General features: G+C 71.9%; 60 protein-coding genes, 2 tRNA genes and 2 pseudogenes (1 of these 64 cut by a window edge). 45 read left to right on the forward strand and 19 right to left on the reverse strand.

What is annotated here, in order from left to right; genetic code table 11:
• Positions 1 to 273, forward strand: a pseudogene (locus tag ACI3ET_RS06245) (transposase); the annotation flags it as partial.
• Between the two features lie 23 nt (positions 274 to 296).
• Here the strand turns inward: ACI3ET_RS06245 and ACI3ET_RS06250 are convergent.
• Both ACI3ET_RS06250 and ACI3ET_RS06255 read right to left on the reverse strand, forming a co-directional pair.
• A complete protein-coding gene (locus tag ACI3ET_RS06250; RefSeq protein WP_405032126.1) occupies positions 297 to 1340 on the reverse strand; it encodes an IS110 family RNA-guided transposase in 1044 nt (347 codons plus the stop codon).
• 206 nt (positions 1341 to 1546) lie between these two features.
• Positions 1547 to 1855 (reverse strand): transposase, encoded by a 309-nt coding sequence (locus ACI3ET_RS06255; protein ID WP_405032127.1) that lies wholly within the window; start codon positions 1853 to 1855, stop codon positions 1547 to 1549.
• A 140-nt stretch (positions 1856 to 1995) separates the two neighbouring features.
• Here ACI3ET_RS06255 and ACI3ET_RS06260 point away from each other — a divergent pair, with 140 nt between their 5' ends.
• Complete coding sequence (locus tag ACI3ET_RS06260) at positions 1996 to 2211, forward strand: nucleotidyltransferase domain-containing protein (protein ID WP_405032226.1); 216 nt, start codon at positions 1996 to 1998, stop codon at positions 2209 to 2211.
• Positions 2212 to 2305: 94 nt separating this feature from the next.
• On the forward strand, positions 2306 to 2536 hold the full coding sequence (locus ACI3ET_RS06265; protein ID WP_405032128.1) for a HepT-like ribonuclease domain-containing protein: 231 nt from the start codon (positions 2306 to 2308) through the stop codon (positions 2534 to 2536).
• 401 nt (positions 2537 to 2937) lie between these two features.
• On the opposite strand, the gene ACI3ET_RS06270 is transcribed toward ACI3ET_RS06265, so the two are convergent.
• The gene (locus ACI3ET_RS06270) at positions 2938 to 3192 is read right to left on the reverse strand and encodes an FMN-binding protein (protein ID WP_405032129.1); all 255 of its coding nucleotides are present in this window, start codon (positions 3190 to 3192) and stop codon (positions 2938 to 2940) included.
• Positions 3193 to 3826: 634 nt separating this feature from the next.
• Here ACI3ET_RS06270 and ACI3ET_RS06275 point away from each other — a divergent pair.
• The 3 genes from ACI3ET_RS06275 to ACI3ET_RS06285 all read left to right on the forward strand — a co-directional run bounded on the left by ACI3ET_RS06275 (position 3827) and on the right by ACI3ET_RS06285 (position 4944).
• A complete protein-coding gene (locus tag ACI3ET_RS06275; RefSeq protein WP_405032130.1) occupies positions 3827 to 4381 on the forward strand; it encodes a DUF2231 domain-containing protein in 555 nt (184 codons plus the stop codon).
• Complete coding sequence (locus tag ACI3ET_RS06280) at positions 4371 to 4658, forward strand: hypothetical protein (protein ID WP_405032131.1); 288 nt, start codon at positions 4371 to 4373, stop codon at positions 4656 to 4658. The genes ACI3ET_RS06275 and ACI3ET_RS06280 overlap by 11 nt, the downstream gene beginning before the upstream one ends.
• A 91-nt stretch (positions 4659 to 4749) precedes the next feature.
• A complete protein-coding gene (locus ACI3ET_RS06285) occupies positions 4750 to 4944 on the forward strand; it encodes a hypothetical protein (RefSeq protein ID WP_405032132.1) in 195 nt (64 codons plus the stop codon).
• Between the two features lie 474 nt (positions 4945 to 5418).
• Here the strand turns inward: ACI3ET_RS06285 and ACI3ET_RS06290 are convergent.
• Positions 5419 to 5550: pseudogene (locus tag ACI3ET_RS06290) on the reverse strand (IS5/IS1182 family transposase); the annotation flags it as partial.
• A gap of 657 nt (positions 5551 to 6207) precedes the next feature.
• Positions 6208 to 8823 carry a cell wall-binding repeat-containing protein gene (locus tag ACI3ET_RS06295; RefSeq protein WP_405032133.1) on the reverse strand — a complete coding sequence of 872 codons (2616 nt, stop codon included), beginning with the start codon at positions 8821 to 8823 and terminating at the stop codon, positions 6208 to 6210.
• Between the two features lie 866 nt (positions 8824 to 9689).
• On the opposite strand from ACI3ET_RS06295, the gene ACI3ET_RS06300 reads away from it, so the two are divergent.
• From ACI3ET_RS06300 to ACI3ET_RS06310, 3 genes are all read left to right on the forward strand, one after another.
• Positions 9690 to 10109 (forward strand): hypothetical protein, encoded by a 420-nt coding sequence (locus tag ACI3ET_RS06300; protein WP_405032134.1) that lies wholly within the window; start codon positions 9690 to 9692, stop codon positions 10107 to 10109.
• A 1037-nt stretch (positions 10110 to 11146) separates the two neighbouring features.
• Positions 11147 to 13516 (forward strand): cell wall-binding repeat-containing protein, encoded by a 2370-nt coding sequence (locus tag ACI3ET_RS06305; protein ID WP_405032135.1) that lies wholly within the window; start codon positions 11147 to 11149, stop codon positions 13514 to 13516.
• A 413-nt stretch (positions 13517 to 13929) separates the two neighbouring features.
• The gene (locus tag ACI3ET_RS06310; protein ID WP_405032136.1) at positions 13930 to 15162 is read left to right on the forward strand and encodes an alkaline phosphatase PhoX; all 1233 of its coding nucleotides are present in this window, start codon (positions 13930 to 13932) and stop codon (positions 15160 to 15162) included.
• A gap of 105 nt (positions 15163 to 15267) precedes the next feature.
• Here ACI3ET_RS06310 and trxA read toward each other — a convergent pair whose 3' ends face one another.
• Positions 15268 to 15639: a thioredoxin gene (gene trxA, locus ACI3ET_RS06315; RefSeq protein ID WP_405032137.1), complete on the reverse strand. Its 372-nt coding sequence runs from the start codon at positions 15637 to 15639 to the stop codon at positions 15268 to 15270.
• 61 nt (positions 15640 to 15700) lie between these two features.
• On the opposite strand from trxA, the gene ACI3ET_RS06320 reads away from it, so the two are divergent.
• The 5 genes from ACI3ET_RS06320 (at position 15701) to ACI3ET_RS06340 (ending at position 20353) form a co-directional block, all read left to right on the forward strand.
• Complete coding sequence (locus ACI3ET_RS06320) at positions 15701 to 17119, forward strand: NAD-dependent malic enzyme (protein WP_405032138.1); 1419 nt, start codon at positions 15701 to 15703, stop codon at positions 17117 to 17119.
• 38 nt (positions 17120 to 17157) lie between these two features.
• Positions 17158 to 17532 carry a VanZ family protein gene (locus tag ACI3ET_RS06325; protein WP_405032139.1) on the forward strand — a complete coding sequence of 125 codons (375 nt, stop codon included), beginning with the start codon at positions 17158 to 17160 and terminating at the stop codon, positions 17530 to 17532.
• On the forward strand, positions 17525 to 18094 hold the full coding sequence (locus tag ACI3ET_RS06330; RefSeq protein WP_405032140.1) for a YqgE/AlgH family protein: 570 nt from the start codon (positions 17525 to 17527) through the stop codon (positions 18092 to 18094). Before ACI3ET_RS06325 ends, ACI3ET_RS06330 begins: the two co-directional genes overlap by 8 nt.
• Positions 18095 to 18155: 61 nt before the next feature.
• Positions 18156 to 18491 carry a DUF3039 domain-containing protein gene (locus tag ACI3ET_RS06335; protein WP_405032141.1) on the forward strand — a complete coding sequence of 112 codons (336 nt, stop codon included), beginning with the start codon at positions 18156 to 18158 and terminating at the stop codon, positions 18489 to 18491.
• A 110-nt stretch (positions 18492 to 18601) separates the two neighbouring features.
• Entirely contained in the window at positions 18602 to 20353 is a 1752-nt protein-coding gene (locus tag ACI3ET_RS06340) for a DEAD/DEAH box helicase (protein WP_405032142.1), read from the forward strand.
• An 84-nt stretch (positions 20354 to 20437) separates the two neighbouring features.
• On the opposite strand, the gene ACI3ET_RS06345 is transcribed toward ACI3ET_RS06340, so the two are convergent.
• Complete coding sequence (locus ACI3ET_RS06345; protein ID WP_405032143.1) at positions 20438 to 20905, reverse strand: Lrp/AsnC family transcriptional regulator; 468 nt, start codon at positions 20903 to 20905, stop codon at positions 20438 to 20440.
• Between the two features lie 108 nt (positions 20906 to 21013).
• On the opposite strand from ACI3ET_RS06345, the gene hppD reads away from it, so the two are divergent.
• Together hppD and ACI3ET_RS06355 are read left to right on the forward strand one after the other, a co-directional pair.
• Positions 21014 to 22222, forward strand: a complete 1209-nt coding sequence (hppD, locus tag ACI3ET_RS06350) for a 4-hydroxyphenylpyruvate dioxygenase (RefSeq protein WP_405032144.1) — start codon at positions 21014 to 21016, stop codon at positions 22220 to 22222.
• A 93-nt stretch (positions 22223 to 22315) separates the two neighbouring features.
• On the forward strand, positions 22316 to 23185 hold the full coding sequence (locus ACI3ET_RS06355; protein ID WP_405032146.1) for an RDD family protein: 870 nt from the start codon (positions 22316 to 22318) through the stop codon (positions 23183 to 23185).
• Between the two features lie 6 nt (positions 23186 to 23191).
• On the opposite strand, the gene fahA is transcribed toward ACI3ET_RS06355, so the two are convergent.
• Positions 23192 to 24427 (reverse strand): fumarylacetoacetase, encoded by a 1236-nt coding sequence (fahA, locus tag ACI3ET_RS06360; protein WP_405032147.1) that lies wholly within the window; start codon positions 24425 to 24427, stop codon positions 23192 to 23194.
• Positions 24428 to 24450: 23 nt separating this feature from the next.
• On the reverse strand, positions 24451 to 25335 hold the full coding sequence (locus ACI3ET_RS06365) for a hypothetical protein (protein ID WP_405032148.1): 885 nt from the start codon (positions 25333 to 25335) through the stop codon (positions 24451 to 24453).
• A 28-nt stretch (positions 25336 to 25363) separates the two neighbouring features.
• Here ACI3ET_RS06365 and ACI3ET_RS06370 point away from each other — a divergent pair, with 28 nt between their 5' ends.
• Positions 25364 to 26659 (forward strand): homogentisate 1,2-dioxygenase, encoded by a 1296-nt coding sequence (locus ACI3ET_RS06370; protein ID WP_405032149.1) that lies wholly within the window; start codon positions 25364 to 25366, stop codon positions 26657 to 26659.
• Positions 26660 to 26692: 33 nt separating this feature from the next.
• Here the strand turns inward: ACI3ET_RS06370 and ACI3ET_RS06375 are convergent, their stop codons facing one another.
• Positions 26693 to 26959 carry a metal-sensitive transcriptional regulator gene (locus ACI3ET_RS06375; RefSeq protein WP_405032150.1) on the reverse strand — a complete coding sequence of 89 codons (267 nt, stop codon included), beginning with the start codon at positions 26957 to 26959 and terminating at the stop codon, positions 26693 to 26695.
• 101 nt (positions 26960 to 27060) lie between these two features.
• Between ACI3ET_RS06375 and ACI3ET_RS06380 the strand changes: the two genes are divergently transcribed.
• Together ACI3ET_RS06380 and ACI3ET_RS06385 are read left to right on the forward strand one after the other, a co-directional pair.
• Positions 27061 to 28473, forward strand: a complete 1413-nt coding sequence (locus ACI3ET_RS06380; protein WP_405032227.1) for a rhodanese-like domain-containing protein — start codon at positions 27061 to 27063, stop codon at positions 28471 to 28473.
• Positions 28474 to 28523: 50 nt separating this feature from the next.
• Positions 28524 to 28700: a hypothetical protein gene (locus tag ACI3ET_RS06385; protein ID WP_405032151.1), complete on the forward strand. Its 177-nt coding sequence runs from the start codon at positions 28524 to 28526 to the stop codon at positions 28698 to 28700.
• 46 nt (positions 28701 to 28746) lie between these two features.
• Here the strand turns inward: ACI3ET_RS06385 and ACI3ET_RS06390 are convergent, their stop codons facing one another.
• Positions 28747 to 29319, reverse strand: coding sequence for an isochorismatase family protein (locus ACI3ET_RS06390; protein ID WP_405032152.1), 573 nt, complete (start codon positions 29317 to 29319; stop codon positions 28747 to 28749).
• A gap of 4 nt (positions 29320 to 29323) precedes the next feature.
• Positions 29324 to 30625, reverse strand: a complete 1302-nt coding sequence (locus ACI3ET_RS06395) for a nicotinate phosphoribosyltransferase (protein WP_405032154.1) — start codon at positions 30623 to 30625, stop codon at positions 29324 to 29326.
• Positions 30626 to 30763: 138 nt separating this feature from the next.
• Here ACI3ET_RS06395 and clpS point away from each other — a divergent pair, with 138 nt between their 5' ends.
• The 7 genes from clpS to ACI3ET_RS06430 all read left to right on the forward strand — a co-directional run bounded on the left by clpS (position 30764) and on the right by ACI3ET_RS06430 (position 35352).
• Positions 30764 to 31018, forward strand: coding sequence for an ATP-dependent Clp protease adapter ClpS (clpS, locus tag ACI3ET_RS06400; RefSeq protein WP_405032228.1), 255 nt, complete (start codon positions 30764 to 30766; stop codon positions 31016 to 31018).
• Positions 31019 to 31021: 3 nt separating this feature from the next.
• Complete coding sequence (locus ACI3ET_RS06405) at positions 31022 to 31606, forward strand: DUF2017 family protein (protein ID WP_405032155.1); 585 nt, start codon at positions 31022 to 31024, stop codon at positions 31604 to 31606.
• A 68-nt stretch (positions 31607 to 31674) separates the two neighbouring features.
• Positions 31675 to 33228: a glutamate--tRNA ligase gene (gltX, locus tag ACI3ET_RS06410; protein ID WP_405032156.1), complete on the forward strand. Its 1554-nt coding sequence runs from the start codon at positions 31675 to 31677 to the stop codon at positions 33226 to 33228.
• 4 nt (positions 33229 to 33232) lie between these two features.
• Complete coding sequence (locus ACI3ET_RS06415) at positions 33233 to 34039, forward strand: HAD family hydrolase (RefSeq protein WP_405032157.1); 807 nt, start codon at positions 33233 to 33235, stop codon at positions 34037 to 34039.
• Positions 34040 to 34086: 47 nt separating this feature from the next.
• Positions 34087 to 34158: transfer RNA gene (locus ACI3ET_RS06420), tRNA-Gln, on the forward strand.
• A gap of 82 nt (positions 34159 to 34240) precedes the next feature.
• A tRNA-Glu gene (locus ACI3ET_RS06425) sits at positions 34241 to 34313 on the forward strand.
• A 241-nt stretch (positions 34314 to 34554) separates the two neighbouring features.
• A complete protein-coding gene (locus tag ACI3ET_RS06430) occupies positions 34555 to 35352 on the forward strand; it encodes an HU family DNA-binding protein (RefSeq protein ID WP_405032158.1) in 798 nt (265 codons plus the stop codon).
• Positions 35353 to 35362: 10 nt separating this feature from the next.
• Here the strand turns inward: ACI3ET_RS06430 and ACI3ET_RS06435 are convergent, their stop codons facing one another.
• Positions 35363 to 35596 carry a hypothetical protein gene (locus ACI3ET_RS06435; protein ID WP_405032159.1) on the reverse strand — a complete coding sequence of 78 codons (234 nt, stop codon included), beginning with the start codon at positions 35594 to 35596 and terminating at the stop codon, positions 35363 to 35365.
• A gap of 10 nt (positions 35597 to 35606) precedes the next feature.
• On the reverse strand, positions 35607 to 36299 hold the full coding sequence (gene cofC / locus ACI3ET_RS06440; protein ID WP_405032160.1) for a 2-phospho-L-lactate guanylyltransferase: 693 nt from the start codon (positions 36297 to 36299) through the stop codon (positions 35607 to 35609).
• Between the two features lie 45 nt (positions 36300 to 36344).
• Between cofC and ACI3ET_RS06445 the strand changes: the two genes are divergently transcribed.
• From ACI3ET_RS06445 to ACI3ET_RS06455, 3 genes are read left to right on the forward strand one after another with little or no spacing between them, the layout of a single operon-like run.
• Entirely contained in the window at positions 36345 to 37082 is a 738-nt protein-coding gene (locus ACI3ET_RS06445) for a lysophospholipid acyltransferase family protein (protein WP_405032161.1), read from the forward strand.
• Positions 37079 to 38080, forward strand: coding sequence for an NAD(P)H-dependent glycerol-3-phosphate dehydrogenase (locus ACI3ET_RS06450; RefSeq protein ID WP_405032162.1), 1002 nt, complete (start codon positions 37079 to 37081; stop codon positions 38078 to 38080). Before ACI3ET_RS06445 ends, ACI3ET_RS06450 begins: the two co-directional genes overlap by 4 nt.
• Positions 38081 to 38116: 36 nt before the next feature.
• On the forward strand, positions 38117 to 39265 hold the full coding sequence (locus ACI3ET_RS06455) for a D-alanine--D-alanine ligase family protein (protein ID WP_405032163.1): 1149 nt from the start codon (positions 38117 to 38119) through the stop codon (positions 39263 to 39265).
• A gap of 46 nt (positions 39266 to 39311) precedes the next feature.
• Here ACI3ET_RS06455 and ACI3ET_RS06460 read toward each other — a convergent pair whose 3' ends face one another.
• A complete protein-coding gene (locus tag ACI3ET_RS06460; RefSeq protein ID WP_405032164.1) occupies positions 39312 to 39743 on the reverse strand; it encodes a DUF3515 family protein in 432 nt (143 codons plus the stop codon).
• 65 nt (positions 39744 to 39808) lie between these two features.
• On the reverse strand, positions 39809 to 40042 hold the full coding sequence (locus ACI3ET_RS06465; RefSeq protein ID WP_405032165.1) for an Lrp/AsnC ligand binding domain-containing protein: 234 nt from the start codon (positions 40040 to 40042) through the stop codon (positions 39809 to 39811).
• 43 nt (positions 40043 to 40085) lie between these two features.
• On the opposite strand from ACI3ET_RS06465, the gene thiL reads away from it, so the two are divergent.
• The 4 genes from thiL to ACI3ET_RS06485 all read left to right on the forward strand — a co-directional run bounded on the left by thiL (position 40086) and on the right by ACI3ET_RS06485 (position 43102).
• Complete coding sequence (thiL, locus tag ACI3ET_RS06470; RefSeq protein ID WP_405032166.1) at positions 40086 to 41162, forward strand: thiamine-phosphate kinase; 1077 nt, start codon at positions 40086 to 40088, stop codon at positions 41160 to 41162.
• A gap of 117 nt (positions 41163 to 41279) precedes the next feature.
• Positions 41280 to 41504: a hypothetical protein gene (locus ACI3ET_RS06475; RefSeq protein WP_405032229.1), complete on the forward strand. Its 225-nt coding sequence runs from the start codon at positions 41280 to 41282 to the stop codon at positions 41502 to 41504.
• 6 nt (positions 41505 to 41510) lie between these two features.
• Positions 41511 to 42386, forward strand: coding sequence for an FHA domain-containing protein (locus ACI3ET_RS06480; protein ID WP_405032167.1), 876 nt, complete (start codon positions 41511 to 41513; stop codon positions 42384 to 42386).
• Between the two features lie 14 nt (positions 42387 to 42400).
• Entirely contained in the window at positions 42401 to 43102 is a 702-nt protein-coding gene (locus ACI3ET_RS06485) for an SDR family NAD(P)-dependent oxidoreductase (RefSeq protein WP_405032168.1), read from the forward strand.
• Positions 43103 to 43135: 33 nt separating this feature from the next.
• On the opposite strand, the gene ACI3ET_RS06490 is transcribed toward ACI3ET_RS06485, so the two are convergent.
• Both ACI3ET_RS06490 and rpmB read right to left on the reverse strand, forming a co-directional pair.
• Positions 43136 to 43660, reverse strand: a complete 525-nt coding sequence (locus ACI3ET_RS06490; protein WP_405032169.1) for a 2'-5' RNA ligase family protein — start codon at positions 43658 to 43660, stop codon at positions 43136 to 43138.
• A 152-nt stretch (positions 43661 to 43812) separates the two neighbouring features.
• Positions 43813 to 43998: a 50S ribosomal protein L28 gene (gene rpmB, locus ACI3ET_RS06495; RefSeq protein WP_405032170.1), complete on the reverse strand. Its 186-nt coding sequence runs from the start codon at positions 43996 to 43998 to the stop codon at positions 43813 to 43815.
• A 207-nt stretch (positions 43999 to 44205) separates the two neighbouring features.
• Between rpmB and ACI3ET_RS06500 the strand changes: the two genes are divergently transcribed.
• The 10 genes from ACI3ET_RS06500 (at position 44206) to ACI3ET_RS06545 (ending at position 52850) form a co-directional block, all read left to right on the forward strand.
• Complete coding sequence (locus ACI3ET_RS06500; protein ID WP_405032171.1) at positions 44206 to 45984, forward strand: DAK2 domain-containing protein; 1779 nt, start codon at positions 44206 to 44208, stop codon at positions 45982 to 45984.
• Positions 45984 to 48146, forward strand: coding sequence for an ATP-dependent DNA helicase RecG (locus tag ACI3ET_RS06505; protein WP_405032172.1), 2163 nt, complete (start codon positions 45984 to 45986; stop codon positions 48144 to 48146). The genes ACI3ET_RS06500 and ACI3ET_RS06505 overlap by 1 nt, the downstream gene beginning before the upstream one ends.
• 6 nt (positions 48147 to 48152) lie before the next feature.
• Positions 48153 to 48752 carry a 16S rRNA (guanine(966)-N(2))-methyltransferase RsmD gene (rsmD, locus tag ACI3ET_RS06510; protein WP_405032173.1) on the forward strand — a complete coding sequence of 200 codons (600 nt, stop codon included), beginning with the start codon at positions 48153 to 48155 and terminating at the stop codon, positions 48750 to 48752.
• Complete coding sequence (locus tag ACI3ET_RS06515; protein WP_405032174.1) at positions 48749 to 49303, forward strand: hemerythrin domain-containing protein; 555 nt, start codon at positions 48749 to 48751, stop codon at positions 49301 to 49303. Before rsmD ends, ACI3ET_RS06515 begins: the two co-directional genes overlap by 4 nt.
• A 19-nt stretch (positions 49304 to 49322) precedes the next feature.
• The gene (gene coaD / locus ACI3ET_RS06520) at positions 49323 to 49820 is read left to right on the forward strand and encodes a pantetheine-phosphate adenylyltransferase (RefSeq protein ID WP_405032175.1); all 498 of its coding nucleotides are present in this window, start codon (positions 49323 to 49325) and stop codon (positions 49818 to 49820) included.
• A 116-nt stretch (positions 49821 to 49936) separates the two neighbouring features.
• Positions 49937 to 50542: a YceD family protein gene (locus ACI3ET_RS06525; RefSeq protein WP_405032176.1), complete on the forward strand. Its 606-nt coding sequence runs from the start codon at positions 49937 to 49939 to the stop codon at positions 50540 to 50542.
• A 1-nt stretch (position 50543) separates the two neighbouring features.
• Entirely contained in the window at positions 50544 to 50738 is a 195-nt protein-coding gene (gene rpmF, locus ACI3ET_RS06530; protein ID WP_405032177.1) for a 50S ribosomal protein L32, read from the forward strand.
• Between the two features lie 16 nt (positions 50739 to 50754).
• Complete coding sequence (gene rnc, locus ACI3ET_RS06535) at positions 50755 to 51528, forward strand: ribonuclease III (RefSeq protein WP_405032178.1); 774 nt, start codon at positions 50755 to 50757, stop codon at positions 51526 to 51528.
• 7 nt (positions 51529 to 51535) lie between these two features.
• Positions 51536 to 52459 (forward strand): bifunctional DNA-formamidopyrimidine glycosylase/DNA-(apurinic or apyrimidinic site) lyase, encoded by a 924-nt coding sequence (mutM, locus tag ACI3ET_RS06540; protein WP_405032179.1) that lies wholly within the window; start codon positions 51536 to 51538, stop codon positions 52457 to 52459.
• Positions 52460 to 52469: 10 nt separating this feature from the next.
• Positions 52470 to 52850, forward strand: a complete 381-nt coding sequence (locus tag ACI3ET_RS06545) for a VOC family protein (RefSeq protein WP_405032180.1) — start codon at positions 52470 to 52472, stop codon at positions 52848 to 52850.
• A gap of 15 nt (positions 52851 to 52865) precedes the next feature.
• Here the strand turns inward: ACI3ET_RS06545 and ACI3ET_RS06550 are convergent, their stop codons facing one another.
• Positions 52866 to 53927 (reverse strand): Gfo/Idh/MocA family protein, encoded by a 1062-nt coding sequence (locus tag ACI3ET_RS06550; RefSeq protein WP_405032181.1) that lies wholly within the window; start codon positions 53925 to 53927, stop codon positions 52866 to 52868.
• A gap of 23 nt (positions 53928 to 53950) precedes the next feature.
• Here ACI3ET_RS06550 and ACI3ET_RS06555 point away from each other — a divergent pair, with 23 nt between their 5' ends.
• Together ACI3ET_RS06555 and smc are read left to right on the forward strand one after the other, a co-directional pair.
• Complete coding sequence (locus tag ACI3ET_RS06555) at positions 53951 to 54232, forward strand: acylphosphatase (protein ID WP_405032182.1); 282 nt, start codon at positions 53951 to 53953, stop codon at positions 54230 to 54232.
• 98 nt (positions 54233 to 54330) lie between these two features.
• On the forward strand, positions 54331 to 54439 hold the 5' portion of the coding sequence (gene smc / locus ACI3ET_RS06560; protein ID WP_405032183.1) for a chromosome segregation protein SMC. The gene runs 3491 nt beyond the window's last position; the window shows 109 of its 3600 coding nt (coding positions 1–109); its start codon is at positions 54331 to 54333; its stop codon lies beyond the right edge, outside the window.

Consider the following 54439-nt stretch of genomic DNA (forward strand, 5'->3'; position numbering starts at 1 on the left):
TCACGATCGCTGTGCCCCGGGACCGGGCCGGCACGTTCGAGCCGGTCATCGTGAAGAAGCGACAACGACGCCTCTCGGACGTGGACGCGGTCGCGATCAGCCTGTTCGCCAAGGGTCTGACGACCGGGGAGATCTCTGCGCACTTCCAGGAGGTGTACGGGGCCAGCATCTGCAAGGACACGGTCTCGCGGATCACCGACAAGGTACTGGAGGAGATGGCGACCTGGTCCTCGAGGCCGCTGCAACCGGTGTACGCCGCGATCTTCATCGAGATGCTCCTATGTCAAGGCACGGACTCAAGCAACCTGCTGGACGTGCGTGGAGGCCGGGACCTGGTCGGCTCTGAGCGCGGAGTAGATGGCGTCGGAGAGTCGTCTCCGCAGCAGTCGGAGGGCGGCGACACGGTCCTTCCCGCGAGCTTCGGCCTTGGCCAGGTAGGCCTTGCCGGGTCCGACGCCGCGCGCCTGGGTTATGGCGATCATGTGGAGGGCGTAGTTCATCTGTCGGTTGCCGCCCCGGTTGAGGCGGACCTTTCCGGCCGAGGCGCCGGACCACACCGGCACGGGGGCGGTGCCGGTGAAGCGGGCGAAGGCGTCCTTGTCCCGGAACCGGTGGACGCCGGCGGTCTCGCCGATGATCACGGCCGCCGACAGCACGCCGCAGCCGGGCAGCGACAGCAGGGTCGGGGCCTGGGCATGCACGAGGTCCTTCAGCTCCTTCTCGATGTCCTTGATCTCCTCGCTCAGGTCAGCGATCCGAGCCACGAGCTTGCGCGCCAGGCGGGCGACGGTGCCCTCCTGCGTGTCGAGGAAGTCCTGGACGCGCGCCCGGGTGTTGGCCTGACGCAGGCTGCGGGACGGCAGTGCCAGGTCCGGGTCCAGCTCGTGGAGGTGCCAGCGCAGCTGGCAGCACGCGCGAGTGCGTTGCATGACCAGGTCACGGCGGTAGTCCGAGAGCAGCTTGACCTGCCGGGCAGGGCCGTCGAGCTCGGCGACCGGCAGGCCGGGGTGACGCAACGCGGCGACCGCGACGGCCTCGGCGTCGATCGGGTCGGACTTGCCCGGCGTGCGCGCTCCGCGCCGTGCCCCGGCCATCAACCTGGTCGGGACCCGTACCACGCGCTGCCCGGCGCGCAACAGGTCGCCCTCCAACCGTCTGGTCAGGTGACGGCAGTCCTCGAGGGCGAAGGTCACCTCCTCGAAGCGGGCCGCCCAGGTCAGCAGCTGCAGGTGCCCGTCAGTGTTGGCTCGCAGGGTGCACTCACCCAGGCGACGGCCGACATCGTCGACGGCGACGAAGGTGTGGGTGCGCTTGTGGGAGTCGGTGCCGATCATCACCATGGCCGTGGTCCTTCTGCTCGATACTGGGATGGACGTCCTGGTCGGCGAGTGCGGCGGGCACGCCTCAATCCAGCCCTGAGCAGGCTCCTATCAAGCCACGCCACGCCCGACGGCCAGGGCGTCCGGCCGGGCCGCACATCGGACGAGCAGCCAACGACGAGGTCCGTCGCAGCAGCGAAAAAAGGAGCGAACCCGACCGGACACCATCAGCGTGGCATTGACGCGAAGAAAGCCGAGGCCGACCTCAAGATCGCATTCGCCCGGCGCAGCTCCCGGTTCTCCTTCTCCAGCGCCACGAGCCGCTCGTGCGGATCGGGCGCCGTCGCCGGCGACCCTGCCGCCGGGTTCGGGCCACGGACCCAGTTCCGCAGCGTCGCGCCCGAGATGCCCAGCTGCTCGCCCACCTGGTTGCAGGCGCGTTTGACCGGCATCCCCGGGTTCTCCCTGATCGTCTCGTTCACCGTGCGGACCGCACGCTCACGCAGCTCCTCGCTGTACTTCCTCGGTGCAGGCATGACTCCACTCTCCCGTAGAGATCAAGACCCTCCACCAAACCCGGGGCGGTTCAGACTGAACCGCTCTTCGTGCGGCTCTGGCCGCGCATCGTGACGCCCTTGGCGAGATCCTCCACCGTTACGGTGCGACGAACCCGAGACTGTTCGGCTCGGTTGCCCGCGGTGACGTCAACGCGGACAGCGACCTCGACCTCCTCGTGGACCTGCTGCCCGACGCAGGAAACCCGTTGTTGCGCGTGGCGGGAATCAGCGAGGACCTCAGCGAGGTTGTGGGGCGTCGGGTCGATGTGGTCACCGCGGCCCTTCTGCGCGACGAGGTGTCGAGCATCGCACTCAGCGATGCGGTACCGGTGTGACCCGATCCGAGCAGGAGCGTTTCGCCGACATCCTGCACTCGATCGAGCGTTGCCAGAACTAACGCAGCATCTCGGTTCCGAGAAGTCCGGAGCGATGGCCTACGACGCCGTGCTACGCAACGTCGCCGTGATCGGTGAAGCGGTCAGGGCGCTACCCTGCGAGACGCGCGATCGTGAGCCAGAGGTCCCGTGGGGGAGCGATCGCAGGGCTGCGCAACGTCGTCGTGCACGAGTACACGAGTACTTCCGCGTAGACGCCGAGCTGATCCTCGACACCGTCGACAACCAGCTCGGGCCGCTGGCCGACCGTCGCCGCCAGCTCTGAAGCATCGCGCATGCGTGACCATGCCGCGGCTGGCCCGTCGGTGCAGGCTCACGGGGTGCTCCGCGGAACCCTGCCTCACCGGGAGCGTCACGCGATCAGCGATGGCGGGCACAGTGGCCCGGGCGGTTCGACGTGGCCAGCACGGTCGGTGAACGGGGTCGCGCGAACCTGACACAGGACTGACACGGGGAAGATCGGGCGCACAGAACCGCTCGTCAGGGAGGTGAAGGGGAGATTCCGCCACCTGCCCCCACGTGTGCTGGCGGCGTAGGTACAGGATCATGCCTGTTTCAGAACCCTCACTGACAGGGGCTGGCACACTGCTGCCCGCCTGCTACGCGTGGCGTCCTTGGCGGTGGGCCGCGGTGAAGCTCATCCGCCACCACGGGTGACGGTCGTGTCTACCGGGCGCCTGCGGCGTCTAGGGTCGACTGCAGCGACTGCGCGTAGGCCTCGCTGGTGTAGGTCGCGCTGCTCAGGGAGTCGATCTGTGCGGACTGCACGTCGAGCGCCTCCTGCCGCAGCACTGCTGCTGCACCCGCGCTGATCCACCGCGACGTGCCGTCGACGTCGGTCAGCCGGAGGGAGACGACGTCCTTCAGCCGACCGTCCTGCACGGTGACCTGCACCTGGACGTCGCCGTACCGGGTGACCACGACGGCGCCGTCGACCGTCGTGGGAAGGCGAGTGTGTGCGCGGGAGAGTGGGAGGTTCCGTGGTGGAGGGGTCTCGCCGCCGTGTGGCGGGTCGGTGGGCATGGGGTCGGGAGGGCCTCTTGGAGCTGCACGAGCACGGGTCCGGACAGCGTCGTGGCATCCGTCGTCCTCGGCGCAGCGGGGCGGCAGCCGTCGGAGTGCTCGTCGGGCGTTGACCGCCCTGGTGGACAACGTCCGGCGCCTCGGGCATCCCGGCACGAGGTCCTGCTCGAGGTCGTCGCCGACCCTGCGGTTGGGTGTGACCAGGCGGTGCGGCTCGTCGTCCAGGACTCCGGGGAAGGGAGGGAACCGGAGGACCTGGCGGTGCTACGCGAGCTGTGCCCGCGGGACCGCGACGGGTGACGGCAGCCGGTTCGGGCGGGGACTGTCCCTGGTGGAAGAGGTGGCGCGGACCCATGGTGGGGACCTGTCCGTGGCACGCACAGCACGTAGGCGCCGCCTTCACCCTGCGGCTGCCGCTGTCCCACAGGGACTCACCCTCCCACCCCTCTGAGACTGCTCCAAGAATGCCCCGGCATGCTGAGGCTGACCGGACGCCCGTCCGTCGGACCTTCTCGCACCCTCAGGAGCAGCCATGCTCGACACCATCGCCGGACTCCCGATCCACCCGCTGGTCGTCCACGCCACCGTCGTGGCGGTGCCCACCGCAGCGTTCACGGTCCTCCTGGCTGCACTGTGGCCTCGGTTCCGGCGGTGGGCGGGTTGGTTGCCGCTCGCGCTGTCGGCCGCGTCCATCGCCCTCGTTCCGCTGTCCACGTCCTCGGGGGAGTCTCTGGAGGAGCGCGTCGGTGACAGTGCGCTGGTGGAGCGGCACGCCGAGCTGGGCGAGGGGCTCCTGGTCTGGGTGGTCGTGCTGCTGCTGGCCGCTGTTGCCCTGCAGGTGCGCGACCGTCTGGCCGCTCGACGCCCGTCCAACCCCGCGGGCACCTCCGCTGCGGCAGGGGAGGGGGGACCCGGCCGCCGGCGCGCCGGTGGGCTCCTCGCGACCGTGGTAACTCTGCTGCTGGTGACGGCGGGGGTGGGGGGCACCGTGGTGCAGACCGTCCTCATCGGGCACAGCGGCGCCCAGGCCTCCTGGGACGACGTCCCTGCACCCTCCGGCGAGGGTGGGGATGAGGATGACGACTGAGGTCATCGAGACCGCCGTCCACGTCGTGCACGTCATGGGGCTGCCCTTCGGCATCCACCTGCACGGACCGGGTGCACGCAGCTCCCGGACGGCCGAGCTGGTCGGCCAGGTTCACACAGACCTGGTCGCGGCCGACCGGATCTTCAGCACCCACCGCGTCGAGAGTGACGTCAGCCGTATCGACAGGGGGCTGCTCGCCGACGCCGACGCCGACCCCGCGGCGCGGCAGAGGTACTGCGGCGCGCGGATCGTGCCCGCGCCGATACGGCCGGCCTGATCTCGGTGCACCTCCCAGGCCAGAGAGGAGGTCCAGACTCGACCCGTCCGGCGTCGTCAAGGGATGAGCGGCGCAGCGGCCCCTCGACACGTTGACGAAGATCCCCGGGGTGGACGTGTGCCCCACCGCCGGCGGCGACGTGGCACTGGGAACGGTCACCCCTGGTCGGGTGTGGTGGACCGGGGTCGAGGACCCCGTCACCGGCGGACTGCTCGGCGTCGTACCCATGACAACGGGCGCCCTGGCCACCGCGGCGATCGTGGCTGGGACGCCGCGGTCGACCTGATAGCAGGACACCAGGGCTACGAGGCTACGAGGTGCGCTCGACGCCGGGCATGCCGCTGCAGCCCGTCTGTCCGCTGAGGACGACCCTCGAGGAGTCCCGTCACGGAGGGGCCCACCCCCGGCCACGGCCACCGACCCGAGCACCTCCGCCACGTCCGCCGGACCCGTCACCAGTCCTGAGGCTGCCGCGACCGACTGAGTCAAGGAAGACGGGCTTTCGGCGACGGTTGAACCCTGACCGCTGATCGACGTGGCCGTTGACACGTAGAGACCGCGACGTTCCGCGGGATGTGGGGGCTGACGTGCGACAACTCGAACAGCATGAGAGACGTGGCTGGAGGTGCGGGCACTCCCCTCAAGCCCTGCGACCTACACAGTCAGGCACCGGTTCGTCGTTGTGCCGGTCAAGTCCGGACCGAGAGTCCCCAACTTGGGGCCTCGTGCTGGAGGCGCAGGTATAGGATCCTGCCTCGTCGCGGGAGCGGTTGGGACCCTGGTCCGAAGGCTCGGGGATGACGGACTTGATCCCTCGTGCGCGCAGCAGGGCCCGGTGCGCGCGGGCGGAGTAGGCCTGGCACGCCAGGACCGCCTCGCGGGTAGGCCGTGGTCAGCCGGCCACCCACCTCACGGGCCGCGGCCGAGATGGTCCGCCCTGGCTCGCAGCTGCACGAACCGCGCAACCGTCGCCGACAGCGGATGCCGCTCCGGCCCTTCTTCACACGACGAGAAAATGACCTCGCGACCTCCGACTCCAGGGAGGTGTGTCGCTACGGTCGCTGGCGACCGCCCCGTCGAACCCCGGTCACTATTCAGCCGCCGTTGACATACCTTGCTGCTATCCCTACTTCGTCTCCCTGGGGGATTACCGGCGCCGCCGCCCCGGGGGACAAGGTCGCCTCGCGGCGATCACCCGCGCGGCCTCGGTCTCGATCGGCTCCTGCAGCACGATCCGCCCCGGCTCGCGGACAACACCCACGCCCTCATCGGCGCGAAGTGCATCCAGCAGGTCGGACACCGCAGCCTGGGGAAGGGTCGTCGGTGCGATCACCTCTGGTGAGGGCTTGCCGGTACACACCGAGCATCCCGCCGATGCCCCCCCTCACGTCAGAGCAGGCCGCCCCCCAAACCCCACCACTGCAGGGGAACTCATCCTGAGGTGAGGCTTACCTCGGGGGTCATCGGCGGCGCAGCAGCAAGGGCCGCGATCCGCAGTGAGCGGATCGCGGCCCTCGCCCCTGGAAAGGGTCAGGTCAGCCTGCCGACATCACAGCCCGTCGACGCGATCGCTCCCGGGGGAGGAGACCGGCGACACGGTCTGGAAGTAGTTGACCAGATTGGCCAGGTCCTCCGGACCGCCAGTGAGGTCGGTGCCCGCGGTGAACGCGGTGAACATGTCCCCGCCCTCCTGGAGGAAGTTGTACATCGAGACGCGGTACCCGGTGGCCATCGCCAGCGGTACGCCGTTCAGCTCCATGGTCGAGACACGGCTCCCCTGAGGCTGGCTGTCGTCCCACGTGTAGCTGAAGCCTTCGGACACGCCCAGCGCCAGCGTCGGACGGCCGCGCTCGGGGATGTACTGCTGCTCCAAGGCCGCCTTGATCTGTTCGCCCGTCAGCGTGACGGTGACCAGCAGGTTGCCGAAGGGGGCGACGGCGTAGGCCTCCTCGTAGGTGATGTCACCCGCGTCCAGCGAGGCGCGCACGCCACCGACGTTCATGAAGGAGATCTGGGCGTTCCCGCCGTCCTCACCCTGTGTTCCCCACAGGATGGAGTCGGCGACGAGGTTGGCCATCGGCGTCTCGATACCCCGGTCACCGTTCGCGTCGCCGGTGATGGGCTCGCTCGCCTCTCCCACGACCTGCAAGGCCAGCTGGTCGGCGAGCGGGCTCCACTTGTTCAGCACCTCGGTCATGGTCGGGTCCGGGGCGAGGTCACGGGACACGAGCACGTTCTCCGAGTCCACGGCGCTGCGCACGACATCCCCGGTGGAGCGACTGATCACCAGATCGGTGTCGGTGATGAGCCGGCCGTAGGACGCAGCGCTGGTCAGCATGCGCGGCTCACCCGCCGGGTCCGCCAGCTGGCAGACGTAGGCCTGGTGGGTGTGGCCGCTGACAACCATGTCGATCGCCGGGTCGAGGCCGTCGTGGATCTCCACCACCGGGCCCGAGATGCCCTCGCACCCGTCGTAGGTGCCGGCCTGGAAGCCGCCCTCGTGCAGCAGCACCACGATGCTCTCGACACCCTGCGACTGCAGAGCCGCCGCAGCGGCGTTGGCGGTCTCGACCTCGTCCCGGAACTCGACGGTGCTCACCCCGCCGGGGCTGACCAACGTCGGGGTCTCCTCGAGGGTCATGCCGATGAAGCCGACCTGCTGGCCGGCGATCTCACGCACCTCAGTCCCGGGGAGCAGCGGCTGTCCGTCGGACTTCTTGATGACGTTGGCGGCCAGCCAGGGGAAGTCCGCCCCGTCGTACGGGGCCTCGGGGAAGTAGCAGCCGTCGACCGGGTGGCATCCGCCGTTCTGCATCCGCAGCAGCTCGTCGGTGCCCTCGTCGAACTCGTGGTTGCCGACGCTGCTGACGTCGAGCCCCAGGCCCTCGAGGGCCTCGACGGTGGGCTCGTCGTGGAACAGGCCGGAGAGGAAGGTCGACCCACCGATGAGGTCACCTGCCGCCACCGTGAGGCTCTGGTCCGCGAGGTAGGTCTGGCGTCGTGCATCCAGGTTGGCGGCCAGGTACTCCACGCCGCCCACGACCTGGCCGTCGATCGCCAGGCCCGACTCCGCCTCCAGCCGTCCGTGGAAGTCGTTGAAGGACAACAGCTGCACGTGCAGGCTGTCGTACCAGTCCGGGAAGGACGCGTTGAGCGCGTCCTCGACCGGCTGACCCAGGGCTGACTCGCCGCCGACCAGGGTGACGAGCTGGGGGGACAGCTCGTCAAGGGCGCTCCAGGTCGCGCTCGGGATGCTGGTCTGCTTCGCCAGCAGGATCGGAACCTCCTGGTAGCCGGCGAGGGCCGACGCGGTCAGAGCGTCGGGGAACTCGGTCCCGGTGGCGACGAAGACGTTCGGCACGTCGACGGGGTACTGGTCGGCGAGCAGAGCGGCGGTCTCGTAGCGGTTGGCCCCGCCGACCCGCTCCACCGGGGCGACGTTGTCGACGATGTCGACGACCTCGTCGCTGATGGCTCCGTCCTGGCCCAGCACGACGATGCGGTCGGGGTCCAGCGTGATCAGGGCCCGTGCGGTCGCCCCGGGAAGGTGGTCACCCCGCGTCAGGAGGATGGGTGCATCCAGCATGGTGGCGACGGCCCCGGCGGCCAGGGCGTCCGGAAAGTCCTCACCGGTGGCCAGGAACAGCACCTCGGGGTTGGCCGGGAACTCCTGTGCCAGCTTGGCTGCCGTCGCGTAGCGGTTGTCACCCGCGATCCGGCTCACCTCCCCGTAGGCGCCCAACGCTGCCAGCACGGCGTCGGACACCGACTCCGTGCCACCGACGACGACGATGCGGTCGGCCTGCAGATGCTCCAGCGCGGCGCGCGTGACGGCCGGCAGGTGGTCCTTCTGGGTCAGCAGCGTCGCCGAGGCTCCGTCAGGGGTCCTGGCCGCCAGCGCGTCCGGAAAGTCCTCCCCGGCAGCGACGAAAACGGTCTCGACGTCGAAGCCGTACTCCATCGCCAGGGCCGCAGCAGTGGCGTAGCGGTCTGGTCCGGCGATGCGGTCGACCGTGGGTACCCCCTGCGCGGCAAGGGACTCGGGTGCGGGCGAGGCGGGAAGGGCAGTCGATGAGAGGGTCTGAGCGGCCAGCCCGCCTCCGGCGAGCGCCAGTGTCGCCAGTGCGGCGGTCGAGCGCCGCATCCTGCGCGTCGTGGGTTTCACAGTACTCCTTTGTCGGTCTCACAAGGGATTGCACGCGCCGATGTCCGGCTCATGCCGTGGACCCTACCTCGCCAAACGTCACGTGAGCAAGACTGATTTCGTGAACTTCCGCGCCCACTCCCTGCAAATTGGTCATGAGATCCACCAGAAGGCCCGGGTCCTGACGACGACGGGGTGGGTATGGTGCGAGGGCAGTCCCGGAGGCCGACGAGTCGGAGCAGAAGCAGATCTACCAGATAGCTGCGCTCGTCCAGAAACGTCGCCCGAACGTAGCGTAAATCTGGTTCAGGACGTGGTGACGCGTCTCTTGACTGAGATGGCGTAGCCGCGTCCGAGTCTCCAGAAAAAATGGTAGCGAAAACGCCCGCTCCGAACGCGGAAAAGGGCCACTATGAGCGACCGCAGACCGTCCGGACCGGGCCAGATGGGACATGCACCGGGCCCTGCATCGGCCAGGCATCGACAGGTCAGAACCGGCCCGGGCCGTTTCCAGGTGAAGCGCCCTGGCGGCCGCTGCGACCTTTGAAAGGACAACGCGGCAGGGCGCCAGTCACACGAAGAGTCACGACCACCGCAGCACCTTGCCATCGTGTGTGTCGGATGAGCGTGGCCCTCCTCCACGCTGATGAGCGTGGCGGCCAGAAGGCCCCTTCCCATGCGGGTTGCGACGGAAGCCTGGGTCTCCGTTGGCGGAGGTGTGGAGACCCACGAGGTAGGGCCCCAGGAGCCCGCGCGCGGTCCGCCCCTCTTCTAGATGGCAGGGTGCGCTCGCCGCGTAACTGCCATACTCAGGCATGCCGAGTCATTCGAACCCTAGCCGGCGGACAACCCACTTCACGGAGAATTATAGGCTCGGGTTTTCCCGTGTGGGGCTCTTCGCCTCTCTCCTGCCGGTAATTCCGAACATCCTCTGGATTATCCTCCCGCCCGTCCCGTCCAGTCTATTTGCGAACGACTCCGGTCTCCCGTTTGTCGAAGTGGTTGGCACCGTGTGCCAGGCGCTGATGATTGCCGTACTCATCCTGGTCGTGAGCACGCGGAAACAATCGACCGCGAACAAAGTGGTCACGGGTGCGGTGGGCCTCGTGTGCCTAACCGGGTACCTGTTGCTGTGGGTGTGGTACTTCACCGCGCCGATCACACAGGTGCTCCTCCTGATGATGGCGGTCCTGCCCTCTGTCTATTTCGTCTGCGTTGGACTATACTTGAAGAACTACCCGTCTCTCATTCCGTCGACACTTTTTGCGGTGATTCACATTTCCTCCACCGCCGCGCAATACATCTAGATGTGCGAGCCATGCGACCTGCGGCGCCTGAAGCCACCAAGAGGTCGTGAATCGCTGGACCGTATGGAGTGACTGCCGAGGACGTGGTGGTTGCGGGCCGGCCTCTGGTGCTGACCACCCGGTCGACGGGAGCGACGGCTGCTGCCGCCTTCTGCGCGCACCCCGGCACCATCTGCGCGGTCGACGCTGGGGCCGGCTCGGCAACCCTGCCCGTTGGGCGATGAAGCCGAGCAGGTCGACCGGGGCGACCTGGTCAACCAGCCTGGCGACCACGGTGAAGAAGACCTTCAGGTCGAACCACGTCCACGGCACAGTGTTCGGTCGCGAGCGCGCCGCCACGAACGCGAGGTGGGCATCCAGCAACGGGTCAGGCAACGACCCCCGCGGCGTCCCGTCTTGACCCACTCAGGTGGGATCAGCTCTGTGCCGTCTCGGCCTCCAGCAACGTGCCGATGCCGGAGTGCCGGCTGGGGACATGAGTGGCCGGGGCCGCCCATGCGTTCGACCGGTCGCACCGGCCTGCGCCGCGAGCCCTGCCCCCGTGTGGCGAAGGTCGTGCCAGCGCACGTCGGGGCGGACCGCTTCCGCGGGTGCTCGGTAGAAAGGACCCCGTCTGCGGCGGGCCTGCTGGGCCGAAGGAGCTCAGCGCCGGCTCATCCGTGCTCGGCCTCCACCTCGGCAGCGCACATGCTGCAGAGCAAGGTCCCGCCGTACTGGTGCGTGCCCTCGGCCCGGCACCCGGGCACCATGCAACTCTGCATCGCGTCTCCTGCGTCTCCCCGGACCCAGCCAGGATAGACCCGTCAGCCTAGGGGAGAGATCACGACTTCGTAAAGGCCAGGGCAAGAGCTCGCAATGTCCGTTCGCTGCGTCTGCGCCGAAGACGTCCCGCGACCGTCGTGAGGTCGACGGCAGGAGACACCGTGCCCGCGGTGGGGGAGGTCACAGTTCCGTATGTGATCACGTTCCCCTCTTGTCACACGTGCACCATGACCGCATGCTGGTCCGGTCCCAGACCCTTGCAAGGAGAGTTCCCCGTGCGCCGTCCCCTCATCGCGCTGTTGTCCGCCCTGGCGGTCGCCCTGACCTCGACCCTGGCGGTCGCAGACCCGCAGGAGGGCACATCGACCTCCGGGCCGGTGGTCGACCTGCAAGCACCTGTGCACGACGTGGACCAGCGCTTCGGCTGGGTGGAGCACGACAGCGACCTCATCACGGGGCCGACCGCCGTCGTCGAGGCCGAGGTGGACGGCCTCCCGGCCCCGCAGCCCGGCGCCGAGGTCTTTCCTCGGCCAGCGGACGGGGTCTACGACGTCACCGGCGGCGGGTTCGGGCACGGCATCGGCATGTCGCAGTACGGCGCCGACGGCGCGGGCAAGGCCGGCCTGTCCCACGCGGAGATCCTGGCGTTCTACTACCCGGGCACCACGCTGGAGGCGCGTTCCACCGGTCCCGTCCGGATCGGCCTCACCATCGACAACGACGGGGTCACCCAGGTCGTGCACCGGCCGGGCCTCGTGGCCAGCAGCACCCCGGGCGGGTCGACCTACGCGCTGCCCCCTGGCTACACCCAGTGGCGGGTGCTCGCCACCGGCAGCACTCAGGGGTCCTGCCGGATGGAGGGCCACACCGCCCAGGGGAGCTGGCAGACGGTCTGGCCCGCGGCGATGCCCCAGGCGTGCCCGGTGACCTTCTCGTCGCCCTCCGAGGGGACCGTCGACCTCGTCCTGCCCGGCGGGACTGCCCGGGTCTACCGCGGTGCGCTGACCGCGACCCACCGGGGGAGCACCAGCCTGTCGACGGTGAACCACCTCCCCATGCAGCACTACCTGCGCTCGGTCGTGATGGCCGAGATGCCCACCTCCTTCCACACCGAGGCGTTGCGGTCGCAGGCGGTCGCCGCGCGCACCTACGCGCTGCGGGGCAGCAACGGCACCAGCTACTACGACACCTGCGACACCACCGCCTGCCAGGCGTACCGCGGAGCCGGGGCGCGCAGGGCCGACGGCACCATCACCGCCTACGAGCACGCCAGCACCACCTCGGCCGTGGGCGCCACCGACGGGCAGGTGCTCACCTACCCGTTCGGCACCGGTCGGGCCCTGGCCACGACGATGTACTCCTCCTCGACCGGGGGTCACACCGCACGGGGTGACGCCGGCCACGGCTACCTGCGGGCCCAGCCCGATCCCTACGACGCGGTCGCCATCAACCCGCGCCACTCGTGGACCGCCCACCTCCCGGTGTCCTCGCTGGAGCAGCGCTACGGCATCCACCGGCTCGAGCGGGTGCAGATCCTGCGCCGGGACGGAGACGGCAGCTGGGGCGGCCGGGTGCTCGAGGCCAGGGTCGAGGGATACACGGCCGCAGGTGCGTACACCTGGGCCTACGCCACCGGGGACGGGCTGTCGCTTGCACGCTCGTGGCCCACCTTCGTCACCGGACTGTCCTCCAACTACTTCACGATCCACCAGGAGGTCGAACCCACGCCCCCTGCGCAGCCCCTGTCCCGGATCGCCGGTGGGGACCGCTACGCAACGGCGGCCGAGGCTGCCCGGTCCTGGTCCCCGGGGGTCGGAGTGGTGTACGTGGTCAGCGGCCAGGACTTCCCCGATGCCCTCACCGCCGCCGCACGCGCGGGCGTCTACGACGCGCCGGTGCTGCTCACCCGCCCGGACGAGGTACCCCGGGTGACCGTGGAGGCGATGGAGCGGCTGCGTCCCCAGCGGGTCGTGGTGGTGGGGGGCCCCATGGCGGTGTCGACCCCGGCCGCGGACCGGCTTGCCCGGCTGACCACGACCGGTGCCCTCCAGCGCGTCGCCGACACGAGCCGCTACGGCACGGCCGCTGCGATGGCCTCGTTCTACCCCGCCGGCGGCGACCGGGTCTATCTGGCCAGCGGGGAGACCTTCCCCGACGCCCTTGCCGGCGCGGCGCTGGCCGCGGACCAGCAGGCACCGCTCCTCCTGACCCGCCACGGGCAGATGGACGCCGCCACGGTCCGTCAGCTGGAGCGCCTCGGGGCCCGCGAGGTGGTCGTGCTCGGGGGGACCGACGCCGTGGCCGAGACGGTGGCCCAGGAGGCCGCCCGCTACACCCGGACAGGCACGGTGCGGCGACTGGCCGGGGATGACCGCTACGCCACGATGGAGCGGGTGGCCGCCGAGTTCCCCGCTGGACGGTCTCCCGCCTACATCGCCTCCGCCCAGGGCTTCCCGGACGCGCTCGTCGGCGCGGCACTGGCCGGCAGCCGGGGCGTGCCGGTCATCCTGACCTCCAACACCAGCGTGCGCAGTGCCACGGCTGCCGCGCTGAAACGGCAGGCGCCGGGACAGATCTTCGTGCTCGGAGGCCCCACCACCATCACCGACACCACGATGGAGCGGCTGCGTCCCTTTCTGCGCTGAGCCTGGGGCCGGTCGGCCCTGGTGATGATCACGGTGGCTCGGTCCCGCCCATGGGCTCGGGGTCCTCGGGCACGCACGTGCGGACCGTGGTCCCGTGGTGCCCTGCCACGGCCACCCGGTCGGGATGGCGCACCGCCACCGCCACACCGCCACCGCCACCGCCACCGCCACCCCCGCCACGTGGTCGATCGTGACCGTCCTCGCGGTGTCGGTGTCCGCCGTGCTCCGCAGGGCACGGGTGCGCAGACGTAGGCCGGTTCTGGCGCTCGACGTGTCACAGGGTTGTCGCGGCCCTGGACGGCCGACCGTGCGGAGTTCGCCTGGGGGTCGGGCGGATGTCACGGGGACTGGGGGCGGTGTTCACCTGGCCCCGCGACTGTGACGACGCCACTCCCCATCCAATCGGAGGAACCATGAACAAGCGCATCTTCTTCACCGGCGCCGCGGCCGGTGCCCTGGTCGTCGGCCTGGCCGGCTCCGCCGTCGCCGCGAACGGCCCGATGGCTTTCGAGCCCATCCCGGACTCGGCGTACGACGCGCAGACCGCCGACTGGGACGTCCCGCTGGTCGCCCCCGAGGGCTTCACCCAGCAGCTCGTCTCCGACGAGACCGTCCGGGACATCTACGGCGGCGGGGTCGACGACCTGACCGACATGAACGTGCAGAACGAGACCGGGCCCCGCGCCGGCCGCTACCTGATCCGCACCCACGAGGTCGGCGACAACGGTGCGGTCTCCGTCGTGGACCTGAAGACCGGCCGGACCGAGGTCGTCGCCCAGGATGAGGGGTTCCACCGCCTGGACGGGATCGACTGGACCCCCTGGGGCACCGTGCTGTTCGCCGAGGAGACCAAGGGCGGCCGGCTCTTCGAGGGCTACTTCGACGCCAAGGACCCGTTCGCACCGATGCGGTGGGTCGAGCGCCCCGAGCTCGGCCTCCTGCGCCACGAGGGGATCGGCGCGACCAACCAGGCCGTCTTCGTCATCGACGAGTTCAACGGCGGGTCGATCTTCAAGTTCGAGCCCACCAAGCGCGGCGACCTCTCCGACGGTCAGCTCTACGCGCTCAAGCTCACCGGTCTCACCGACGACGAGCAGAAGTGGGGCCAGAGCACCTACGAGGACAAGGTCGGTGCCTTCGAGTGGGTCGCGCTCGACATGGACCAGGTCGTCATCGACGCCGACGTTGCCGCCGACGCGGTCGCCGCCACCGAGTTCGGTCGGCCCGAGGACGTCGAGGTGATCGGCCAGAAGCTCTACGTCGCCAACACCTCCGAGGACCGCGTGGTCGAGATCGACCTGAAGAAGGAGGTCCTCTCCAGCTTCGTGCACGCCGGCGACAACGTCCCGGCCGAGGACCGCGACGCAGGGGTCACCGGTTTCAACGGCCCCGACAACCTGGCCAAGGGCCCCGACGGCCGCCTGTGGATCGTCGAGGACAACGTGCCCAGCGACATCTGGGTGGCCGGCCGCGACAAGGACCACGACGGAGAGGCCGACTCGGTCGAGCTCTTCGCGTCTGCCAAGGACCCCGGAGCGGAGATCTCCGGCATCTACTTCGGCCAGGACCCGAAGACGCTGTACTTCAACGTCCAGCACCCCACCAAGGCGCTGGCCGACGGCACCTGGAAGATCAGCTCGCGCTGACCCTTGCCGCACCGCAGGGCCCCGGCACCCACGTGGGTGCCGGGGCCCTGCCTGCGTCCGGTCCGGGACGTCCCCGGAGGGGGAGGTATGCGGTGCGGGCGCGGCTCAGGCCTTCTGGGCCTGCTGCTCGGCCATCTTGGCCCGCACGTCGGCCATGTCGAGCGCCTTGATCTGCGAGATCACGGACTCGAGGTCGCGCGAGGGGAGGGCACCGGCCTGGCGGAAGACGAGCACGCCCTCCTTGAAGGCCATGAGCGTCGGGATCGAGGTGATCCCGGCGCCGGAGGCCAGCCCCTGCTGGTCCTCGGTGTCGACCTTGCCGAAGACGACGTCCGCGTGCTGCACGGAGGCCTTCTCGAAGACGGGGCCGAACATCTTGCACGGTCCGCACCACTCGGCCCACCAGTCGACCAGGACGATGTCGTTGTCGGTGACGGCAGCCTCGAAGGTGTCGGCGGTCAGGTTCACAGTGCTCATGTCGGTCTCAACGCAGGTGGGGGTGCAGCGCATTCCGACGGATGCACGAGAATGGTGCCCCATGAGTCCCGTGCCCTCCGTCTCCAACTCCATCACCGTCCGTCTCGAGCTGCCCGCTCGCGTGACCGCGGTCAGCGAGATCACGACCGCCGTCGCAGACGTGGGCGGGATGGTCACCGCGGTCGACATCAGCGAGTCGGGCACCGAGCGGCTGCGGGCCGACCTGACCATCGCGACCCACGGCACGGAGCACGCGGCGGAGGTCGTCGAGGCCATCGCCGGCGTCGGCGGGGTCGAGATCGGGCGGGTCAGCGACCGGACCTTCCTGGCCCACCTCGGCGGGAAGCTCGAGGTGAGGTCCAAGCTGCCGATCCGCAACCGTGACGACCTCTCGCTCGTCTACACCCCCGGCGTGGCCAAGATCTGCCAGGCCATCGCGGAGAACCCGGCCGACGCGCGCAGCCTGACGATCAAGCGCAACACCGTCGCGGTCGTCACCGACGGGTCGGCCGTCCTGGGGCTGGGCGACATCGGCCCGCTGGCGGCCCTCCCGGTGATGGAGGGCAAGGCTGCCCTCTTCAAGCGGTTCGCCGACATCGACGCCTTCCCGATCTGCCTCGACGCGCACGACGCCGACGAGATCGTGCGCATCGTCAAGGCCCTGGCGCCAGGCTTCGCCGGCATCAACCTCGAGGACATCTCCGCGCCGCGGTGCTTCCAGATCGAGGCCCGCCTGCGCGAGGAGCTCGACATCCCGGTCTTCCACGACGACCAGCACGGCACCGCGATCGTGGCGCTCGCCGCCCTCAAGAACGCCCTGCGCGTCGTGGGCAAGGAGATCGGCGACGTCAAGATCGTCATGTCCGGTGCGGGCGCGGCGGGCTCGGCGATCATCCGGCTGCTCCTGCGTGCCGGGGCGACCGACCTCGTCGTCGCCGACATCGACGGCGTCATCCACTCCCGCCGCCCCGACGTCAGGAGCGGCAGCAACGGAAACCTCGCCTGGATCGCCAGCCAGACCAACCTGGCCATGGAGACGGGCACGCTCAAGGAAGCCCTGGTCGGCGCCGACGTCTTCATCGGGGTCTCGGCCGGCAACATCCTCACCGGCGACGACATCGCGCAGATGAACGAGGACGCGATCGTCTTCGCGATGGCCAACCCGGTGCCCGAGGTGGACCCGGTCGAGGCGGGCAGGCACGCCACGGTCGTGGCCACCGGCCGCAGCGACTTCGCCAACCAGATCAACAACGTGCTGGTCTTCCCCGGCGTGTTCCGAGGGCTCCTGGACGCGGCCAGCGACCACATCGACGACGAGATGCTGATGGCTGCGGCGAGCGCCCTGGCTGACGTCGTCGCCCCGGACGAGCTCAACCCGACCTACATCATCCCCAGCGTCTTCAACCCCGAGGCCACCAAGGCGGTCGCCGCGGCGGTCGAGGCGGCGGCCCGTTCGCGCCACGCTGGAGCAGGGTCCTGACCGACCAGCCGGAGCGCGACCGGCTGGGTGTCGACCCCGTGCGCCTCCTCGTCTGGTGCGCGCTCCTGGTCTCGCTCGTCGTGCAGGTCGTCGGCCTCTACTCCGGCACCGTCCCGGGGCCGGAGAGCCTGACCCGCCTCGACAAGATCAACCACCTCGTGGGCTTCGCCGTGCCGGCGGCCCTGGCCTGGTGGCTCGGTGCCCGGTGGATCGTCGGCGTGCTGGTCCTGCACGCCCTGGTCAGCGAGCCGCTCCAGGGCTGGCTGGCGTCCCTGCGGCACCCGGACGTCCTCGACACCGTCGCCGACCTGCTCGGTCTTGCCGTCGGCGTCGGGGTGGTGGAGTGGCTCCGTCGCGCGCGCACGCGCCGGTCCGCCATGATGGGGGAGGACGGAGGTCACGGACGTGGGTGAGGACATGGACTGGACGACCGGCAGGCTGCTGGTGGCCACCCCTCTCACGGGCGGTGCCTTCGAACGCTCCGTGGTCCTCGTCCTCCACCACGACGAGGACGGCGCCCACGGGCTGGTGCTCAACCAACCGCTGGAGGCCAGCGTCGACGCAGTCCTGCCGCAGTGGCAGCCGTTCGTCACCGAGCCGGGTGTGCTGTTCCAGGGGGGGCCGGTCGGGATGGACACCGCGATGGGTCTGGTGAGCCTGCCCGGTCACGACGTCGACGACCCGCCGCTGGGCACGCAGGTGCTCTTCGGCGGCATCGGGCTGCTCGATCTCGACGCTCCCGCACCGCTCGTCGTCCCCGAGCTCGGGGCGTTCCGGGTCTTCATCGGGTACGCCGGGTGGACCGGCGGTCAGCTCGACGCCGAGGTCGCGCAGGGGGCCTGGTACGTCGTGCCCCGAGAGGCGGGCGATCCGTTCCACGCTGATACCGACGGTCTCTGGCGCGAGGTGCTCCTGCGTCAGCGGTCGACCCTCTCGCTGGTGACCACCTGGACCGACAGCCCCGAGCTCAACTAGAAGACAGCTCGACGAGGGGAGACAGGGGCGTCGGACCACGACGCCGACCTACACTGGCCTCATGTCGACCGAGCGCATGTCCGACCAGCCCCTCGACGCGCCCGAGGCCCCGAGCGGCCCGTCCACCCAGACGGCCCTGCTCGAGCGCACGGACACCAGCGTCAGCCCGGACCTGTCGGAGCCGGGCGACCACGAACGCTTCTCCCACTACGTCCGCAAGGAGAAGATCCTGGAGAGCGCCATGTCCGGCAACCCGGTGATCGCCCTGTGCGGCAAGGTGTGGGTGCCCGGCCGCGACCCCCAGAAGTTCCCGGTCTGCCCGATGTGCAAGGAGATCTACGCCGGTCTGCGGGCACCGCAGGACGGCGGCGGCGACAAGGGCGGCGGCGAGGGCTGAGCCGCCCGGTGGCGCGGCCCACGCGCACCGCATACCACGACCGTCCTGGTGTCCCGGGCGCGTCGGTGTCGGGTGAGTCGGGTCCGCGGACGACCTAAACTAGGCGGGCCATGTCGACCTCTGCCGCCTCCCACCTGCCCCCCGCCTACCCGGAGCGCGCGGCCTGGGGGACCGCTGGCAAGCTGCGTGCCTGGCAGGCCGACGCCCTGCAGCAGTACCTGACCGCGCGCCCCCGCGACTTCCTCGCCGTCGCCACGCCCGGGGCCGGGAAGACGACGTTCGCGCTGCGGGTGGCGACGGAGCTGCTCGACCGCGGCGAGGTGACCCGCGTGACCGTGGTCGCCCCGACCGAGCACCTCAAGACCCAGTGGGCGGAGGCTGCGGCCAAGGTCGGCATCCGCATCGACCCCCGGTTCGCCAACGCCCAGGGACGGCACGGCAGCGACTTCGACGGCATCGCGGTCACCTACGCGGGGGTCGCCAGCAAGCCGCTGCTGCACCGGGCCCGCACCGAGGCGGCCCGCACCCTGGTCATCCTGGACGAGGTCCACCACGGCGGCGATGCCCTGTCCTGGGGCGAGGCCATCCGCGACGCCTTCGAGCCGGCCGCCCGCCGGCTCTCCCTCACCGGCACCCCCTTCCGCTCCGACACCGCGGCGATCCCGTTCGTCCGCTACGAGATGGACAGCGAGGGGGTGCTGCGCTCCTCCGCCGACTACACCTACGGGTATGCCGAGGCGCTGCGGGACGGGGTCGTGCGTCCCGTGCTGTTCCTCTCCTACGGCGGCACCATGCGGTGGCGCACCCGGGTGGGTGACGAGCTCGAGGCCAGGCTGGGCGAGCAGCTGACCAAGGACGTCACCAAGCAGGCGTGGCGCACCGCGCTGGACCCGGCGGGGGACTGGGTGCCCGCCGTCCTGTCCGCGGCTGACAAGCGGCTGTCCGAGGTGCGCCGGCACGTCGAGGACGCCGGGGGCCTGGTGATCGCCACCGACCAGACCTCCGCGCGTGCCTACGCCCGTCAGCTCGAGGCCGTGTCGGGGGAGAGGCCGATCGTCGTGCTCTCCGACGATGTGGGCGCCTCGGCGCGGATCGAGGAGTTCGCCCAGAGCGACGCGCGGTGGATGGTCGCGGTGCGCATGGTCTCCGAGGGTGTCGACGTGCCGCGGTTGGCGGTCGGCGTCTACGCGACCGCCACCTCCACGCCCCTGTTCTTCGCGCAGGCGATCGGCCGTTTCGTGCGCGCCCGGCGGCGGGGCGAGACGGCCTCGATCTTCCTGCCCAACGTGGCCCTGCTGCTCGGGCACGCCGGCTCGATGGAGATCGAGCGCGACCACGCGCTCGCCAGGGAGACCTCGGACGACGACGACCAGCTGTGGTCGGACGAGGAGGGGCTGCTGGCCGCCGCCAACGCCGAGGAGTCGGCCTCGGGCGAGCTGGAAGGGTCCTTCGAGGCGCTGCACTCGGCGGCCGAGTTCGACCACGTGCTCTTCGACGCCGAGCAGTTCGGGCTCGGCGGCCTGCCCGGGTCGCAGGACGAGGAGGAGTTCCTCGGCCTGCCCGGGCTGCTCGAACCGGACCAGGTCGCCCACGTCCTGCGCGAGCGTCAGAAGAAGCAGGTCGGACGCGGTGGCGGCAAGGAGCGGGCGGAGGCGGTCTCGGCCCACCGGGCGCTGGCGGAGCACCGCAAGGAGCTCAACAAGCTGGTCTCGGCCTACGCCCTGAAGAAGGGCCAGCCGCACGCGTCGGTGCACGCCGAGCTGCGTCGCACGTGTGGCGGGTCGGAGCTCGCGACCGCGAGCTCCGACCAGGTCAGAGAACGGATCGCACTCATCCGACGCTGGTTCGTCGGCCGGACGTAGAAGAGCCACGAACCGGAGACCTCGGGGCCCGCTGGCTCGCCCGGGGGAGCGGGAGACCGACCGGCGTGATGCCTTGCGGAGCGCTCAGCGCAGCAGGGGTGAGGTCCGGTAGGGGATCGGCGTCGACAGGCAGATCACGGTGGCCGAGCGCGCCACCAGCCCGTGGGCGTCGATCTGGTCGATGACCCGCTGCAGGTCGGCGTTGTCGCGCGCCACGACCCGCACCATGACGTCGCCGGACCCCGTGATCGTGTGCGCCTCGAGGACCTCCGGGACGGTCCGCAGGTGCTCCATCACCTGCCCGTCCCCGGTGCCCTGGTGCACCTCCAGGGTGGTGTATGCCGTGACGGGGTAGCCGAGCGCGGTCGTGTCCAGGTGCGGGGCGAAGCTACGGATCACGCCCCGGGAGAGCAGCTTGTCGAGGCGGCTCTGCACGGTTCCCCTGGCCACCCCCAACCGGCGGGAGGCCCCGAGGACGCCGATCTGCGGCTCCTGCGCCAGGAGGGCCAGCAGCCGGGCGTCCAGGTCGTCGATCGCAGGGCTCCTGGTCATGGACACAGTGTGCAGCACCAGGCGCCATCCGCAGGTCAATGTGTGCATGCTGCCTACCCCGTCAGGGCGTGCTTGCACGGCATACCTCCCTCGGCCACGCTCGGGGACATGACTGACACCGCCGTCCGACTGACCGACCAGGAGCGCGAGGCCCACCTCGAGCTCGACCAGCTCAAGCAGCTCGTCGGGCTCGTGCCCTACGACGAGTCCACCGACGTCTTCCCCGTGACCGGCTGGGACGCCATCCACTTCGTGGTGGGCAACGCGACGCAGGCCGCGCACTTCTACGAGTCCGCCTTCGGCATGGAGCTGATCGGCTACTCGGGTCCCGAGAACGGCAACCGTGACCACAAGGCGTTCGTGCTGAGGTCCGGCTCCATCCGGTTCGTGATCAAGGGTGGGGTGGACCCCGAGAGTCCGCTCCACGACCACGTCCGCCAGCACGGCGACGGTGTCGTCGACATCTCCCTGGAGGTGCCGGACGTCGACCGGTGCATCGAGCACGCGCGAAGCATCGGCGCCACGATCCTGCAGGAGCCCGAGGACCTCACGGACGAGCACGGCACCGTGCGCGTCGCCGCGATCGCGACCTACGGCGAGACGCGCCACACCCTCGTCCAGCGCAAGGACTACACCGGTCCCTACCTCCCCGGCTACGTCGAGCGGTCCTCCACCTACGTCAAGCGCGAGGGGGAGCCGAAGCGGCTGTTCCAGGCGCTGGACCACATCGTCGGCAACGTCGAGCTGGGCAAGATGGACAGGTGGGTGGAGTTCTACAACAAGGTCATGGGCTTCGTGAACATGGCCGAGTTCATCGGTGACGACATCGCCACCGACTACTCCGCGCTGATGTCCAAGGTCGTGGCCAACGGCAACCACCGCGTGAAGTTCCCGCTCAACGAGCCAGCGGTCGCCAAGCGGAAGAGCCAGATCGACGAGTACCTGGAGTTCTACCGCGGCCCTGGGGCCCAGCACCTGGCGCTGGCCACCAACGACATCCTCTCGACCGTGGACCACCTGCGCGCCAACGGGATCGAGTTCCTCGAGACCCCCGACTCCTACTACGAGGACCCGGAGCTGCGCCGCCGGATCGGCGAGGTGCGGGTGACGATCGACGAGCTGCAGTCCAGGGGCATCCTGGTCGACCGTGACGAGGACGGCTACCTCCTCCAGATCTTCACCCGTCCGGTGCAGGACCGCCCGACGGTGTTCTTCGAGCTGATCGAGCGTCACGGCTCGCTCGGCTTCGGCAAGGGCAACTTCAAGGCCCTCTTCGAGGCGATCGAGCGCGAGCAGGAGCGACGCGGCAACCTCTGAACCGTCTCCCGCGACGCGACCGGCCACTCCCAGGTTCCTGACCTGTGGGTGGCCGGTCGGTCGTGGTGGCTGGCGCGTGGCAGGCTTGGACCCATGAGTCAACAAGCAGGGTGGTACGACGACCCGGAGAACGCCGACAACCTCCGCTACTGGGACGGGGTGCAGTGGACCAACCACACCAGCCCCAAGCAGAAGCCGAACCTGGAGCAGGCCGGCCAGGCCAGCCAGTCCCCGTGGGGCGCGGCGCCGGGTCAGCAGGACGGTGGGCAGCAGGGGGGGCAGAGCTACGGCCAGCAGGGTCCCTACGGCCAGCAGGAGCAGGGCTACGGCCAGCTGGGCTACGGCCAGCCCAACAACCCCTACGGTCAGCAGGGGCAGCAGCCGAACCAGGGGCAGTGGCAGACCCCCATGCCGGGTGGCTACCAGATGCCGCAGCCGACCGGCCCGACGACCCCCGACGGTCAGCCGCTGGCCTCGTGGTGGCACCGGGTCGCCGCCCGCCTGCTCGACCTGATCGTGCTCGTCCCCCTCGGCCTGCTGGTGGGGGCGCTCGTGACGCCCAACCTCTGGGGCGCCTACCTCGACTACGTGACGACGATGAGCGACCCCATGGCTCCGATGCCGGCGGAGATCACGCGCGGGCTCACCACCTTCTCGCTGGCCTCGGGGATGGCGGGGCTGGTCTACGAGATCGTCATGGTCACGGTCTTCGGGGGCACCGTCGGCAAGCTGATCACCGGTCTGCAGGTGCGGCTGCGGGACCAGCCGGGCAAGGTGTCGTGGGGGACCTCGGCCGTGCGCGGGCTGATCTACCAGGGTCCCGGCATCGTCAGCGGGGTGAGCACCGCGCTCAGCTTCCTCAGCCTCTTCTCGCTGGTCAACGTGCTGTGGCCGCTGTGGGACGGCAAGAAGCAGGCCATCCACGACAAGGCCGCCAAGACCAACGTGGTCCGCGCCCGCTGACCCTGCTCAGCAGGTGGCCGGCGCGACGGTGCCGGCCACCTCTGCCAGCCGCACGACCGCCCCGTCAGGACCGGGCGCGGTCGCGGTGATGGTCACCGTGTCGCCGTCCTCGAGGAAGGTGCGGGTCGTGCCGTCGTCGAGCCGCAGCGGCTCGGCGCCGCTCCACGTCAGCTCCAGCAGGCTGCCGCTCGAGTCGCGGTCGGGGCCCGAGGTGGTGCCGGAGGCGAAGAGGTCCCCGCTGCTCAGCCGGGCCCCGTTGACGGTCAGGTGCGCGAGCATCTGCACCGGCGACCAGTACATCGTGCGGTAGGGCGGTCGGGAGACGACGGTGCCGTTGATCCGCACCTCCATGGTCAGGTCGAGCCCGTAGAGGGAGCTGCCGTCGCCCCGCAGGTAGGCCAGCGGCTCCGGGTCCTGGACGGGGAGCGGCACGCGCGCCGCGTCCAGGGCGGCCATCGGCGTGATCCACCCGGCCATCGACGACGCGAAGGACTTGCCCAGGAACGGGCCGAGCGGGACGTACTCCCAGGCCTGGATGTCCCGCGCCGACCAGTCGTTGAACAGCGCCACCCCGAAGAGGTGCTCGTCGGCGTGCTCGACCGGCACCCGGGAGCCGAGGGCGGTGCCGCCGCCGACGACGAAGGCCAGCTCGGCCTCGATGTCGAGCCGCACGCTCGGACCGAAGGTGGGGGTCGGGTCGGCCGGTGCCTTGCGCTGGCCGCAGGGACGCACGACGTCCGTCCCGCTGACCACGACCGTGGAGGAGCGACCGTGGTAGCCGATCGGCAGGTGCTTCCAGTTGGGGGTGAGGGCGGCGCCGTCCGGTCGGAAGATCCTCCCGACGTTGGTCGCGTGGTGCTCGCTGGCGTAGAAGTCGACGTAGTCGGCGACGCGGACAGGCAGGTGGAGGGTGAGCTCCTCGACCGGCGTCAGGTGCTGCGCCAGACCGGCGTGGTCCTGGGGGTCGGACAGGGTCCGCTGCAGCCAGGAGCGCAGGTCGGCCCACGACTGGGGTCCCAGGTCGAGGAGAGCGTTGAGCGTCGGGCCTGCCAGGACCTCCGCCCACGGCGTGCCGTGCGCCGCGAGCGCCAGATCGAGGGCGTGGTCACCGACGCGCACCGCGAGGCGGATGTCCGGGCCGCCCGCGCCGGTCCGGCTGACGGCCCCGTAGGGGAGGTGGTGCAGCCCGAAGGGATGGTCCGGGGGCAGCTCGTGGGGCGAGGGGGCGGGGGAGTTCGGCACAGCGGGCTCCTTCGGGTATGCGGTCACGCGGGCAGGAGGCCCAGCGCGGCGAGGTCGGAGATCGGGTCGGTGACGCCGCAGCAGCCGAAGGAGACGAACCGGGTCCGCACCGCGGCAGCCTGGGCACCGTCGAGACTCCGCGCGGCCGTTGCGAGGAGGTCGCCGTCGCGGAGCGCGAGCACCTCCTCGAGCACCTCGCGGGTCGCTCCCTCCTCGAGGTGGTGCGTGGCTACCAGCACGTTGAGGGCTCCGTGCTGGTCCTCGGTCGACCCGTCGGGCAGCGCGGCCGTGTGCGCCACCGCGCGGTGCAGGCCGCCGGTCAGCTTGAACGGCAGCCCGCGATCACGGGCACCGACCATGAGCGCCGTGACCTCGGCGACGGTGGGCACGGGGGCGACGGGGGTCGACTGGGTGCGCAGCTTGACCGTCAGGCCCGGTCCACCGGCGGTTGCCGCCTCCGCCACGGCATCCAGCGCCGGTTCCCGGGCGTCGGTCTCCCGGGGCACCTCGACGGCCACGGGCACGCCCAGCTCGAGCGCACGGGTCCACCGACCGTCGTCGTCGTGGGCCACCTCCACCGAGGCCACCCGCACGTGGGCCGACGCTCGCAGCAGGGACACGGCCGCGACGAGGTCCTCCACCGGTGTCCCGGGTCGGGCGATCACACCCACGGCGACGGCTCGTGGCTCCTCGGCCTCGCGGTCGTGGGCCGCCGCGGCGACGTCGACCAGGGAGGTGGCGCCGGAGGCGCCGACGAGCAGGGGTCCCAGCAGGTCGCCATACCCGCTGAGCAGGTGCCCGCGGTGCTCGTGCCAGGCCTGCGCCATCGGCAGACAGTCCGGCGGGAACACCGCCGCGTCGTCGATCCACCGCGCGAACAGCGTTCTGGCCGCAGGCGTCGTTGACATGCCCGGCACGCTACTGCAGGGTGCACCCATGGCTCACTACCGCAGCGTCGGCCACGTCCCGCCGAAGCGGCACACCCAGCATCGCGACGGGCACGGCAACCTCTACTACGAGGAGCTGATGGGGGAGGAGGGCTTCTCCTCGGACTCCTCGCTGCTCTACCACCGCAACATCCCCTCGGCCATCGCCGACGCCCGCGTCTGGGACCTGGGCGACATGTCCACCGTGGCCAACCACCCCCTGCTTCCCCGTCACCTGCGGCTGCACGACCTCTTCGTCGACGAAGCGGCCGAGGGCGGGCTGCAGCGGGGGGTCGACGTGGTGACGGGGCGCCGGCTGGTCCTCGGCAACGCCGACGTCCGGCTGCTCTACGTGGTGGCGGACACCCCGAGCCCGTTCTACCGCAACGGCATCGGTGACGAGTGCGTCTACGTCGAGCGGGGCGGGGCGCGGGTGGAGACGGTGTTCGGGACGTTCGAGGTCGCGGAGGGCGACTACCTCGTCGTGCCCCGGGCCACGACGCACCGCTGGGTCCCGCGGGTGGCGGGGGAGGAGGGTTTCGTCGAGCCGCTGCGCGCCTACGTCATCGAGGCGAACAGCCACGTCGGGCCGCCGCGGCGCTACCTCAGCACGTTCGGGCAGCTGCTCGAGCACGCGCCCTACTGCGAGCGCGACCTGCGCGGACCGCGGGGGCCGGTGCTCGCGGAGGACGTGGGCGCCGACCGCGAGGAGAGCGCGGAGGTCTACGTCAAGCACCGCGGCACGGGGGAGCGCTCGAGCGGCGGGATGGTGGGGACGATCTACACCTACCCCTTCCACCCCTTCGACGTGGTCGGCTGGGACGGCTGCCTCTACCCCTACGCCTTCGCCATCTCCGACTACGAGCCGATCACCGGTCGGGTGCACCAGCCGCCGCCCGTCCACCAGGTGTTCGAGGGCGCCAACTTCGTCGTCTGCAACTTCGTGCCGCGCAAGGTGGACTACCACCCGCTGGCGATCCCGGTGCCCTACTACCACTCCAACGTGGACTCGGACGAGATCATGTTCTACGTCGACGGCGACTACGAGGCGCGCAAGGGATCGGGCATCGCCAGGGGCTCGATCTCGGTGCACCCCGGCGGGCATGCCCACGGGCCGCAGCCGGGTGCGACGGAACGCTCGATCGGGGTGGACTACTTCGACGAGACGGCCGTCATGGTCGACACCTTCCGACCGCTCGAGCTGGGCGAGGCCGGCCGGGCCGTGGACGACGGCGTCTACGCGCAGTCGTGGAGCAAGGGACTGGAGCAGCAGGGTGGCGCGGACGAGGTGTTCTCGACCAGCTGACGGGCGCCGGTGGCCACGAGGGCCACCTGGTGCTCAGGCCAGGGTGAGGAAGAGCTTCTCCATCGTGGCCTGGTCCTCGGTGCTCAGGCCCTCGGGGTTGTCCATGCACTCGCGCAGCCCGGAGGCCACGATCGCGAAGCCGGCGCGGTCCAGCGCCCGGTTCACGGCCGCCAGCTGGTTGACGACGTCGGTGCACTCGCGGCCCTCCTCGAGGAGGCGGATGACGCCGCCGAGCTGACCCTGTGCGCGCTTGAGCCTGTTGACGACGGACGTCATGTCGGCGGGGTTGAGAGTGACCATGGGCCCATGCTATACCACGGGGGGTATGTCGCGGGTCTGCTACGCTGGTCCTCAGATACCCCGTGGGGTATGATGTTCTCGCCCCGACAGCCGAAAGGACGCTGCCCTTGACCCCCTCGGACGCCGAGCCCCAGACCGTGGACACCGCCGGCGCGGTGACCGTCAAGATCCTCGAGACCCCGTCGCTGGGTGACCGTAGCTACGTCGTGCACGACGGTGAGGTGGCCCTCGTGGTCGACCCCCAGCGGGACATCGACCGTGTGCTGGCGCTCGCCGAGCAGGCCGGCGTGCGCATCACCCACGTCTTCGAGACGCACATCCACAACGACTACGTCACGGGTGGCCTCGCCCTGAGCGAGGCGACCGGCGCGGCCTACCACGTCAACGCCGAGGACGCCGTGGCCTTCGAGCGGGTCCCCACCCGGGACGGTGACGAGATCGTCGTGTCGCCGCTGATGACCGTCCGGGCGATCGCCACCCCGGGTCACACCTACACCCACCTGTCCTACTCCCTGGTCTCCGAGGGGGAGCCGGTCGGCGTCTTCACGGGCGGCTCGCTGCTCTTCGGCGCCACCGGACGGCCCGACCTGCTGGGTCGGGACCACACCCACGCGCTGGTGCACCACCAGTACGCGTCGGCCCGCCGGCTCGCCGAGCTGCCGGAGCAGACCCGCGTGCTGCCCACCCACGGCTTCGGGTCCTTCTGCTCCGCGGGGTCCACGTCCGAGGACGCGACCGCCTCGACGATCGGTCAGGAGCGTCGGCAGAACCCGGCCCTGACCCAGGACGAGGAGCGCTGGGTGGCCGACACCCTGGCCGGCCTCGAGGCCTTCCCCGCCTACTACGCCCACATGGGGCCCGCCAACAGCTCCGGACCGTCGGCGCCCGACCTGTCCGCGCCGGAGCCGGCCGACAAGGACGTGCTGGCGCGCCGCATCGCCGACGGCGAGTGGGTCGTGGACCTGCGCAACCGGACGGCCTTCGCCGACGGCCACGTCCTCGGCACGCTCAACTTCGGCATCGACGGCCAGTTCTCCACCTACCTCGGGTGGCTCATCCCCTGGGGCACGCCGCTCACCCTCCTCGGGGAGAGCCCGGAACAGGTCGCCGAGGCGCAGCGCGAGCTGGTCCGCATCGGCATCGACCGGCTGGAGGGTGCGGCCACGGGGACGCCCGAGGAGTGGACCGACGGTCCGCTGGGCCGGTTCGAGAGCGCCGACTTCGGTGACCTCGCCCAGGTCCGTCACCACCGGCACGTCGCGGTCCTCGACGTGCGTCGCGCCGCCGAGCACGCCGAGTCGCACATCGAGGGCTCGACCAACATCCCGATCCACGAGCTGCTCAACCGTGTCCAGGATCTCCCGGAAGGGGAGATCTGGGTGCACTGCGCCAGCGGCTACCGCTCCTCGATCGCCGCCTCCGTCATCGCGGCCTCGGGTGCGCTCGTGGTCGCGATCGACGACGACTTCGAGAAGGCCGGCTCGGCGGGTCTGCCCGTCGTCGGCCCCGACTGACCGCCCGCACGACCGAACACCACACCCAACCCCACCCGAGGAGTACCCCTATGTGCCGTCCCGTCAACTGCAACATCTGCACCAAGACCACCTGGGCCGGCTGCGGCCAGCACGTCGACCAGGTGATGTCCGGCGTCCCGCGCAGCAACCGTTGCCAGGGCCACAGCGACGCGGAGAAGGCCGCCGCCTCCAGCGGCTCCATCTTCGGTCGCATCTTCGGCCGCTGAGCCACCGGCCCCGCTGACCCGCCCGCCACCCGGCGTGTGCGGGTCGTCAGGCCACGACGACCGACGCCTCGCGGAGCTCCTCCAGCGCGGCGTCGGTCGTCTGCTGCGCCACCCCGGCGCACAGGTCGAGCAGCACGGTGGTGCCGAAGCCCTCGCGCACGGCGTCGAGGGCGGTCGCGCGCACGCAGTGGTCGGTGGCGATCCCGACGACCACGACGTCGTCGATCGCGCGTTCTCGGAGCCACTCGGCCAGACCCACGGTCCGGCCGTGCACCAGCGTCGTGCCCTCGAAGCCGCTGTAGGCCGCGGCGTGCTCACCCTTGCGGAAGACCGCCTGGACGTGCTCGAGGGCCGGGCCGAGCTCGGCGTGGAACTTCGCGCCGTCATCACCGGCGCGGCAGTGCACCGGCCAGCTGCTCCGGAAGTCCGGCTCGTCCGACCAGTGGTCGCCCGGGTCCACGTGCCAGTCCGCGGTGGCGACGACCGCGGCATACTCCTGCCCGTGCGACCGCAGGTGCTCGCCGACCCCGACCGCGACGGCCGTCCCGCCCGCCACGGCGAGCGACCCGCCCTCGCAGAAGTCGTTCTGCACGTCCACGACGATCAGCGCACTGCTCATGTCCTCAGCTCCAGTCGTCGAGGTAGGTCGTCGGGATCGCGGGTTCGCCGTGGGAGAGCCGCAGCGCCCGCTGCGGCAGCTCGGCCCGCGCCAGGACGTGGTGGGCACGGGCGGTCTCCACGTCGGTCGCCGCCACGACCTCGCCGCCCCGCACCAGCGGCACCAGGAGCGGCCGGTCGTCGCCGTCGTCGTCCGGCGTCGTGTTGATGCCGATCAGCTCCGCCTGCGCCTCACCCTCGGCGTCGCGCCGGCGCAGGGCGTACTTGCGCCCGCCGACCGACGACTTGTCCTTGCTCGCCTTGGCGACCCCCTCCATGACCCCGGCCGGGTTCTCGCGGCTCACCAGCTTGTAGACCATGCCCGCGGCGGGGTGCCCCGACCCCGTCACGACCTGCGTGCCCACGCCGTAGGCGTCGACCGGCGCAGCCTGCAGCGCCGCGATCGCGTGCTCCTCCAGGTCGGAGGTCACCACGATGCGCGTCTCCGTCGCGCCGAGGGCGTCCAGCTGGGCCCGCACGTCGTGCGCCTGGGAGACCAGGTCGCCGGAGTCCAGCCGGACGGCCCCCAGCTCCGGGCCCGCGAGCTCGACCGCGACCTCGACCGCCGCGGCCACGTCGTAGGTGTCGACGAGCAGCGTCGTGCGCAGACCCAGGCTGGCCAGCTGGTTGGCGAACGCCTCGCGCTCGTCCTGGTGGAGCAGCGTGTAGGAGTGGGCGGCGGTGCCTGCCGTCGGGATCCCGTGCCGGCGCCCGGCCTCCAGGTTGGAGGTGGAGGCGAAACCGGCGAGGTATGCGGCGCGCGCGGCAGCCACCGCCGAGTCCTCGTGGGTGCGCCGCGACCCCATCTCGATGCACGGCCTCCGGCCCGCCGCGGCCGTCATCCGGGACGCGGCGGAGGCGACCGCCGAGTCGTGGTTGAGCACCGACAGGATGAGGGTCTCGAGGACGACCCCCTCCGCGAAGGTGGACTCGACCACCATCAGGGGCGAGCCCGGGAAGTACACCTCGCCCTCGGCATACCCCCAGATGTCCCCGCTGAACCGGTAGCCCGCCAGCCAGTCGAGGGTACGGTCGTCGACCACCCTCCGTTCGCGCAGGAAGGCCAGCTCGTCCTCACCGAACCGGAAGTCCCGCAACGCTTCCAGGGCGCGCCCCGTGCCGGCCACCACACCGTAGCGCCGCCCGTCGGGAAGCCGTCGGGCGAAGGTCTCGAAGACGCAGCGACGGTCCGCGTGGCCGCTGGCGAGAGCCGCCTGGACCATCGTCAGCTCGTAGTGGTCCGTCAGCAGGGCGGTGCTCGGGTTCACCCCGTCAGCCTAGCCACCACGGGCTCGGGCCACACCCGCCGAGCCGCCTACAGTGGGGGAGTGCCCATCGACCCGCCGCAGCCACCCGGTCCGCCCGCCGGTCCGCAGCCGACGCGGCGGCGGCAGAGCAGCGTCGCGGTGCTCGACCGGCCGGAGGCGGACACGCCCTGGGTGACGCTGGTGTGGAACGACCCCGTCAACCTGATGGACTACGTCACCTGGGTCCTCCAGTCGCACTTCGGCTACCCGAGGGCGCGCGCCGAGGCGCTGATGATGGACGTCCACACCAAGGGCCGGGCTGTCGTGTCGACGGGCAGCCGGGAGAAGATGGAGGCCGACACCGAGGCCATGCACGGCTACGGACTCTGGGCCACCTTCCAGAAGGACGACTGAGCCGTGGCGACCGCGTTCCGTCGTCGTGGCCAGCGCGTCGTGGCCCGCTTCGACGCCGAGGAGCTCGGTCTGGTCGCGCACGTCCTGCGGCTGACCCGTGACTTCGTGGCGCCTGAGCGTCCGGACACGGGCGACCCCTTCCTCGACCTGGTGGCCGGCCTCGGCGACGAGGTCGACCCCGAGGAGCCCAGCGACCCCGCGCTCGCCCGCCTGCTGCCCCCTGCCTCGCGCGACGACGCCGAGCAGGCCACCGAGTTCCGCCGGCTCACCGAGCACGGCCTCCGCTCGCGCAAGGCGGCGACGATCAGCACCGCGGTGGCGGCCCTCGAGGCCGCCGACCCGCCCAGGCTGGACCTGGACCTCGACCAGGCCAGGGCGCTGACCATGGCACTCACCGATGCCCGGCTCATCCTGGGGGAGCGGCTGGGCCTGCGCACCGACGAGGACTCCGAGCGGCTCCACGCCCAGCTGGAGCAGGCGCTGGTCGGGGACATCGAGCTGGACCCCGCGACGGCGCAGAAGATGGCTTACTACGACTTCCTCTCCTGGGTGCAGGAGTCGGTGACCGCCGCACTGCTCGCCCGCTGAGGGGTGCCACCGCCCCACCTCCGCACGCCACGGGCACGGCATGCCCGGCCAGTAGTCTGTGCACCATCATGACGACTCACGCTGCCCCCGCCTCCGCGTCCGAGGCCACCGAGGCGTCCGGCGCCGAGGTGCGCCTCCGCTTCTGCCCCAGCCCCACCGGCACGCCCCACGTCGGACTCGCGCGCACCGCCCTGTTCAACTGGGCCTACGCCCGCAACCAGGGCGGCACCCTGGTCTTCCGGATCGAGGACACCGACGCCGCGCGCGACTCGCAGGAGTCGATGGACCAGATCGTGGAGATGCTGGACTGGCTGGGCCTGGACTTCGACGAGGGCCCCGGGGTGGGCGGTCCCTACGGCCCCTACCGGCAGAGCGAGCGGGGGGAGATCTACCAGGACGTGGCCCTACGGCTGCTGGAGGCGGGCGTCGCCTACGAGTCGTTCTCGACGCCGGAGGAGGTCGAGGCACGCCACCGCGCTGCCGGTCGCGACCCCAAGCTGGGCTACGACAACGCGGACCGTGACCTCACGCCGGAGCAGCGTGCGGCATACCGGGTCGAGGGACGCGAGGCGGTGCTGCGCCTGCGGATGCCCGACGAGGACCTCACCTTCACCGACATGGTGCGCGGCGAGGTGACCTTCCCCGCGGGTTCGGTCCCCGACTTCGTGGTGGTGCGCGGCAACGGCCAGCCGCTCTACACGCTGGTCAACCCGGTCGACGACGCGATGATGCGGATCACGCACGTCGTGCGCGGTGAGGACCTGCTCTCCTCGACGCCCCGGCAGCTCGTCCTGCACCGGGCGCTGGTCGAGATCGGTGTCGCCGAGCGGGTGCCGACCTTCGGGCACCTGCCGCTCGTGCTGGGGGAGGGGAGCAAGAAGCTGTCCAAGCGAGACCCGGAGTCCAGCCTCTTCCTGCACCGCGACAAGGGGTTCGTGCGCGAGGGCATGGTCAACTACCTGGCGCTCCTCGGCTGGGCGATCGGGGCGGACCGGGACCTGTTCACCCCCGACGAGCTGGTCGCGGCCTTCGACCTGCACGCGGTCAACCCCAGCCCCGCCCGCTGGGACCAGAAGAAGGCCGAGGCGATCAACGCCGACCACATCCGGCTGCTGCCGCTCGAGGACTTCGCCGGCCGGCTGCTGCCGGTGCTGCGCGACGCGGGGGTCCTGGGCCCCCAGTCCGGCATGGGGGAGCTTGCGCGGCTCATGGCGGTCGCCGAGCTCGTGCAGACACGGGTCCAGACCTTGTCCGAGGCGGTCCCGCTCATCGCCCCGTTCTACGTCCGCGGGGATGCCCTCGAGATCGCCGACGACGCCCGCGCGCAGCTCAAGGGCGATGCCGGGGCCGTCCTCGACGCCGCTGTCGCGGCCCTCGACACGCTGTCGGGCGCGCTCCCCCAGCCCCTGGGCGGGGGGGTGGAGTGGACCACCGAGCGGATCGAGGCTGTGCTGCGCGAGGCGCTCGTCGACGGTATGGGGCTCAAGCCGCGGTTCGCGTTCGGGCCGCTGCGCACAGCGGTCTCCGGACAGCGGATCAGCCCGCCCCTCTTCGAGTCGATGGAGATCCTCGGCAAGCACGAGACCCTCGTGCGCCTGCGTCGGCTGCGCGCCGAGGTCTGAGACGGTGGGGGTCGTCCTGCCGGGAGCCGGTGTGCGCGGGGTGCTGCTGGACGTCGACGACACCCTGATCGGCACGCGGGCCGCGATGGTGGCGGCAGGTGCGGCTGCCGCACAGGCGATCTGGCCGGGCGCCGACCCCGCACGACTGGCCGCGGCCGGTCACCGGTTCCGTGCGGACCCGGACGGGCACTTCCGGGCCTACACCCGTGGGGCGTGCGACTTCCCGACGATGCGCGCCCGTCGGGTCGCGGACGTCGCCGGGTGGCTGGGAGTCAAGGCCGGACCGGACGACGCCTCCCTCTGGAACACGCTGTTCGAGCAGGGGATGGCCCAGCACCTCACCGTCTTCGACGACGTGCTGACCACCCTGGTCGCCTGCCGTGACCGCGGGTGGCCGGTCGCGCTGCTCACGAACTCCTCACGGCCCTACACCGAGCGCAAGCTGCGGATCACCGGGCTGGCGGCGCACGTGTCAGAGCTCACCGCGGGGGTCGTCACCAAGGACACCCTCGGCGTCGGCAAGCCGGCGCCAGCGGTGTTCCACCACGCCTGCGCCCTTCTCGACGAGGACGCGTCCGCAGTCCTGCACGTCGGCGACGAGCTGGACGTGGACCCCCTCGCGGCGCTGGACGCCGGGCTCGGTGCAGCCTGGCTCCGCCGCCCCGGCTATCCGCACGACCCCGGCGAGCTGACGGTGGCCCGAGGGCGGGGCCTGGCCCCGCTGGCGGGCCTCGAGGAGGTGCTCGCCGCGGCGACGACGCAGGGGTCGGGACCGTCGGTCGGATTTGGGTCGGGCGCCGCCGCACGGTAAGGTATCGCCTCGGTCCACCGCACGTGAGAACGGGCGGGAACACCCCTTGGGGTATGGTGTAATTGGCAGCACGACTGATTCTGGTTCAGTTAGTCTAGGTTCGAGTCCTGGTACCCCAGCGCAGGGTCGGCTTCGGTCGATTTCGCAGGAAACCGCCCGTTCGGGTAACGTTTCCCCTCGGCGCAATCGCGCCGCAACTACGGCCCCGTTGTGTAGTGGCCTAGCACGCCGCCCTCTCAAGGCGGTAGCGCGGGTTCGAATCCCGTCGGGGCTACGCCGTAGGTCGTGAGGCCCCCACCGTGATCGGTGGGGGCCTTCGTCATGCCCGGCCCCGGGCTCCACCGAGGGGCGCGGTCGTCAGGGGAACGGACGCCCGATCGTGCTGTCGCGCACAGGGTGTCCTCGCCGACCAGTCGGTCCTGGCATCGACACCGGGACCCACACGGGCGTAGCGTGACTCGTCAGCACGGCGGAGCACCGACCGTGGAGCACCCGGCAGTCATGAAGGAGTTCCGGTGAACAAGGCCGACCTGATCGAGGCACTCGCCACGCGTGTGGGAGGGCGGGCCGTCGCCGCGCTCGCGGTGGAGTCCCTCGTCGACGTGGTGCTGCGGGAGGTGGCTGCCGGTGGTGCCGTGGGGATCACGGGCTTCGGCACCTTCGAGCGCGTGGACCGCGCAGCCCGGACGGGGCGCAACCCGCGGACCGGCGCCCCCGTGCCGATCGCAGCGACCAGCCTGCCCCGCTTCCGCCCGGGCGCCTACTTCAAGGACGTCGTGGCGGACCCCTCGACGCTGCCCGAGGAGGGTCTGGCGGGAGTCCGCGTCGGCAGCACCGGCGAGCTGGTCGCCACCACCGAGCCGGACGCCCCCCGGGGGTCCCGAGCGCCCGCCCAGGGTGCCGGCAGGGCGAGCATCCGCCGCAGCGCCGGGGACGCCGCCACCACGAAGGACCCGGTGCCCGCCAAGCGTGCGAAGGAAGCGCGGCCCGCCGCCGCGGACGACCCGACGAAGCCGGGCCGTCGCACGCGCACCAGCGGCACGCCCGACACGGTGAGGGCCCCCAGACCACCGGCCGAGAACGCCAGCGGGGAGCAGGCGCGCCCCGCCGCGCCCTCTCCCCGGCGACGTCCGATGACCAGCGGCGAGGAGATCACCGCCGGGATGATCTCGGCCAAGAAGGCCCAGCTGGCCCAGGTGAAGAACGACGAGATCGCGGCCAAGGAGAAGAAGGCGAAGAAGAAGGCCAAGGACAAGGACCCCGAGGCCGCCCCGGGTAAGGCCAAGAAGGGCAAGGGCAAGAAGAAGAAGTAGGGCGCGGGGCTCAGTCGATGGGTTGGCCCTCGCCGACGCCGACGATCCACAGCCGCGCGAGGTGGGCACCGTCCGTCTCCGGGTCCTCGGGCTCGACCTCGACCGACACCCGCTGACCCAGCCTGAGGTGCCGCAGGCCGCTGCCGGCGAACACCGGCTCGTCGAACGGCAGCAGCCGGCCGGTGTCCAGCAGCACGCTGCCGGTGCCGGTGGTGTGGTCGAAGCTGTGCACGCTCGCCTGCATGGGCGCCACTCTAGGCCCGGAGCTCCAGGGCCAGCGTCGTGTGCCGACCGACGCCGAGCCGGACGGCCTCCTCGAGCTCGGCGGCCACGTCGACGTCCCGCCGCAGCCGGGGCAGCGTCAGCGCCAGCAGCACGGCGGCCTCGGCGTGCCGGGCGGCCGAGCCGGGACCGAACCTCGGGGTGGGGGGGCCGACGGTCGAGGTGAGCAGGACGGTGCCGGTCCCGGCGGCGTCCGGCACCACCGCCGCCGGGTGTGCCGCGCACGCCGTCAATGCGCGCACCAGGTCCGTGGCGCGCAGGGACGGCAGGTCGCCCAGGAGCGCCGCCCAGCCCCCGACCGCCCCGTCGGCCCTGTCGGTCCGCGCCGCGTCCGCGCAGCGGCCCGCCCAGCCCGCGGCGACCGCGGCGTCCAGGCCACGACCGGGGTCCGCGACGACCCTGGCTCCCAGCGCGAGCGCCGCAGCCGTGGTCACCGGGTCGGAGGTGACCACGGTGACCTGGTGCGGCGGCAGGGCGGCGCAGGCTGCCTCGAGGGTGTCGAGGGCCACCGCGCGGGCCAGCTCCGGGCGCTCCAGGGGGGCCGGTGGGTCCAGCCGGCTCTTCGCCGTGTCCGCATGCTTGACCGGGATCACGAGGCGCCAGCGCACGGGCCGGTCGGCGAGCATCCCGGCGGGGGCGGTGGGCGGGCACGTCTCGGAGGTCACCCGGGCATCCTCGCCACGACACCCCCCGGATGACAAGATGACCCCGTGAAGCCCCAGCCCCCCCGACAGCCGATCCCCTGGTCCTACCACGCGGTGATCGGCACGGTCCGACCGCTTCTCATCGGCATCACCCGGCGGTCCTGGTCGGGTGCGGAGAACGTCCCCCGGACGGGCGGCTTCATCGCGGCGAGCAACCACTACTCCGAGGTGGACCCCTTCACCGTCGCCCACTTCCTGGTGGACCAGGGGCGGCCGCCGTTCTTCCTGGCCAAGTCCACGCTCTTCGAGGTGCCCGCGCTGGGGCCGGCGCTGCGCCACCTGGGGCAGGTCCCGGTCCACCGCCAGACGACCCGGGCGGGCGACGCCCTCGTCGCCGCGCGCGAGGCGCTGGAGGAGGGCAAGTGCATCGGGATCATGCCCGAGGGGACCCTCACCAGGGACCCGGACCACTGGCCGATGAAGGCGCGTCCCGGTGTCGGGCGGCTCGCCCTGACCAGCCGCGCCCCCGTCGTCCCCATCGGGCAGTGGGGGGCCCTCCAGATCCTGGGGCGCTACGCGCGCCGGCCGGGCAACCTGCTCCGCCGCCCCGTCCAGCAGGTCAGGGCCGGACCGCCGGTGGACCTCTCCGACCTCTACGACCGCGCCGACGACCCTCGCGCGCACGTCGAGGCCACCGAACGGGTGATGGCCGCGATCACCTCGCTGGTCGCCGAGCTGCGGGGGGAGACACCGCCCGCGGTGCCCTTCGACCCGGCCCGGGCGCGTCGCGAGGAGGGACGATGACGCGCGCCGCCGTCTTCGGGGCGGGCAGCTGGGGCACCGCCTTCGCCCAGATCCTCGCCGACGCCGGCGCCACCTCCGTGACGGTCTGGGCGCGTCGCGAGGAGGTCGTGTCGGCCATCGCGCGGGAACATCGCAACCCCGACTACCTGCCCGGCACCGAGCTCTCGTCGGTGGTCACGGCCACCACCGACCCCCGGGCAGCAGCGCGGGACGCGGACCTCGTCGTGCTGGCCGTCCCGTCCCAGAGCCTGCGTGCCAACCTCGCGGACTGGGGTGACGTCATACCGCCGGGTGCCCTGGTGGTGTCGCTGATGAAGGGCATCGAGCTGGGGACCGGCCTGCGGATGAGCGAGGTCATCGAGGCGTCCGGCATCTCGGGGGAGCGTGTCGTCGTCGTCTCGGGGCCCAACCTCAGCAAGGAGATCGCCGCGCGGCAGCCGGCCGCGACCGTCGTCGCCGGCACCGACTTCGACGCGGCCGAGCGGGTGGCCGCGATGGTGGCCACCCCCTACTTCCGCCCCTACACCCAGACCGACGTCATCGGCGCCGAGCTGGGCGGCACCGTCAAGAACGTCATCGCGCTCGCGGTCGGGATGGCCGAGGGACTCGGCTACGGCGACAACACCAAGTCCTCGCTCATCACGCGAGGCCTGGCCGAGATCGCCCGCCTCGGGCAGGCGCTGGGGGCCGACCCCGCCACGCTCATGGGGCTGGCCGGCGTGGGCGACCTCATCGCCACCTGCATGTCACCGCTGTCCCGCAACCACCGCGTCGGCGTCGCGCTGGGGCAGGGGCAGCACATCGCCGAGCTGATGGCCCTGCCCCACCAGACCGCAGAGGGCGTCAAGTCCTGCCGCGCCGTGGTCGAGCTCGCGTCCCGGGCCGGCGTCGACATGCCGATCTCGCAGGGCGTGACCGCCGTCATCGACGGCAGCGTGACACCCGAGCAGCTGACCGTGGCGATGATGTCCCGCGCCCGCAAGCACGAGCGCGGCTGACCGGACCCGTCCCGCCGTCCCGTTAGGCTCGACCCGATGACCAGCCAGCCCAGCACCCTCCCGCCGTCCTCCGTCCGGGGACGACCCCGTGTCGCCGTGGTCTTCGGCGGACGGTCCGAGGAGCACGCCATCTCGTGCGCCACCGCGGCGAGCGTGCTGCGCGCCATCGACCCGGAGCGCTACGAGGTGGTGCCGATCGGCATCACCCGCGAGGGTCACTGGGTGCTGGTGGACGACGACCTCGACGCCCTGGAGATCCACGGCTCGCAGCTGCCGTCGGTGCCGGACACCGGCCGTCAGGTCATCGTCCCGCTCGGCGGTCTCGACCACCAGCTGCGGCTGGTCGAGACGGACGGCTCGACCACCGACCTCGGCGAGGTCGACGTGGTCTTCCCGGTGCTGCACGGGCCTTTCGGCGAGGACGGCACGATCCAGGGGCTGCTGGAGCTCGCCGACATCCGCTACGTCGGCTGCGGGGTGCTCGCCTCGGCGGCGATGATGGACAAGCACGTGATGAAGGTGCTGTTCGCCTCCGTGGGCCTGCCGGTCGGTCCCTACGTCGTGATCACCGACCTGTCCTGGCGCCGGGACCGCGCTGCCTGCCTGGACGCCGCGAACGCCCTGCGGTTCCCGGTCTTCGTCAAGCCGGCCCGGGCCGGGTCGTCGGTGGGGGTCGTCAAGGTCGACCACCCGGACGAGCTCGAGGCGGCCGTCGAGAAGGCGCGGGACCACGACCCCAAGGTCCTGGTCGAGCAGGGGATCGTCGGGCGCGAGATCGAGTGCGGCGTGCTGCAGGGTCGTGGGTCGGCCGCTCCGCGGATCAGCGAGTGCGGCGAGATCACGGTGGTCGGGGCGGGTCACGAGTTCTACGACTTCGAGGCCAAGTACCTCGACGAGGACAGCGTGCGGATCACCGCACCCACGCAGGTCAGCGACGCCGTGCGCGAGGAGGTGCACCGGATCGCGCGAGCCGCCTTCGAGGTCGCCGGGTGCGAGGGGCTGGCTCGGGTGGACTGCTTCGTCACCCCCGACGAGCAGGTCGTGCTCAATGAGATCAACACGATGCCCGGCTTCACCCCGTTCTCGATGTATCCCCAGGTGTGGGCCGCGTCGGGGGTGAGCTATCCGGAGCTCGTGGACGAGCTGCTGCAGCTGGCGCTGGCGCGGCCGCTGGGCCTGCGCTGAGCGGGTCGCCCGTGGCCGGACCGCGCGGGGTCTGTCAGGGTGCTGGTCAGCCCTGCGCCGAGGTGCACTCGCCGAGCGTCTGCTCGACCTGGGAGACGGCGTCGGCGAAGGCGGGGAGCCACAGCGGGGCCGTGTCGTAGACCACCGGCACGAGGACCTCGACCGCCGGGTCCCGGCCGAAGGTGGTGAACATCGTGCCGTCCTCGAGCTCGGTCGCGACCCAGTCGATCCCGCTGACGTCGATGCACGGGTCCTCGGTCGGGCCCGGCGGCGCTTTGCCGCACCGGGCGACGACCGGCGGGTCTCCCCAGGCGGCCACCCCCCGCGACTGCACCGCGGTCACGCGCGGCTCCAGCCCGCCGACCGTCGTGGGCCAGTGGTCCGCCACCGCCTCGCAGGAGGGCGAGTCCGACCCTCCGAAGGGCGTGGCGCGCACCGCGTCCTGGCCGCACCCAGAGAGCAGCACGACGAGCGGCACGATCGTCAGGAGACAGGAGGGCGCGGCACGGTCGGGTGCCGCCCGGGGAGCGCGCGGGAGTGGGGTCAGAACTCGACGACCGTGCACGTCGTGGTGCGGGTGATGTGCGGGACCGCCTGGACCCTGGCGATGATCCCCCGGCTCAGCTCCTGGACCGTGTGCGCCTCGACGAAGGCGATCACGTCGTAGGGGCCGGCGACGTCGTCGGCCGCCAGGACACCGGGAAGATCGCGGATCGCGGCGGTGACCCGGGCCGACTCGCCGACCTCGGTCTGGACGAGGATGTAGGCCTTGATCACGTCGAACCTCCTGCTGGGGTGACTGGGAGGCTACCGTGCTCGGGTGAACGGCGAGGAGCGGGACCCGGACGGGGGAGCAGGGGGCGGCGGTCCTGGTGCGACGCCCGCGTCCGCCACCCTCGGTGGCTCGGGGGAGCGCGGCGTGCTCGACGAGGTCTTCGCGGTGCTCGCGGGGCAGCCAACCGGGGGTGTGCTCGTCGGCCCCGGCGACGACACGGCGCTGCTGGCCGTCCGCCGCGGCGCGGTGCTGGCCACCACCGACACGATGGTGCGCGACCGCGACTGGCGTGACGCGTGGTCGAGCGGGTATGACGTCGGGGTCAAGATCGTCACGCAGAACCTCGCCGACCTCGCCTCCATGGGCGGCGTGGGGACCGGGCTGCTCGTCACTCTGGTGGCGCCCACGGACCTGCCCGTGTCCTGGGCGCGGGAGCTGACCGAAGGGATCGCCTGGGCCGCCGGTCGGGCCGGGGTACCGGTCGTGGGGGGTGACCTGTCCTCCGCTCCTCCTGGGTTCGTCTCGGTCTCTGTGACGGCGCTGGGCGAGCTCGGCAGCGGCGTGCACTCCCCGGTCCTGCGCTCCGGCGCACGACCGGGCGACGTTCTGGCGGTCTCCGGGCCCCTGGGACGGTCCGGCGCGGGCTGGTGGTTGCTGGAGGAGGGGCATGCCGGGGGCCGCGACCCCGACGCTCTCGCGCTGCTGGAGCACCACCGCCGACCGTTGACCGATCTGGCGCAGGGCCCCCTCGCCGCGCGCGCCGGGGCGACCTCGATGATCGACGTGTCGGACGGACTCGTCCGGGACGGGGACCGGTTGGCACGCGCGAGCGGGGTGCACCTGGTCCTGTCCGAGCCCGCCGTGGAGGGGCTGGCCGCCCGCCTCCGGCCGGCCGTGCCCCGCGAGGTGGCGCTGGCGCAGGTGCTCGGCGGGGGCGAGGAGCACGAGCTGCTCGCGACCTTCCCCTCCCGGGCCGAGGTGCCGCCGGGGTGGGTGCACCTGGGGTCGGTCGAACCGTCCGACGGCTCCGCCGAGGAGTCTTCCCCCTGGACGCCGGGAGTGTGGTGGCGCGGCGAGCCGGCGCGCCCCGAGCTGGGCGGGTGGGACCACTTCGGCGGCTGACGGTTGCGCGGACCGGCTCTCGGTGTCACACTGGACAGACATTGGACAAAGGTTGTCCAAAGATGTGACTGAAACGAGGACGAGATGTCTGAGACCACCCCCGCGCAGCACGGCGGCATGACGAACGGCAACGACAAGGAGGTCTCCTGGACCGATCTGGGCAAGGAGATGTGGGACTACCTGACCGGCCAGGGCGCGGCGATCAACTACACGTTCGTCGACATGTCGGTCGAGGTGCCGCGCGACACCGGCACCGACGCGCCCCGGGCGACCTGGAAGCTGGACGGCACCCTGCGCATCACCACCGAGGACGTCGAGCACACGGGCGCGACGGGGTCCTGACCGACCATGGGCCTCCGCTTCGACGCCGACCTCACCCTGACGGTGGACACCGGCCCCGCCCCCGACGACCCGGGTCGTCAGCTCGTGGGTCGGCTCACCGGGGCGGGCCGGACCCTCACCCTCCGGCTGGAGGGGCTCGACGCCCTCCCGCTCGGCGTGCGGCTCGACACCCTGCGCGACCAGGTCTCCGACACGGCCGCCTTCCTGGCCGGCGAGGACATGGTGCTGGTGGTCGAGGGTGTGAGGGGACCGATCGTCTCCCTCGGAGCGGTGCGGCCCACCCTGGTCGACCGGGCGGTGACCGGGTCGAGCCAGGTGGCCCTCCACGACTGGCGTGCGGCCCTGCGCATGGTGCGGTCCCGGGGCAGGGACGGCACGCCGGCCCTGAGCTGGCTGGTGCCGCCGCCCACCCCGTGGCCCGTCGTGCCGACCGTCGACCCACCCCGGCGCCGGCGCGTGACCACCACGCACGATCCGTTGGGCGGAGGGTCGCCGCGGTTGGTCTACTACACCGCACCACCCGAGTACGGCGGCGAACGTCGCGAGCTGCTGCTGCGTCGGGGCCGCACCAGCATCGGCTCCGGGGGCACGGACGACCTGGAGCTTGCCGGGCTGGCGACGGGACACGTGGTCGTGGAACGCTCGTCCGACGACGACGAGTACCGGGTCGTGCCCGTCCCCGGCACGGACACGACCGTCCATGGCCGTCCGGTGACCGAGCCCCAGGCCCTGCGCACCGGCGCCATCGTCCGGGCCGGCACCTGGACCTTCACCTACGTCCGCGATGAGTATGCCGACCACGGCCGGCCCTACGGGGGCCGTCAGGGCGGCGAGTTCTCCCGGCAGCGACCTCAGCCACCTCGACCGCGCTACCAGCGCTGACACGAGAGGACGTCATGCCACGCAGGTCGTTGGTCGGCGCCCACGTCGCCGTCCTGGGCGCGTCGGGAGTGCTCGGCGGCCACGTCGCGACCGTGCTCCACGAGCGGGGGGCCACGGTCATCGGAGTGGGTCGCCGCCCCGAGCGGCTCCGCGCCGTCAGCGGGGTGACCGGGTCCTCCGTCGTCGGCGACCTCACGGACGCGACGCTCGGTGAGCGCCTCGTGGAGGTGGTGCAGGAACGGCACGGCCGGCTCGACGGCGTCGTCAACGCCGCTGGTGCGGTGGCCTTCGGTCCGCTGGTGGACACCCCGGACGAGGTGATCGAGCACCTCTTCCTGACCAACGTCGTCGGGCCCCTGTGGTTGCTGCGCCGCGTGCTCCCCCTGCTCGTCGACTCCAGAGGCTTCGTCGCGCAGATCTCGGGCGTCGTCGCGGAACGCCCGACCGCCGGGATGGTGGCCTACTCGGCGTCCAAGGCCGCGCTCGCCGCTGCCGACCTGGCCCTGGGGCAGGAGCTGCGCCGGCTCGGGGTGGACGTCGTCGACCTGCGCGTCCCGCACACCGAGACCGGGCTGGCCGGCCGAGCCGTGGCCGGACGGGCGCCGCGGCTGCCGCAGGGTCTCGAGCCCGGCGTCGTCGCCAGGCAGGTCGTGGACGCCGTCGAGTCCCGGGTGACGACGGTGACGGCCGCCGACTTCCTCGCGGGGACCTCCTGAACGACCGGCACCACCCGGCCCACCCCACACCCCTCAGTCCTGCCCGGTCACCGTGTGCACCGAGCCCTGCTCCGGGTCCCACCACCGCAGGGCGACCGCCACGCGTGCCCGCGTCGGCGCAGAACCGCCCTCGGCGAGGGCGGTCAGGGCGGTGGTCGCGTCCCCGAGGTCCAGCCGCGGCGCGAGGGTGAGGTGCGGCACCCAGGGACGGTCGTCGGCCCCCAGCCAGACCGTGCACAGCTCGGCGTGGGCGGCGACGGCACCGGCCGACGGCACGAGCAGCTCGGCGAGCGCCGGTCGCCGGCCCTCCAGCAGCACCAGACCTGCCACCGGCATGGTCAGCGGCAGCAACGGTGCCCACCGCGCGGCGGCCACCCTCAGCACAGCCGCCTCCGGCGGGGGTCCGCCCAGGACGGTGACGTGCGGCCGGTGGGTCGCGCCGCGGTGCCGGGCCGACGACGCCACGCCTGCGTCCTCGAGCACCTGCCAGCGGGCGCGCACCGACGTGTCGTCGCCGGGCGCGAGCACCAGCTCCAGGGCGTGCTGGCGGGCGGGCATGGGTCTACCGTAGGGCGCTGGGTCCTGGGCGGGCTCGGGACGCCGCTCGCCCACGCGACGCGTCCGGTGGGGAAAGCACAAGAGCCGACGCGCACCCCGAAGGTGTCGTCGGCTCGGGTGTCGTCCGGGTCAGCGAGGACCCGGGCGGGAGGTCAGCGGGTGACCTTGCCTGCCTTGAGGCAGGAGGTGCAGACGTTGAGACGCTTGGGGGTCGACCCCGCCATCGCGCGGACGCGCTGGATGTTGGGGTTCCAGCGGCGCTTGGTCCGGCGGTGCGAGTGCGAGATGCTGTGACCGAAGCTCGGTCCCTTGCCGCAGACGTCGCAGTTGGCAGCCACGGTGTTCTCCTGAGGTCGGTCTGGTCGATGGTGGTCCTGCCGGCGACGAGGCGAGGCGCACGCGCCGCAGCCACCAGGCAACCTCGCTAGCGTACCGGACCCCGCGGTCGCGCCCAAATTGTCGGAGCGCCGGCCCCGGACGGGTCCGGGGCCGGCGTTGTGGACGGGTCTGCAGGAGGCGCGCCGAGGGCCGGATAGGTTGACCCTGTGTCCCGAGCCGTCCTCGACCTGGTCAGCGCCCGCCGCTGGGCGGTCACCGCACGCGTCCTCCTGGCGGGGGCCCGCGAGCGGATCGACAGCCTCAACGTCTTCCCGGTGGCCGACGGAGACACGGGGACGAACATGTACCTCACGATGGACGGCGCGCTGGAGTTCGTGCGCGGCCAGTTCGAGCTGGGTGCGGGGACGGAGAGCCTGGACGAGGGTCTGGCCCTCATCGCCCGGGGGATGTTGCTCGCCGCACGGGGCAACTCGGGCGTCATCCTCTCCCAGCTCTCTCGAGGCCTGGCCGAGGCCGTCGGTCCGGAGGTCGATGCGGCCGGCCCCGGTGACATCGCGGTCGCCTTCGAGACCGCTGCGCGGACCGCGTGGGACGCGGTCGCCTCCCCGGTCGAGGGGACGATCCTCACCGTGGCCCGCGCCGCCGCCGAGGGCGCGCGGGCGGCGGTGGACCGCGGGCGTCCCCTCTACGGCGAGGACGAGCCGCTGGACGTGCTGCACGTGGTGCGCGAGGCCCTCGCCGAGGCGCGGCAGGCGCTCGCCCACACCCCCGAGCAGCTGGCCCAGCTGCGGCATGCCGGGGTCGTCGACGCCGGCGGCGCCGGGCTGGTGCTGGTCATCGAGGCCCTCGAGGCCGTCCTCGACGAGCGGCCCCAGCTGGCCGTGGCCGACCTGCCGGTCTGGTGGGAGGTCACCACGGGCAGGGAGCCGGCCACCGGCCGGGCGGAGGACGTGGCGCGGGAGCGGACCGCAGCCTCCGACAGGGCGCAGACCTGCGACCTCGAGGAGGCCCTCGACACGCACGACGGCGGCAGCGTGGAGGTGATGTACCTGCTCACCGGGAGCGACACCGACCGTGCCGACCGGCTCCGTCGCCACCTGGCACGGTTGGGCAGCTCCGTGGTGGTCGCCGGGGGCCCCGAGGACTACCGGGTGCACGTCCACCTCGACGACGCCCGGCAGGCGGTGGAGGCCGGCACGCTCGCGGGGCAGGTCGACGACGTGCGCCTGACGTCGCTGGTCGACGGCCGGACCCTCGACCACGGGCACCTCGAGGACACCGGGCTCGCCGGCCCGGGCGACGGCGGCCACGAGGTCCCGGAGCCGGCGCTCGCCGTGGTGGCCTGCGCCCTGGGGGAGGGGGTCCGCACGCTCTTCGCCCGGGCGGGTGCCCAGGTGGTGCCCTCCGGACCGCGCCACCGCGCGTCGGCCGGCCAGCTGCTCGCAGCCGCCTACGCGACCGGCGCCCGCAGGGTCGTCGTGCTGCCCAACGACTCCGACACGATCATGGTCGCCCGGGCGGCGGCCGAGGAGGCCGGGCGTGAGGGCGTGCGCGTGGACGTCGTCCCCACCCACACCCTCGTCCAGGGACTGGCCGCGATCTCGCTGCTCGACCCCGAGTCCGACGCGGACCAGACCGTGGCCACGATGACCGAGGCCGCCCGGGGCGTGCGCCCCGGTGCGCTGACCCGCGCCGACCGCACGGCCGAGACGCCCGTGGGTCGGGTGCGCGCAGGGCAGTGGATCGGGATCGCCGACGACGGCATCGTGGCGGTCGACGACGCCCTCGCCCCGGTGGCCGCCCAGGTCCTCGACCTGCTCCTGAACGACGGGTCCGAGGTGCTCACCCTGCTCCTGGGCGCCGACGCCGACGAGCAGGAGATCGGGCCGGTCCTGGCCGACCTGGCGGCACGGCATACCGAGATCGAGGTGGAACGGATCGACGGGGGGCAGCCCACCTACCCCTACCTGCTGGGGGTGGAGTGATGCCCGAGGTCGACCTCGACACCCGGTTGCCCTCAGTGGTGGGCAAGGTCGCGACGAAGCTCGAGACCGCCCGCGGCTTCCTCACGGTCCGGGACCTGCTGGACTTCCTGCCGCGCACTTACCTCGACCCGGCGCGCCCGACCGCCTTCCGCGACCTGCCGCAGGGAGAGGACGTGGTCGTCGTGGGGACGGTCACCTCGGCGACCACCCGGCAGATGAAGAGCCGCCGCGGCCGGATCCTGGCCGTCGAGGTGGACGACGGTGCGGGTCAGAGCATCTCGCTCACGTTCTTCCGCCCGTTCGGGCACCAGGAGCGGCTGCTGCCCGGTGTGCGGGTGGTCTGCTCGGGGCAGCTCAGCACCTACGGCCAGCAGCTGCAGCTGACCCACCCCGACTACGCCGTGCTCACCGAGGGCGGGGCGTCCTCCTCCGGCGGGTGGCTGCTGGACGGCCTCGTGCCGGTCTACCCGGCCACCCCCAAGCTCACGCCGATCGTCCACGGGGACGCCCTCGACCTCGTGCTCCACGCGCTGACCGAGGTCCCGGACCCCCTGCCGTCCGAGGTGCGGGTGCGCCACGGGCTGCCCGGGCTCGCGGAGGCCTACCGGCTCGTGCACCGCCCCACCACCGAGGCGGAGCACCGACGCGGCCGCTGGCGGCTGAAGTTCCAGGAGGCCTTTGTCATCCAGGCCGCCCTCGCCCGCGCCCGGCTGGCCAGCGACGCCGCGCCCGCAGCCCCGCGCGAACCGGTCGAGGCCGGCCTCGTCGACGCCCTCCTCGTGCGGCTGCCCTTCCAGCTCACCGACGGTCAGCACCAGGTCCTGGGCGAGCTGCGCACCGACCTGGCCCGCGACGTCCCGATGCACCGGCTCCTCCAGGGGGAGGTCGGCTCGGGCAAGACCGTGCTCGCGCTGCTGGCCATGCTCGCCGTCGTCGACGGTGGTGGCCAGGCGGCGCTGCTCGCCCCGACGGAGGTGCTGGCCGCCCAGCACCACCGGGCCATCACCGCGCTGCTGGGGCCGATCGCCGAGGGGGGTCTGCTCGGCGGCATGGAGGGCGGCACCCGCGTCGCCCTGCTGACCGGCAGCCAGTCGGCCGCAGAGCGCCGGACCAACCTGCTGGCCGCCGCGTCGGGGGAGGCCGGCATCGTCGTCGGCACGCACGCCCTCATCCAGGAGCACGTGCAGTTCGCCGAGCTCGGTCTCGTGGTGGTGGACGAGCAGCACCGCTTCGGTGTCGAGCAGCGGGATGCGCTGCGCGCCAAAGCATCCCTGGCCCCGCACGTGCTGGTGATGACGGCCACGCCCATCCCGCGCACGGTCGCGATGACCGTCTACGGCGACATGACCACCTCCACCCTGCGCGAGCTGCCCCGTGGTCGGCAGCCCATCACCACCCACGTGGTCACGGGGGACCGGCCAGCGTGGGTCGAGCGCGCCTGGGCGCGGGTTGCCGAGGAGGTGCGCAACGGCGGTCAGGTGTATGTCGTGTGCCCCCGGATCGGGGAGGAGGACGACCCCGACGTGGTCCCGGGCCTGCAGAACCCCGACCTGTCCGGCGTCCTGCAGGTCACCCGTGCCCTGCGGGAGATGCCCACGACCCGAGACCTCCGCATCGCGCCCCTGCACGGGCGGCTGCCGGCGGAGGAGAAGGAGGCCACGATGCGGGCCTTCACCACCGGCCAGCTCGACGTGCTGGTCGCCACGACCGTCATCGAGGTGGGTGTCGACGTGCCCAACGCCACCACGATGGTCGTCCTGGACGCCGACCGCTTCGGCATCTCCCAGCTGCACCAGCTGCGGGGGCGGGTCGGTCGCGGCGGCAAGCCCGGGCTGTGCCTCCTGGTCACCCAGGGCGAGGCCGGGGACCCCGGTGCCGTGGAGCGCCTCGAGCAGGTCGCCGCCACCACCGACGGGTTCGAGCTGGCCCGCCTGGACCTGGAGACGCGGCGCGAGGGCGACGTGCTCGGCGCCAGCCAGAGCGGCGGTCGCAGCGGTCTGCGCTTCCTGCGGCTGGCGCGGGACGAGGAGCTGATCGTCGCGGCCCACGACGCCGCGTGGGCGACGGTCGAGGAGGACCCGGATCTCGCGCGGCACCCCGCGCTGCGGCGGGAGATCGAGCAGCTCGACGCCGAGCGAGCCGCCTTCCTGGAACGGGGCTGAGCAGCCGTGACCAGGATCATCGCCGGGCGGGCAGGCGGACGGACCATCGCCACCCCGCGGGGGGCTGGCACCCGCCCGACCACGGACCGGGTCCGTGAGGCGATCTTCTCGCGCGTCGAGGCGCTGCTCGACCTCGAGGGCGCCCGGGTGCTCGACCTCTACGCCGGGTCCGGCGCGCTGGGCCTGGAGGCGCTCTCGCGTGGTGCGACAGCCCTGCTGGCGGTCGAGAAGCATCGTCCGACCGCCGCGCTCGTGGACCGCAACGCGGTGACGCTGGGCCTGACCGGGCAGGTGCAGGTCCGGGCCGGTGCCGTCGAGCGCGTGCTCGCCGAGCCCCACTCCGGCCCCGGGTTCGACCTCGTCCTGGCCGACCCGCCCTACCCGCTCGTCGAGGAGGAGCTGACCGGGGTCCTGGAGCTCCTCGTGGCCGGGGGCTGGCTGACCGAGGACGCCCTCGTCGTCGTTGAGCGCAGCGCCCGCTCGACCGCCCCCACCTGGCCGGCCGGCCTCCTGCACCTGGACACCCGGACCTACGGCGAGACGGCCGTCCACTGGGCCGAACCCACCGCGCGCACCGGGGCGCCGGATGCCACGATGAGCCCATGACCAGCTACCCGATCCCTCGTCCCGTCTCCGGCGACGTCGTCGAGCTCATCCTCGACGACCACCGCCTCTTCGAGTCCCTGCTGCGCGAGATGCGCGACAGCACGTCCGACCGGGTCGCCGTCCGCGCCGCGTTCGCCGAGGTGCTCATCGCCCACGGCGAGGCCGAGGAGCAGCAGGTCTACCCGCGGCTGCGGCGCAAGGACGCCATCGACGAGGAGCTCGTCGAGCACGGCGAGGAGGAGCACGCCGAGATCAACGAGGCGCTGCTGGCCCTGCTCGAGTGCGTGGGCACCGACACCCAGAAGTTCGACGACGCGGTCGAGACGATGAACGAGGTGCTCCAGCACCACCTCACCGAGGAGGAGCTGACCATTCTCAACCCGGCCCGGGAGGAGGTCGGCCAGGACGACCGCGCGACCCTGGGTTCGGCGTTCCTCGAGGTGCGCAGCACGCAGCTGGACGCCGGGTGCGGCTCGGTCGACAACGTCAAGAAGATCGTGGCCCGTGCCCACCAGGAGGGCCTGCTGCCCGCGGAGGGCGAGGAAAGCTGAACGACTAGGGTGCCGGGGTATGACGTCGCCGACCCGCCGCTGCGTGTGCCCCGGCTCCTTCGACCCCGTCACGCACGGCCACCTCGACGTGGTGGCGCGGGCGGCCTCGCTGTTCGACGAGGTGGTCGTCGCGATCCTGCACAACCCCGCCAAGCAGGGCACCTTCCCGGTGGCGCAGCGGCTGGACCTCGTCCGGGCCTCCCTGCCGGCCGAGGTCGCCGGGCGGGTACGGGTGGAGGCGTTCGCCGACCGGCTGCTCGTCGACGTGTGCCGTGACCTCGACGCCGGAGCCATCGTCAAGGGGCTGCGCGGGGGCACCGACTTCGCCTACGAGCTGCCGATGGCGCTGATGAACAAGCACCTCAGCGGCGTCGAGACCGTCTTCCTCGCCGGGGACCCGTCCCTGGAGCACGTCTCCAGCTCGCTGGTCAAGGAGGTGCACCGCTACGGCGGCGACGTGAGCGACCTCGTGCCCGCGCCGGTGCTGGCCGCGCTGACCGAACTGCCGCGGGTTTGAGTCGAGGGCGTCCGCTCGGCTAGTCTGGTGCGTCGGTTTGTGTTGCGCTGCGTCTGGCCGCGGACACCGGCCGTACCTGTACCAACCACGCTCAACCACGAGGACTTCTGAACGTCATGGTCACGCACGAGCAGGAGCGCGTCTGGGTGGTCGACACCCGGGAGCTGGTCCGACGCCCGGGCTCCATGAAGGAGCTCGCGTGGAGCGTGGCGGCACCCGAGCTCATCGGGACCGACGTCATCGGCATCCAGGTCGGCCAGCAGGTCGACATGGAGGTGCGGCTGGAGTCGGTCGTCGAGGGCGTGCTGGCGACAGGTACGGCGCGGGCCACGGCAAGCGGGGTGTGCGTGCGGTGCCTGGAGGACCTCGAGGAGGACCTCGAGGTCTCCTTCCAGGAGCTGTTCGCCTATCCCGAGCGGGCGGCCCACCACCACAAGGTGGCCGGTCCCCCCGCTCGCAAGGGCACGGAGACACCGACCGACGAGGAAGAGCAGTACGTGATCGACGGTGACCTGATGGACCTCGAGGAGGTCGTGAGGGACGCCGTGGTGACCGCCCTGCCCTACCAACCGGTGTGCCGGGACGACTGTCCGGGTCTGTGCTCCCTGTGCGGGGCGCGCCTGGCTGACGACCCGGACCACCACCATGACGTGATCGACCCCCGGTGGTCGGCACTGGCCGGGATGGCCGGTCCGACCGACGACGACGAGAAGAGGATTTGACGTGGCTGTTCCCAAGCGGAAGATGTCCCGCTCGAACACCCGGAGCCGCCGCTCCCAGTGGAAGGCGGCGCCGATCGCGCTGTCGACCTGCCCGCAGTGCCAGGCCGTGCGTACCCCGCACCAGGCCTGCCCCTCCTGCGGCTCCTACGCCGGACGCCACTACGCGGCGGCCGAGCGCACCGAGCACCAGGGCTGAGCAGACGCACCGACGCATGCGCCCCGTCGCCGAGCTCAACGACTACCTCGCCGAGGTCGTCGGCGGGCGCTGCGACGAGGCGCTGCTTCTGCGTGCCCTGACGCACCGCTCCTACTCCTACGAGAACGACGGGCTGCCGCACAACGAGCGGCTGGAGTTCCTCGGGGACGCGGTGCTGGGCATCGTCGTCACCGACACGCTCTACCGCACCCACCCGGAGCTGCCCGAGGGGCGGCTGGCCAAGCTGCGCGCCGCCGTCGTCAACTCCCGGGCCCTGGCCGAGGTCGCCGAGGTCATCGACCTCGGCTCCTTCGTCCTGCTCGGCAAGGGGGAGGAGAGCACCGGTGGCCGGGCCAAGGCCTCGATCCTGGCCGACACCACCGAGGCCGTCATCGGCTGCGTCTACCTCTCGATCGGGATGGGCGCCGCAGAGGCGTTCGTGCACCACCTCCTCGACCCCCTCATGCGGCGCAGCGCAGCCCTGGGGGCCGCGCTGGACTGGAAGACGAGCCTGCAGGAGGTGGCCTCCGAGGCCGGCCTCGGCTCACCGGTCTACCGGGCCGTGGCCGAGGGTCCGGACCACGACAAGACCTTCACGGCCCAGGTGCTCGTGGCCGGCGAGGTCGTCGGCTCGGGCGTCGGTCGCTCGAAGAAGGGCGCCGAGCAGCGCGCCGCCGAGACCGGGTGGCGCACCCTCACCGAGCGGGCGGAGCAGGCCGCCCTGGCCGGTGCTCTGCCGCACGCCGCGCTCGCCGTGGCCGCCGACGCCGGCGCTGTCGAGCCCGTCTGACCCGTCCGTGCCCGAGCTTCCCGAGGTCGAGGTCGTCCGTCGCGGCCTCGCCGAGCACGTCGTCGGCCGGACGCTGGAGGGTGCGCAGCTGACCGGTCCCCGGGTCGCCCGTCGGCACCGGGCCGGCCCCGCAGACCTCGCCGGACGGCTCGAGGGCGCCACCGTGCTGCGGGCCGACCGTCGCGGGAAGTACCTCTGGCTCGTGCTCGACCCGCCCACCGACGACCCGCACGCCCTCGTCGTCCACCTCGGCATGAGCGGCCAGCTGCTCGTGGAGGACCCCGCGGCCCCGCGGGAGAAGCACCTTCACGCCCTCTTCGACTTCGCCGACGACGGGACCCAGCTGCGGTTCGTGGACCAACGAACCTTCGGTGGTCTCGCGCTCACGACCCTGCACCCCGACCGGTATGCCGCGGCCGTGGCCGCGGACGCGCCCCGGCAGCACGAGCACGGCATACCGGAGCCGGTCCTGCACATCGCCCCCGACCCGCTCGAGGCGGCGTTCGACCGGACGGCGACCGTGCGCCGGATGAAGGCCCGGGACAGCGAGCTGAAGCGGGTCCTGCTCGACCAGACGGTCGTCAGCGGGATCGGCAACATCTACGCCGACGAGGCGCTGTGGCGTGCGGGCGTCCACGGCCGTCGGCCCGCCTCGGCGCTCACCCGCCCGGCGCTCGCGCGCGTGCTCGACCACGCCGCAGCGGTGATGACCGAGGCGCTGGCGCAGGGTGGGACCAGCTTCGACGCGCTCTACGTGAACGTCAACGGCGCGAGCGGCTGGTTCGACCGGTCGCTGGACGCCTACGGGCAGACCGGGGAGCCGTGCACGCGCTGCGGGACGGCGATCGTGCGCGAGGAGTTCATGAACCGCTCCTCCCACTTCTGCCCCCGCTGCCAGTCCCGTCCACGGCCACGGGCGGTCCGTCGCTAGGGTGGTGCGCATGCGGATCAAGATGTGCAGCATCCACGTCCACGACCCCGCCGAGGCCTACGAGATCTACACCCGCACACTGGGGTTCACCGATGTGCTGGCGGTGCCGGATGCCGAGCTGTTCATCGTGGCCGCTCCCGGGTCCCCGGAGGTGGGTCTGCTGCTGGAGCCCAGCGACAACCCGGTGGCGGAGCACTACCGGAGCACCCTCTACGCCGAGGGCCTGCCCGCGATCGTGCTCGGGGTCGAGGACGTGCGGGCCGAGGTCGCCCGGCTCAGGGCGGCCGGCATCGGTTTCCACGGCGACGTCGTGGAGGACTCCTCCGGCACGAGCGCGATCTTCGACGACGGGTGCGGCAACTACGTGCAGCTCCACGAGGACACCGTCTGAGCCGGCGCCCACCGCTCAGGTGTGCAGCGGCTCGTCCTCCTGCGGGTAGCGCACCCCCAGCTCGCGGCGGGCGCTCTCCAGGATCGTCATGATCGAGACGGTGTCGGCGTGCGGCACGAGCGGCGACTCGAGCAGCCCCTCCTTGAGGCAGCGGTGGAACTCGTCCACCTCGTGCAGGTAGTGCTGCTGCACGCCCTCGACCCACTCGCCGTCGCGGTCCCGGCCGCGGTGCAGGGTGAAGGACTCCGGGGCGTTGACCGGTCCGTGGACCTCGATCCAGCCCTCGGTCCCCCGGACGACCGTGCGTGCGGCGCCGCTGCTGCGCGAGTCGCACAGCACCTGCGCCACGGCGCCGTCGGCCGTCATCCACTGCAGCGCGACGAGGTCGTCGGCCCCGGTCGGGCACCGGGACCCCAGCACCATGAGGTCCGTCGGGTGCCCGACGAGCAGGTGGGCGAGCGTGACGGGGTAGATCCCGATGTCCATCAGGGCGCCGCCGCCGTTGCCCAGGTCGAACAGCCGGTGGTTCTCGTCGTAGTTGAAGGGCACCGTGAACGCGGCGCTGCAGGAGCGGACCGTGCCGATGTCGCCACGGCGCACCCGGTCGACGATGTCCCGCACGACCGGCATGCACCTGGTCCACATCGCCTCCATCGCCAGCACCCCGTGCTCGCGGGCCGCCTCGAGGATCTGCTCGGTGTCGTGCACCGTCAGCGCCAGGGGCTTCTCGATGAGCACGTGCTTTCCCGCACGGATGCACGCGAGAGCCTGCGGTGTGTGGAAGGGGTGCGTGGAGGAGATGTAGACCGCGTCGACCTCGTCGTCCGCGTAGAGCCCGTCGTAGCCCTGGTAGGACCGGGCGATGCCGTGCTCCTCGGCGAACGCCGCCGCGCGCTGCCCGTCGCGGGCGGCGACCGCCCCCAGACGACCGCCCTCGCTCTCGCGGATCGCCGCGGCCATGGCGTGGGCGATCGCGCCCGCGGCCAGCAGGCCCCACCGGACGGTGCCGGTGATCGGGGTGGTGAGCTGGCCCGAGGTCGGGCTCGGGGCGGGGACGGTGTCGTGCTGCGGGTCCATGCTCCCACCGTAGTCTCGCGGGTATGGAGCGCGCGCTGATCTTCGTCCGTGGGCGGGTCCAGGGGGTCGGGTTCCGCTGGTGGACGCGCGCCAGGGCCCTGGAGCTGGGCCTGGTCGGGCACGCCCGGAACCTGCCGGACGGCCGGGTCGAGGTGTGCGCCCAGGGCGACCCCGAGTCCGTCGCGGCCCTGGTGGACCTGCTGCGGGAGGATCCGTCGTTCCGGTCCCGGCCCGGCCACGTCGCCGGCGTCACCGTGCAGCGGCACCCCGTCCGGGAGGGGCTGACGGGCTTCGCCGAGCGGTGAGCGTGTCGCCGTGGCGCGCCCGGCCTGCGCGGCCACGGCATACCCCGCGGGTATCGTGACCGGCACCACAGCCCACCGACCGTGAGAAGCCCGACCGCGTGTACGTCAAGAGCCTGACCCTCAAGGGGTTCAAGTCGTTCGCCTCCGCGACGACCCTGCGCCTGGAGCCCGGCATCACCTGCATCGTCGGTCCCAACGGGTCGGGCA

The sequence above is a fragment of the Ornithinimicrobium jinqii genome, from assembly GCF_045032595.1.
GTDB lineage: Bacteria > Actinomycetota > Actinomycetes > Actinomycetales > Dermatophilaceae > Ornithinicoccus.

What these genes read in the sequence shown, in the direction of transcription:
- ACI3ET_RS06365 (WP_405032148.1), bottom strand. Translation starts at nt 25,335, where the DNA reads ATGTCAACGACGCCTGCGGCCAGAACGCTGTTCGCGCGGTGGATCGAC.
- ACI3ET_RS06385 (WP_405032151.1), top strand. Translation starts at nt 28,524, where the DNA reads ATGTGCCGTCCCGTCAACTGCAACATCTGCACCAAGACCACCTGGGCC.
- ACI3ET_RS06345 (WP_405032143.1), bottom strand. Translation starts at nt 20,905, where the DNA reads ATGACCAGGAGCCCTGCGATCGACGACCTGGACGCCCGGCTGCTGGCC.
- ACI3ET_RS06515 (WP_405032174.1), top strand. Translation starts at nt 48,749, where the DNA reads ATGACCAGCTACCCGATCCCTCGTCCCGTCTCCGGCGACGTCGTCGAG.
- ACI3ET_RS06480 (WP_405032167.1), top strand. Translation starts at nt 41,511, where the DNA reads ATGGGCCTCCGCTTCGACGCCGACCTCACCCTGACGGTGGACACCGGC.
- ACI3ET_RS06370 (WP_405032149.1), top strand. Translation starts at nt 25,364, where the DNA reads ATGGCTCACTACCGCAGCGTCGGCCACGTCCCGCCGAAGCGGCACACC.
- ACI3ET_RS06250 (WP_405032126.1), bottom strand. Translation starts at nt 1,340, where the DNA reads ATGGTGATGATCGGCACCGACTCCCACAAGCGCACCCACACCTTCGTC.
- ACI3ET_RS06255 (WP_405032127.1), bottom strand. Translation starts at nt 1,855, where the DNA reads ATGCCTGCACCGAGGAAGTACAGCGAGGAGCTGCGTGAGCGTGCGGTC.
- ACI3ET_RS06275 (WP_405032130.1), top strand. Translation starts at nt 3,827, where the DNA reads ATGCTCGACACCATCGCCGGACTCCCGATCCACCCGCTGGTCGTCCAC.
- hppD (WP_405032144.1), top strand. Translation starts at nt 21,014, where the DNA reads ATGACTGACACCGCCGTCCGACTGACCGACCAGGAGCGCGAGGCCCAC.
- ACI3ET_RS06320 (WP_405032138.1), top strand. Translation starts at nt 15,701, where the DNA reads ATGAGTCCCGTGCCCTCCGTCTCCAACTCCATCACCGTCCGTCTCGAG.
- coaD (WP_405032175.1), top strand. Translation starts at nt 49,323, where the DNA reads ATGACGTCGCCGACCCGCCGCTGCGTGTGCCCCGGCTCCTTCGACCCC.
- ACI3ET_RS06355 (WP_405032146.1), top strand. Translation starts at nt 22,316, where the DNA reads ATGAGTCAACAAGCAGGGTGGTACGACGACCCGGAGAACGCCGACAAC.
- ACI3ET_RS06265 (WP_405032128.1), top strand. Translation starts at nt 2,306, where the DNA reads ATGGCCTACGACGCCGTGCTACGCAACGTCGCCGTGATCGGTGAAGCG.
- ACI3ET_RS06485 (WP_405032168.1), top strand. Translation starts at nt 42,401, where the DNA reads ATGCCACGCAGGTCGTTGGTCGGCGCCCACGTCGCCGTCCTGGGCGCG.
- gltX (WP_405032156.1), top strand. Translation starts at nt 31,675, where the DNA reads ATGACGACTCACGCTGCCCCCGCCTCCGCGTCCGAGGCCACCGAGGCG.
- rnc (WP_405032178.1), top strand. Translation starts at nt 50,755, where the DNA reads ATGCGCCCCGTCGCCGAGCTCAACGACTACCTCGCCGAGGTCGTCGGC.
- ACI3ET_RS06310 (WP_405032136.1), top strand. Translation starts at nt 13,930, where the DNA reads ATGAACAAGCGCATCTTCTTCACCGGCGCCGCGGCCGGTGCCCTGGTC.
- ACI3ET_RS06490 (WP_405032169.1), bottom strand. Translation starts at nt 43,660, where the DNA reads ATGCCCGCCCGCCAGCACGCCCTGGAGCTGGTGCTCGCGCCCGGCGAC.
- ACI3ET_RS06505 (WP_405032172.1), top strand. Translation starts at nt 45,984, where the DNA reads ATGCCCGAGGTCGACCTCGACACCCGGTTGCCCTCAGTGGTGGGCAAG.
- ACI3ET_RS06340 (WP_405032142.1), top strand. Translation starts at nt 18,602, where the DNA reads ATGTCGACCTCTGCCGCCTCCCACCTGCCCCCCGCCTACCCGGAGCGC.
- ACI3ET_RS06390 (WP_405032152.1), bottom strand. Translation starts at nt 29,319, where the DNA reads ATGAGCAGTGCGCTGATCGTCGTGGACGTGCAGAACGACTTCTGCGAG.
- ACI3ET_RS06555 (WP_405032182.1), top strand. Translation starts at nt 53,951, where the DNA reads ATGGAGCGCGCGCTGATCTTCGTCCGTGGGCGGGTCCAGGGGGTCGGG.
- ACI3ET_RS06375 (WP_405032150.1), bottom strand. Translation starts at nt 26,959, where the DNA reads ATGGTCACTCTCAACCCCGCCGACATGACGTCCGTCGTCAACAGGCTC.
- ACI3ET_RS06335 (WP_405032141.1), top strand. Translation starts at nt 18,156, where the DNA reads ATGTCGACCGAGCGCATGTCCGACCAGCCCCTCGACGCGCCCGAGGCC.
- trxA (WP_405032137.1), bottom strand. Translation starts at nt 15,639, where the DNA reads ATGAGCACTGTGAACCTGACCGCCGACACCTTCGAGGCTGCCGTCACC.
- ACI3ET_RS06525 (WP_405032176.1), top strand. Translation starts at nt 49,937, where the DNA reads ATGGTCACGCACGAGCAGGAGCGCGTCTGGGTGGTCGACACCCGGGAG.
- ACI3ET_RS06475 (WP_405032229.1), top strand. Translation starts at nt 41,280, where the DNA reads ATGACGAACGGCAACGACAAGGAGGTCTCCTGGACCGATCTGGGCAAG.
- ACI3ET_RS06545 (WP_405032180.1), top strand. Translation starts at nt 52,470, where the DNA reads ATGCGGATCAAGATGTGCAGCATCCACGTCCACGACCCCGCCGAGGCC.
- ACI3ET_RS06280 (WP_405032131.1), top strand. Translation starts at nt 4,371, where the DNA reads ATGACGACTGAGGTCATCGAGACCGCCGTCCACGTCGTGCACGTCATG.
- ACI3ET_RS06550 (WP_405032181.1), bottom strand. Translation starts at nt 53,927, where the DNA reads ATGGACCCGCAGCACGACACCGTCCCCGCCCCGAGCCCGACCTCGGGC.
- ACI3ET_RS06455 (WP_405032163.1), top strand. Translation starts at nt 38,117, where the DNA reads ATGACCAGCCAGCCCAGCACCCTCCCGCCGTCCTCCGTCCGGGGACGA.
- ACI3ET_RS06435 (WP_405032159.1), bottom strand. Translation starts at nt 35,596, where the DNA reads ATGCAGGCGAGCGTGCACAGCTTCGACCACACCACCGGCACCGGCAGC.
- ACI3ET_RS06450 (WP_405032162.1), top strand. Translation starts at nt 37,079, where the DNA reads ATGACGCGCGCCGCCGTCTTCGGGGCGGGCAGCTGGGGCACCGCCTTC.